Raw genomic sequence first — 57,671 nt, 5'->3', positions numbered from 1 at the left:
GATCATCGCCGCGCGCGGACCACCTGCGGGATCCTGCCGCCTCGCCATGTCGTCGCCCTTCTCTCGCACGGTTGCCGGTCGTTGCTATGTATGTTGTCATACCTAGAATCGGATCGTCACCCGTCAGGAGCCGAAGTGACCCAGATTGTCGCACCCACGCACCCGTTCGACGCGGCCGTCGAACTCGTTGCGGCGGAAGGCGCGGGTGTCTTCCGCGGCCACACCTCCCCCGCGTACGCGAACATGGTCGGCCCGTTCGGCGGCATCACCGCCGCGACGCTGCTGCGCGCCGTGCAGCGGCACCCCGAATCCCTCGGCGATCCGCTGTCGTTGACCGTGAACTTCGCGGGCCCCATCGCGGACGGCGAGTTCGAGGTCACGGCGCGCCCGACGCGCACCAACCGCTCGACGCAGCACTGGAACGTCGAACTGACCCAGGACGGCGCCGTCACCACCACCGCCACCGCCGTGTTCGGCTACCGTCGCGAGACGTGGTCGTCCACCGAGATCGCGGCGCCGTCGGTGCCCGCGTTCGACGACGTTGCCGCGCAGCCGTTCCCCGACTTCATCGCATGGGCACGCAACTACGACCTGCGGTTCGTCGAGGGCCCGGTCCCCGCCCCCGAGGACGGCGGCCGGCCCGACTCGACGAGCACCCTGTGGGTCCGCGACAATCCGCCCCGGCCGCTGGACTTCCCGGCGCTGACGTCGTTGTGCGACGTCTTCTACCCGCGGGCCTTCCTGCGCCTGGGCCGGTACCTGCCGGCGGGCACCGTGTCGCTCACGGTGTACTTCCACGCCGACGCGACGATGCTCGCGGCGCAGGCGGACGACGCCGTCCTCGGCTCCGCCCGGGCGCAGCGGTTCGGCAAGGGCTACTTCGACCAGTCCGGCGAGATCTGGGGCCGCGACGGCGCCCTGCTCGCGACGACGCACCAGATGGTCTACTTCAAGGCCTGACCTCCCGTGGCCGAATGTCACACGCGTTCCGTTGGACCGAACCGATGTGGCATTCGGCCATCAGCCCGGGAGCGGACTCGCGACCTCCCGCTCCGGCGCCCGCACCCCCAGTAGCGCGACGAGCCCCACGCCCAGCACCACCAGCAGCCCGACGATGCCGGCGCGGTCGGCACCGAACCACCACGCGAAGAGGCCGAACAGGGTGGGCGCCAGGAACGACACCGCCCGGCCCGTCGTGGCGTACAGCCCGAACATCTGACCTTCGCGTCCGGGTGGAGTGATCCGGGCCAGGAAGGTCCGGGCCGACGACTGCGCCGGGCCGACGAACAGGCACAACAGCAGCCCGAAGATCCAGAACAGCAGGGTCCCGGAGATCACCAGCAGCACGGCACCGACGCCGATCATCGCGGCCAGCGACCCGACGATGACGATCTTGGGCCCGATCCGGTCGTCGAAGCGTCCGGCCACGATCGCACCCAGTGCGGCAACGACGTTCGCGGCGACGCCGAACAGCAGGACGCTGTCGGACGCGAGGCCGTACACGTTGACCGCCAGCACGGCACCGAAGGTGAAGACCCCGGCCAGCCCGTCGCGGAACAGCGCGCTGGCGATCAGGAAGCCGACGGTTCGGCGGTCGACGGCCCACAGTTCGCGCACGTCCCGCCACAGCACCCGGTACGAGTCGACGAATCCGGCCTTGGCGGCACCGGGGTCGGCGGACGTGCGCGGCGCTTCGGGAACCATGAGCAGCACCGGGATCGCGAACACCGCGAGCCACACCGCGGCCAGCAGTGCGACGAGCCGGATGTTGAGCCCGCCGTCGGTGGTGATGCCGAGGAACCCGCGGGTGTTGCCGTCGCCCGCGATGAAGCCGGAGTAGCACACGAGCAGCAGCACGATGCCACCGAAATATCCCATCGCCCAACCGAACCCGGAGACCCTGCCGATGTTCTCCGGCGTCGACACCTGCCGCATCATCGCGTTGTACGGCACGCCGGCGAGTTCGAAGATCACCGACGCGAACCCCAGCAGCACGAGCCCGAACCACAGGTAGCGGTAGTCGTCGACGACGAAGAACATCCCCGCCATCGCCGCCACGGTCAGGAACGTCAGGACCGCGAGCGAGCGTTTGCGTCGGCCCGTCGCATCGAACCGCTGTCCGCTCACCGGCGCCAGCACCGCGATGAAGAAGCCCGCGATGCCCAGCGACCAGCCCAGCCACGTGCTCGCCGACACCGAGCCCGGCAGGTCCTTGCCGACGGCGTCGGTGAGATACACCGAGAACACGAACGTGAGGATGACTGCGTTGAACGCCGCGCCGCCCCAATCCCACAGCCCCCACGCGGCGATCTGTCGTCGCGTCGCCGCCTGACCGATGCCCGCCTCCCGAGCCACGCCGCTGCTCATGGCCGCGAGCCTAACCGCGTGGGGACGCATGTCACCGACGACCGTCGGGGCGCGCCCCGGCTGAACGGCGGCTGCCGGCCGCCCGCGCCTTCTAACGGTCGGCTAAGAATTGACTGACGGTGGCCTAGTTTTCGGCTTCTACCTTGGTCTTCGCCGGAGCCACGAGGGCATTCGGACATCAACTCGAGGAGCTGAGTATGCGCAAGACTTTCACCCAGGGTTCGCTGCACCGTCGCATCGGAATCGCCGCCATGGCCGTGGCCGCAGCCGGCGTGGTCGCGGTGCCCGGTGTCGCATGGGCGAGCAACGGAATCTCGACCGGTTCGTCGGGACCGGTCGCGATCGAGCAGGGCCTGCCGGAACGGACGGGAACGGCGCCCGAGTGCGCGAAGGAGACGGCGCCTGCTGCAATCACGACCGAGGCGATCCAGATCAGCGAGGAGGAGGCGCAAAAGTTGCGCGCCGAGCAGAGCGCTGCCGAGGGCATCGCCGTGACTGTCAGCGTGCCCGCCCAGATCGTCGCGCCCGCCGCTCAGCCCGATCGGCAGGACGCCGTCGCCGACGCCACGTCCTGCTGACGCCTCGGCGCCGCCGGCACCCCGGGTCGGGTGATTGATTCCGCCCGCATCCTGGAAGTCGACGACGACGCGACGGTGCTCGCCGCGTTGGAGCGGGGGCTCCGTCTGTCGGGTTTCGACATCGAGACCGCGGCAGACGGGGTCTTCGCCCTGCGAGCCGTGCGGGCGATGGGCAACCACGTGCCGATCTGGGATGCCGATGAGGATTCCGCTGACGCGGCCTCCCGGCTGACGACCGCTCGGTCTATTCATCCAGTTGCATACTCACCTCGTTGCATACACAATGATGTCGTGGCACTGGAACACGCGATACTCGTCTCCCTCAGCGAGCAGTCCGGCTCGGGGTACGAACTCGCGCGCCGCTTCGACAAGTCGATCGGCTTCTTCTGGAGCGCCACCCACCAGCAGATCTACCGCGTACTCAAGCGGATGGACGACGCCGGCTGGGTCACGGGCGAATCGATCGCACAGGACGGCCGCCCGGACAAGAAGGTGTACCGAGTCGGGGCCGCCGGCCGGGCCGAACTGGCCCGCTGGATCGCCGAGCCCACCGAACCCGGGCACCTGCGAAACGAACTCGCCGTGAAGATCCGCGGCGCCTCGTACGGGGACATGGCATCGCTGCTCGCCGAGGTGCGGCGGCACCGCGACGAGCATGTCGCCCGCCTGGACCTGTACCGCCGCATCGAACAACACGACTTCCCCGGATCCCGTCCCCGCAGCGGCCGCGCCCTGCACCAGTACCTCGTCCTGCGCGGCGGCATCCGTGTCGAGGAGGGGTTCGCCGACTGGTGCACCGAGGTGCTGGAGGCCCTCGCGGCCGAGGCATACCCGGAAGTCCTGACCCGACCGAAAGGCCAGGTATGACTTCACAATTCCCGCACCTGCTCGAACCGTTGGACCTCGGATTCACGACGTTGAAGAACCGCGTGATCATGGGGTCGATGCACACCGGGCTCGAGGACCGCGCGAAGAACACCGCCCGCCTGGCCGAGTTCTACGCCGAACGCGCCCGCGGCGGCGTCGGCCTGATCGTCACGGGCGGCTACGCCCCCAACCGCACCGGATGGCTGTTGCCGTTCGGCGCCAAGCTCACCAACCGGATGGAGGCCCACCGGCACCGCACCGTCACGAAGGCGGTGCACGACGCGGGCGGCAAGATCGCGCTGCAGATCCTGCACGCCGGCCGCTACAGCTACCAGCCGCTGAGCGTCAGCGCGTCGTCGATCAAGGCCCCCATCAACCCATTTCGGCCGAGGCGCCTCACGAGCCGTGGCGTGCGGTGGCAGATCCGCAACTTCGTCCGCTGCGCCCGACTGGCGCAGACAGCGGGATACGACGGCGTCGAGATCATGGGCGGCGAGGGATACTTCATCAACCAGTTCCTGTGCGATCGCACCAACAAGCGCACCGACGAGTGGGGCGGCACGCCGGACAGGCGTCGCCGCATGGCCGTGGAGATCGTGCGGCGGACCCGCGCCGCGGTGGGGCCCAACTTCGTGATCCTGTTCCGACTGTCGATGGCCGACCTCGTCGAGGGCGGGCAGAGCTGGGACGAGATCGTCGCGCTCGCACAGGAAGTCGAGTCCGCCGGGGCGACGATCATCAACACCGACATCGGCTGGCACGAGTCCCGGGTGCCGACGATCGTGACGTCGGTGCCGCGCGCGGCGTTCGTCGACGTCACCGAGAAGCTTGCCGAGCACGTCTCGATTCCGGTCGTCGCGTCGAACCGGATCAACATGCCCGAGGTGGCCGAGGAGATCCTCACCCGCGGTGAGGTGCAACTGATCTCGATGGCCCGGCCGATGCTCGCCGACCCGATGTGGGTGCGCAAGGCCGAAGCCGGCGCGCCCGACGAGATCAACACGTGCATCGCGTGCAACCAGGCGTGTCTCGACCACGCATTCGTGAACAAGCACGTCTCGTGCCTGCTGAACCCGCGCGCCGGCCGCGAGACCGAACTGACGCTGCTGCCCACCCGCCGGAAGAAGAACCTCGCCGTGGTCGGCGCCGGCCCCGCGGGCCTGTCCGCGGCGCTGAACCTGGCCCAGCGCGGTCACGCCGTCACGCTGTTCGAGGCGCGGGACGACATCGGCGGCCAGTTCGGGATCGCGCAGAAGATCCCCGGCAAGGAGGAGTTCGCCGAGACCATCCGCTACTTCCGCCGCCAGCTCGACCTCGCCGGCGTCGACGTGCGGCTCGGCACGCGCGTCGAGGCGGCCGAGCTGATCGCATCCGGCTACGACGAGGTGGTGATCGCCACCGGTGTCGTTCCGCGCGTGCCCGACATCCCCGGCATCGACCACCCGAAGGTGCTCTCGTACGCCGAAGTGGTCCGCGACGGGAGGCCCGTCGGAAAGTCCGTCGCGGTGATCGGCGCGGGCGGCATCGGCGTCGACGTCAGCGAGTTCCTCACGCACGAGCACTCCCCCACCCTCGATGTGAAGGAGTGGAAGCAGGAGTGGGGTGTCACCGATCCCGAGTCGGCGCCGGGCGCGCTCACCACGCCGCAGCCCTCCCCGTCGCCGCGGGAGGTGTATCTGCTGCAGCGCAAGCCCGGACGGATCGGCGCCGGACTCGCGAAGACCACCGGCTGGGTGCACCGGGCCGCGCTGAAGGCCAAGGGCGTCCACGAGATCTCCGGCGTCAACTACGAACGCATCGACGACGCGGGCCTGCACGTCTCGTTCGGCGAGAAGCGGGAGCGACCGCGCACCCTCGCCGTGGATACCGTGGTGATCTGCGCAGGCCAGGAATCGGTACGCGACCTGGCCGACGAGCTGACGGTCGCCGGCATGACGACCCATGTCATCGGCGGCGCCGACGTCGCGGCCGAACTCGACGCCAAACGCGCGATCGAGCAGGGCACGCGCCTGGCGGCGGGCATCTGAGCGCGTGAGCACCGTGTTTCCGTCGACCCGCTACGCTGCACTGTCGTGAGCCTGCCGAATCCCAACCCTGACGCCCGCGCAGTCGTGACCGGCGCTTCCTCCGGCATCGGCGAGGCCCTCGCCGCCGAACTGGCCGCGCGCGGGCACTCGCTGATCCTCGTCGCCCGCCGTGGCGACGTGATGGAGAAGCTCGCCGCCCAGCTGCGCGAGAAGCACGGCGTGGAGGTCGAGATCCGCGCCGTGGACCTGTCCGACCGCGACGGCCGAGCCCCGCTGGTCGCCGAGCTGGCCGAACGCGAGATCTCGATCCTGTGCAACAACGCCGGCATCGCGACGTTCGGCCCGGTCGTCGAGCTCGACCCGAGCTACGAGCGCGACCAGGTCGAGCTCAACTCGGTCGCCGTCCACGACCTGACGCTGGCAGTCCTGCCCGGGATGGTCGCGCGGAAGTCGGGCGCGATCCTCATGGTGGGTTCGGCGGCCGGCAACATGCCGATCCCGAACAACGCGACCTACGCGGCGACCAAGGCGTTCGTGAACACGTTCTCCGAGTCGCTGCGGGGCGAGCTGAAGGGCAGCGGCGTCAACGTCACGCTCCTCGCCCCCGGCCCCGTCCGCACCGAGACCCCGGATCCGGCCGAGGCGTCGATCGTCGACAAGCTGGTCCCGGACTTCCTGTGGATCTCGAGCGAGTACGTCGCCAAGGTCTCGCTCGACGCCCTCGCCGAGAACAAGATGCGGATCGTCCCCGGCATCCTGAGCAAGGGCATGTCGGTGGCCGGACAGTACAGCCCGCGCGCCGTCATCGCGCCCATCGTCGGCACGTTCTACAAGAAGCTGGGCGGCTGAGCCCCGCCGCGTCAACCCCACATCAGGGCCGACTCGGTCGCCGTCAAACAGGTATCAAGACGCGACCGCCGGGCACCGCACCGGCGTACCTCTGAAGGGTGAACCCGCTCCGACCGGATTGCGGGCACCCCCAGGAGTACGCCGGTGACCCTGCTCGACATCTTCCCCTCGCTCCGTGCCGCGATGGCACCGCGACTCGACCCGGCGCTGTGGCCGGTGAACACCAGCCACGACGACCGCGGCCGCATCCGTGTCGGCGGCGTCGCGCTCGACGACATCGCCGACCAGCACGGCACCCCGACGTACATGCTCGACGAGGACGACGTCCGACACCGCTGCCGCACCTACCGCTCGATCTTCCCCGAGGCCGAGATCGCGTACGCGGCAAAGGCACTGATGATCCGGGGTGTCGCGAGCTGGGTCACCCACGAGGGCCTGTCGCTGGACGTCTGCTCGTCCGGTGAGCTCGCGATCGCGCTGTCCGCGGGGGTCGATCCGCGTCGAATCATCCTGCACGGCAACGCGAAGACGGCCTCCGAGTTGCGGACCGCCGCCGACGCCGGGGTCGGGCGGATCGTCGTCGACTCGCACACCGAGATCCGACTGCTCGCCTCCGTCGCCCCCGCACGGCAGAAGGTGCTCGTGCGGGTCACCCCGGGCATCGACATCCACGGCCACCCTGCGGTCACGACCGGCGTCGACGACCAGAAGTCCGGTTTCCCGATCACGGGTGGGCACGCCGACGCCGCGATCCGCCTCGTGCTCGAGCAGCCCAACCTCGAGCTGGTGGGACTGCATTGCCATCTCCGGTCGCAGATCGCCGACCACCGCGTCTTCGGCGCCGCGGTGCAGCGGCTGATCGGCCAGATGGATCAGGCCCGGCGCGACCACGGCCTGATCCTGACCGACCTCGATCTCGGCGGCGGTCACGCCGTCCCCTACCGCCCCGGCGACCCGCAGATCGACCTCACCGAACTCGCGCGCACCATCGACGACGCCCTCGACGACGCGTGCGCCCGCAACCGCTTCCCGCGACCACAGCTCACCCTCGAACCAGGCCGCGCGATCGTCGCACGGGCCGGGGTGACGCTGTACCGCGTCGTGTCGGTCAAGACGGCGCCGAGCGGCCGGATCTTCGCCGCGGTCGACGGCGGCATGAGCGACAACCCGCGCGTCGCGCTGTACGGCGCACGCTACGACGTCGCGGTCGCCAACCGGCACCCGTCGGGCACCCACGTCCCGATGACCGTCGTCGGGCGCTTCTGCGAGGCGGGCGACGTCCTCGCCGCCGACGTCATGCTCCCGGCCGACCTGCATCCCGGCGACGTGCTCGCGGTGCCGTGCACGGGCGCGTACCACCACAGCCTGGCGTCGTCGTACAACTCGGTGGGCCGACCCCCGATCGTGGCGGTGAAGGACGGGAATTCGCGCGAGCTGATCCGGCGGGAATCGGTCGCGGACCTCCTGTCTCGCGACGTCGGACTGTAACCGGGTTCCAGTGAGTGAGACCACGCCCACCGGAGCAGACCACCTGCGCGGATAGTGATGCGCGCCACATCGTCGCTATCCCACCAGGAGGAACCCTGTGAAGACCCGCGCGGCCGTCATCACCGAAGCACCCGGCACCTACAAGGTGGTCGACCTCGAACTCGAAGGCCCTCGTCAGAACGAGATCACCGTCAAGATGGTCGCCTCCGGTCTCTGCCACTCGGACGACCACATCGCCAAGGGCGACCACGGCGTCGGGCGTTACCCGATCTGCGGCGGCCACGAGGGCGCCGGGATCGTCGTCGAGGTCGGCCCACACACCGTCGGCTGGGAGGTGGGCGACCACGTCATCTTCTCGTTCCTCGCAGGCTGCGGCCGCTGCCGTTGGTGCGCCAAGGGCCTGCAGAACCTGTGCGACCGCGGCGCGGCGATCATGACCGGCGGCCGCCCCGACGACCCGAACAGCTACCGCCTGACGCTCGACGGCGCACCCGTCGCGCAGACCTGCGGACTCGGCACGTTCAGCGAATACACCACGGTGAGCATCGATTCCGCCGTCAAAGTTGACAAGGACCTGCCCCTCGAAACCCTGTGCCTGCTCGGCTGCGGCGTGGGCACCGGCTGGGGCGCCGCCGTCAACTCCGCGCAGGTCTACCCCGGCCACACGGTGATCGTGATGGGCGTCGGCGGCATCGGCATCAACGCCGTCCAGGGCGCCGCACACGCCGGCGCGGCGCACATCATCGCGGTCGACCCGGTCGCGTTCAAGCGCGCCAACGCCCTCGAATTCGGCGCCACCCACGCGGTCGCCACGATGGAGGAGGCCACCGACATCGCCCGGTCGTTCACCAACGGCCAGGGAGCCGACTCGGCGATCGTCACCGTCGGCGTCACGACGGGCGAGCATGTCGCGCAGGCCTTCTCGGCGATCCGCAAGGCCGGGACGTGCGTGGTGACGGGCCTCGGCAAGATGGAGGACTTCGGCCTGCCCATCAGCCTGCTCGAGCTGACGCTCTACCAGAAGCGCATCCAGGGCTCGCTCTTCGGCGCCTCGGCCCCCAGCGCCGACATCCCGTGGATGATCGAGCTGTACCAGGCCGGCAAGCTCGAACTCGACAAACTCATCACCACCACGTACAAGCTCGACGACATCGCCCAGGGCTTCGTCGACATGCACGAGGGCAAGAACATCCGCGGCGTCGTCCTGTTCGACTGACCCCGCCGGCACCGGGCGCCGGCGCCGTCCTCAGCGGCGTCGCCGGCGTCCGGTACCGAAGATGCTCCGCGAGACCTCCCGCCCCGCGGCCGACGCCGCCGACAGCAGGAAGCTCTTGACCGCCGCGTTTCCGAGGATCTGTTCGGCGACACTCGGCCCCTCGGGCGCCGGAGACGGTGGCGGAGGCAGGTCCGGAAGATCCTGCAGCGGAGGCACATCCAGATTCGGGTCGACGTCCGGGGCAGCCACCACCTTCGCGGTGAGCTTCTCGTATGCCGATTCCCGATCGATCGTCTGCCCGTACTTGGCGTACAGCGAACTCGCGCCCGCCGCGGCCCGGATCGCGTCGTCTCCGATCGCGTCCATGAGCGAGCGGGGTGGGCGGATCCTGGTCCACGCGACCGGCGTCGGGGCGCCCTTCTCCGACAGCACCGTCACGATCGCCTCACCGGTCCCGAGTGAGGTGAGCGCGTTCTCGAGGTCGTAGTGCGCCGTCTTCGGGTAGGTCCTGACAGTCTTGGTGAGGGCCTTCTGGTCGTCGGGGGTGAAGGCGCGCAGCGCGTGCTGGACGCGGGCCCCCAACTGCGAGAGCACCGCATTGGGCACGTCGGTGGGCAGCTGGGTGCAGAAGAACACGCCCACGCCCTTCGACCGGATCAGCTTCACGGTCTGCTCGACCTGTGCGAGAAACGCCTTCGAGGCATCGGAGAAGAGCAGGTGAGCTTCGTCGAAGATGAAGACCAGCCTCGGCTTGTCGAGGTCGCCCGCCTCCGGGAGCGCCTGGAACAGGTCGGCCAGCACCCACATCAGGAACGTCGAGAACATCGCGGGTCGCGCCGCCTGCGCCCCGAGTTCGAAGAGCGTGACGATGCCCCGGCCGTCCGGCCCCACCCGCAGCAGATCCTCGGTCTCGAACTCGGGTTCACCGAAGAAGGTGTCGCCGCCGTCGGCCTCGAGGTTGACGAGCGCGCGCAGGATGACGCCGGCGGTGGACGCCGACACGCCCCCGATGCCCTTCAGGTCCGCCTTGCCCTCGTCGGACGTCAGGTGGGCGATCACCGCCCGCAGGTCCTTCAGGTCCAGCAACGCCAGGCCCTGCGTGTCGGCCCAATGGAAGATCAGGCCGAGGGTCGATTCCTGGGTCTCGTTGAGCCCCAGAACCTTGCTGAGCAGGATCGGCCCGAAACTCGTGACGGTGGCACGCACCGGGACCCCGATGCCGTCGGTGCCGAGCGAGACGAACTCCACCGGGAACCCGGTGGGCGCCCAGTCGGACTCGCCCGTCTCGGCAGCACGCGCCGTGATCTTCTCGTTCGACTCGCCCGGCCGCGACAGCCCCGCCAGGTCGCCCTTGATGTCGGCCATCACGACGGGCACGCCTGCGGCCGAGAGCTGTTCGGCGATGCCCTGCAGGGTCTTGGTCTTGCCCGTGCCGGTGGCCCCGGCGATGAGCCCGTGCCGGTTGACGGTGGCCAGCGGAATACGCACCCGCGCAGCCGGATCGACGACATCGTCGACAACGACCGTGCCGAGTTCGAGTGCGGCCCCGGCCGATTGGTAGCCGGATGCGATCTCGGCCGCGGCGCCGCCCGGCTCCGCTGCGGCCGAGCCCTCCGACAGGTTCTGGGCAGACTCCATCTCACGCTCCGCGGCCTCCGCGGCAGCCGCCGCCTCGGCCGCGACCCGGGCCGCTTCCTCCGCAGCTGCCTTCGCGATCCTGGCCTTCTCCGCCAGCGACTGGGCGTCGTCCCCCGACCCCGAATCAACCGTCATGAAGCGTCCTCCTCGAAGCAGAAGCGTGCAGGAAGTTCTCCACCGTGGACAATATCCCGAGCTCGCCTGACTACTGTGTTTCTCGTGCAGGACAAATTGGTATGGATCGATTGTGAAATGACGGGCCTTCGGCTCGGTTCGGACAAGCTCATCGAGATCGCCGCCCTGGTGACCGACAGCGACCTGAACATCCTCGGCGACGGCGTGGACATCGTGATCCACGCCGACGACGACGCGCTGGCCTCGATGCCCGACGTCGTCACCGAGATGCACGCGCGCTCGGGCCTCACCGAGGAGGTGCGCGCGTCGGCGGTGACGGTGGCCGAGGCCGAGCAGATGGTGCTCGCCTACATCCGGGAGCACGTGCCTGTTGCCGGCACCGTGCCGCTCGCCGGCAACTCGATCGCCACCGACCGTGGTTTCATCGCCCGCGACATGCCCGAACTGGACTCTCATCTGCACTACCGGATGATCGACGTCAGCTCGATCAAGGAGCTGTGCCGACGCTGGTACCCGCGGATCTACTTCGGTCAGCCCGAGAAGGGCCTGTCGCACCGCGCCCTGGCCGACATCAAGGAATCGATCCGCGAACTGCAGTACTACCGACGCACCGCCTTCGTCGCGGATCCGGGCCCCTCGACCACCGAGATCGCGGCCGTCGCGAAGGAGTTGGGACCGGCCTGACCAGCCGATTGGCACTTTGGTCGATCAACAGGCTAATATTCATCTCGCTGCAGCAACCGGCTCCGCCGGAAGCGACAGCGATGGTGACTGTAGTTCAGTTGGTAGAGCACCAGGTTGTGATCCTGGCTGTCGCGGGTTCGAGTCCCGTCAGTCACCCCGAAGAAACACCCCCCGGCATTGCCGGGGGGTGTTTCTCGTTTGCGTGCGTGTCCCCCGCCCGTCGCCGCCCCGGTCGGCGCACGCCCGCCGGGGTGCGCCGCATCGAACCCTTCAGCCCCGCGTTTCGCGCACTTATCGGTGCCCCGACGGGCTCCGGAGCACCGATAAGTGCGCGAAACGCGGAGTCGCGGAAAATGTGGGCGAGCTCACCTATCGGCTACTCGACGACACAGACAAATGCCCCTGAACAGGAATTTCGCGCAAGTCCCACTCAGCGAGACCTCCAATTAACCGTTTGCTAAATGGGCCCCTACTGTGACCTACAGCATCTCCGATGCACGGCATGACGCATGCCACACCCCCACCCGCATCACACAAAGGAGCATCCCCATGGGTTCTTCCGACGCCGACCTCGCCCTGATCAAGCAGATCCAGCCGGTCGTCTCCGGCATCGGCGGCGTGCTCGCCGGCGCTGGCGCCATCCTGGGTCTGATCGGCGCGATCAACGCGTTCCTCTGATCCGGACCGAGCACTAGCACGGTTCTCAGCAGAGCGGCCGACACCTCACAGGTGTCGGCCGCTCTGCTGTATGTATCTCGAGGTGCATCGGACGGCGTTCCGCTCGTCCGGTAACCGATCAGTCGAACAGCGTGGGGGCGTCGCCGTTGTCCGAGTCGTCGGCCGGGTGTGCCGCGCGCTGCCCGGGCTCCGCCTTGCGGACCACGGTCAGCGTCGTCGTACGGCGCGACAACCGATGCCCGTCCGCGTGCTCGAGTAGCGCCATCCCGTGCCGGACCTCGAGCACCGTCCACGGGCCCGCATGCCCCGCGGCCTGGACGAGATCCCCGACTCCCACCGTTTCCACCGCTGCGCTCCCGTTCCTTCGGACGATTCGGTCGTCCCCAGGATAATCGGCGGCTACGCGTTGCCGGCGCGCCAGGTCTCCCACGGAATGTTCCAGTCGCCGAGGCCTTCCGTGCCCGACAGGGTGCCGCCCACCGTGTCCTTCACGATCACGATGTCACCGCGCTTGGTGTTGTCGTAGATCCACTTCGCGTTCGACGGGCTCAGGTTCAGGCAGCCGTGGCTGGTGTTGGTGTAGCCCTGCTCGCTCACCGACCACGGAGCCGAGTGGAAGAAGATGCCGCTGTACGACATTCGCGTGGCCCAGTCGACGGGCGTGCGATAGCCGGCGGGCGAGTTGACCGGCACGCCGTAGGTGGACGAATCCATCACCAGATGGTCGAACCGGTCGCCGATGATGTAGACGCCGTTGTCGGTCGGGGTGCTGTCCTTGCCCATCGACGTCGGCATCGTCTTCACGTCGCGGCCCGAGACGTTGACGGTGACCTGCTTGGTGTTGTCGTCGGCCGTGATGACGACGGCGTCGCCGATCGTGAACGAGGAGTGCACGTCCTCCTGACCGAACATCCCCTTGCCGAGGTCCCGGCCGTACGCCTTGACGTCGACCGTGACCTTGGTGCCCGGCGCCCAGTAGTTCTGCGGCCGCCAGCGCACCTCACGGTTGTTCAACCAGTAGAACGCGCCCTCGACCGGGGGCACCGTGACGATCTCGATGGCCGCCTCGGCGGCCTTGCGGTCGGGGATGTTCTCGTCGAACTGCACCGCGACCGGCTGCCCGATGCCGACGACGCTGCCGTCTCCCGGCATCACGTAGGGCTTGGTGAGGTTCCCGGGTGCACTCGTCGTGAAGGACGTGGTGGTCGACGTCGAGCCACCGAGCCCGTACGCGTCGGCCTGCAGGGTGTACTTGCGGTTGTAGCCGAGCGGTTCGGTGTTGGTCCACGACAGCCCGTCCGGCGCGACCGCACCCGCGACGACCTTCCCGTCGGGATTGCGCAGGGTCACGTTCGCCAGCCTGCCGTCCCCGACCCGGACCGTGACGGGATCACCGGGCGAGAAGCCGACCGCACCGTCGACGACGGTCGTGGTGAGCTTGGGCTGGATCACCGCGACGAGTGGATTGGAGTCGACCGGCGCGGCGTCCGAGGTCGAGGCGCCGCTGGACGAGATCGTGCAACCCGTGACGAGCATCACCATGCCGAGAGCGGCGGAACCGGCCACGAGCAGGGCCGGCCATCTCGAACTTCTTGCGCCGCCCCCGCGACGACACTCGCGACCGCCCCAGATCTTCATGAAAACCCCACTTCACACTGCACAGACCACACGGCGCGCCCCGTCGGACGCACCCCCGCTCACGGACCGTCAAGCATTCGCGACGTCCCGCGCCATTGCATGATGCCAGGTCGGGCGCCGGCCCCACTCCGACGTGCCGCAGTGGTGAATAACGGTCGAATACCAATCGCCACCTGCGGCTGGAGGGTTACAGAGGGATGGATTTGCTTTCGCTCGAAGCGGTCCGTTAATGTTCTCCTCGCACCGAGCGAGGGACACCTCGCGAAGGCAATGCGCCGCTAGCTCAACTGGCAGAGCAAGTGACTCTTAATCACTGGGTTCGGGGTTCGAGTCCCTGGCGGCGCACGCTAGTTTTCTAGCAGAGCTAGCGCCTATAGCTCAGTTGGTAGAGCAAGTGACTCTTAATCACTGGGTCCGGGGTTCGAGTCCCTGTGGGCGCACCGGAAAGGCCCCCGCACATCGTGCGGGGGCCTTTTTCGTGTCGTATCGGGACGTACCGGGAGCTGCCCGAACAACGAACGGGACATCAGCTACACACGGTCACGCGAACCGTGTGTGCCGATGTCCCGTTCGGGGTCGGTCGCCGATCGATCAGCGGAAGATCTTGCGCAGCACCAGGAGACCGACGACAGCGCCGGCGCCGATGAGCGCCGCCTTCACCGCGGGCTCGTTCAGCTTGGCGAGCACACTGTGCTTGGTCGACTCGACCAGGCGCTTCGGATTGGTGCGGACAGCGAGCACGTCGAGTGTCTGCGCGAGTTGATTGCGGGCATTCTCGATGTCCCGCTCGATGCTCTCGGTGTCCCTGGGCACGTGCGTCCTCCAACTGTCGAATCGGTGCGGCTGTGATGCTGCTGTGCCGGTCACGCTACCGGCAACACTGGACACAACCGTAGAACAGACAGGCGAACGCGGCTCCGCCCGTACCGTCGTACGCCTTCGGTAGCCTCAGTCGCTGTGACGGACAACAGGCTCGCCCCCGGAGACATCGCCCCCGATTTCACGCTGCCCGACGCCGACGGCAACGAGGTGTCGCTCGCCGACTACCGCGGACGCAAGGTGATCGTGTACTTCTACCCCGCCGCGAGCACGCCGGGCTGCACCAAGCAGGCGTGTGACTTCCGCGACAGCCTGGCCGAGCTGAACGAGGCCGGCCTCGACGTCGTCGGCATCTCCCCCGACAAGCCCGCCAAGCTCGCGAAGTTCCGCGAGAACGAGCAGCTGAACTTCCCGCTGCTGTCGGACCCCGAGAAGACGACGCTCACCGCGTGGGGCGCGTTCGGCGAGAAGAAGATGTACGGCAAGGTCGTCCAGGGCGTGATCCGCTCGACGTTCCTCGTCGACGAGGACGGCAAGATCGAGGTCGCGCAGTACAACGTGCGCGCCACCGGGCACGTCGCCAAGCTCCGCCGCGACCTGTCGGTCTGACAGCCGCAAATATCACTTCCGGTCGCCGAGGCCCTGCAGGAACCGGGCCTCGGCGACGGCCAGATTCTCGATCTCCGACGGATCGACGCTCTCGTTCGGGGCGTGGATCAGCGCCTGCGGTTCCTCGACGCCCATCAGCACGATCTCGGCGTCCGGGAACTGCTCGGCCAGCACATTGCACAGCGGGATCGTCCCGCCCTGCCCCGCCACCGCGACGTCCGCGCCGTACGCGGACCTCAGCGCCGACATCAGCGCCGTGTAGCCGGGGCCCGACGTCCGTGCCCGGAACGGCGCGCCGACCGACTCCCGCTCCACCGTCACGTGCGCACCCCACGGCGCCGCCTTCTCCAGGTGCGCGACGAGGGCGTCCTGGGCGCGCTGCGGATCCATCCCGGGCGGCACACGAAGGTTGAGGCGCGCCGCCGCGCGGGGCTGGATCGCCGCCGCGGACCCCACCACCGGCGGCGCGTCGATCCCGAGGATCGTCAGGGCCGGACGCGCCCACACCGCGTCGGCGACCGACCCCGACCCGGTGAGCCGCACCCCGTCGAGCACGCCGGCGTCCTCGCGGAACTGCTCCTCCGGGTACTGGGCGCCGTCCCAGTCCTGCGCGGTGTCGAGTCCGTCGACCACCGTGTTGCCGCCGTGGTCCCGCAGCGTCGAGAGCATCTGCACCAGCGCCGCGAGCGCGTCCGGCGCCGATCCCCCGTACATACCCGAATGGAGTTCGCCCGCGAGGGTCTCCACGTGCACCACGACGTTCGCGATGCCGCGCAGACTCGTCGTGAGCGTGGGGGCACCCACCGCGACGTTCCCGGTGTCGGCGATCACGACGACGTCGGCAGCGAACAGCTCGGGCCGCTCCTGGACGAGCTTCTCGAGCCCGCCGGTCCCCATCTCCTCTGAACCCTCCGAGACGATGCGGACACCGACGGGCAGCGACTCTCCCGACGTGGTCAGCGCCCGCAGGGCCAGCAGGTGCATGACGAGATTGCCCTTGCAGTCGGCGGCTCCGCGCCCGTACCAGCGCCCGTCGCGCTCGGTCAGCTCGAACGGCGGCGTCTCCCACAGCGCCTGATCACCCGCGGGCTGCACGTCGTAGTGGCTGTACAGCAGCACCGTCGGCGCACCCTCCGGGCCGGGCTGGTGCCCGACGACAGCCGTCGATCCGTCGGAGGTCTCGACAAGCTCCACGCGTCCGATGCCGGCGGCCCGGAAGGCGTCGGCCACCCAGTTCGCTGCACCCGTGCACTCCTCCGGTGGCGCCTGGCGCGCGTCGGCGATCGACCGGAAGGCCACCAGCGCAGCGAGTTCCTCCCGGGCTGTCGGCATGAGCTGCCGGATCCGGTCGCGGATCCGATCCGACGGTTCCACCACTGCTACCTCCATCGATCGCGAAGACGGGTCGGTTCAGAGCCTACGAGTCCGAGTCTCCGTGCGCCGCGCGGTTCGCCGACGGTTCGTACTGTCTGACGAGACGTTCCACGCCGTCGAGGACAAGTGTGAGAGCAAACCGGAAATCCGCGTCCTGCCATTCGACGTCGTCCTCGCTGAATCCCCCGCCCCTCACCGCGGACAGGAGCGCAGGAAACCTCGCGGGGTCGAGCACCCTCGACAGCACCGCCGAGTAGCTGTCGGATTCGGAATCGACCTGCAGGTCGGCCGTGAACCGCGCCCTGCCGATGACGTGCACCGACACGTTCAACGCGACCTTGACCTTGAGCGGCTCGGGAAGCCCGGTCGACCCGAGGCAACGAAGTGCCGCCTCGAGCCAGGCCATGTTGTTGGGCCCGAACGGCGCACCGGTGATCGGTAGCCGCAGCCACCACCGGTGCTGCATCAGGACGTCGTATTCGGCACGCGCCCACAATTCGAGACCCTCGCGCCAGCCCAGATCGGCCGGGATCTCCGGCGGCGATCCGACCACGCGATCGGCGATCAGTTCGAGAAGCTCGTCCTTGCTCTGGACATACCGGTAGAGCGACATCGTCGTGAAGCCCAGCCGCTTCGCGACCCGGGACATCGACAACGCCGCCACACCCTCCTCGTCCGCGAGAGCGATTGCGGCGTCGACGATCTCGTCGAGAGTCAGGCCCCGCTTGGGGCCTCGACTGCCCTCCTCGCCCAGACCCCACGCCAGCTGCACCATCCGCGGCAGTGCCACGTCCTCGGTCGCGTCCATCCGCGCTGCCGCTCCTCACCTCCGCGCCTGCGGACTCTTGCGCTCATCCTAAAACTGCGTATGGTCTAAACAGTTGTGTACGTCATACACAGTTTCGAGAGGGGAGATCGATGAACCGACCACAGCGCGCACACGCCGTCTCCGTGACCGGCCTGCGCAAGACCTTCGGCGACCGAACGGTGCTCGACGGGGTCGACCTGCACGTGCCGGCAGGGACCGTGTACGCCCTGCTCGGCGCCAACGGGGCCGGCAAGACCACCACCGTCCGCGTGCTGTCGACGCTGCTGCCGTTCGACGCCGGAGACGTCGAGGTAGCCGGCCACCCCCTGCCGTCCGCCGCCCGAGCGGTACGCGCCGACATCAGCGTCACCGGCCAGTACGCGTCCGTCGACAAGCTGTTGACCGGGCGCGAAAACCTCGCGCTGATGGGCGAACTGCACCACCTCGGCCGCCGCGAGGCCCGACTCCGCGCGGAGGAACTCCTGCGCACGTTCGATCTGGTCGACGCCGCCGACCGCCGCGCCGACACCTACTCCGGCGGCATGCGCCGACGCCTCGATCTGGCGATGAGCCTGGTGGCACGGCCCAAGGTGCTGTTCCTCGACGAACCGACCACGGGACTCGACCCGCGCAGCCGCCGGGACATGTGGGACATGGTCCGCGAACTGGTGCGCGAGGGCACCACGATCGTGCTCACGACGCAGTATCTCGACGAGGCGGACGAGCTCGCCGACCGGATCGCCGTGCTCGACGGCGGCCGGATCGTCGCCGAGGGGACCGCCGACGAACTGAAACGACTCGTCCCCGGCGGCCACCTCGAGGTGAGGCTCCACGACGCCGCCCAGGCGGCCCGGGCGGGCGCCGCGCTGCCTGGGGCCGGAGTCGACCTCGACACGTCGACGCTGACGATCCCGACCGACGGCAGCATCCGATCGCTCAAGGAACTGCTCGACGCTCTCGACGACCCGGAGCTGTCCGTCGAGACCTTCAGCCTGCACACCCCCGATCTCGACGACGTGTTCTTCGCGCTCACCGGCACCGCACTCGAGGAGGAACTCCGATGACCACCGCGACCGATCCGCGCTACGCGTACACCGCGCTCGGCGATTCGTGGGCGATGCTGCGCCGCAACCTCGTCCACGTCACCCGCAGTCCCGACACGATGCTGATGGCCCTCGCGCTTCCGATCATGCTGATGCTCCTGTTCGTCTACGTCTTCGGTGGCGCGATCGACACGGGCAGCGCGTACATCGACTACGTCGTGCCCGGCATCGTGCTGCTGTGTGCCGCGTTCGGGTCGTCGACCACCGCGGTGAGCGTGTCGACCGACATGACCGACGGCATCATCGACCGGTTCCGAACGCTGCCGATCGCCCCCTCGGCGGTCGTCAACGGCCACGTCCTGGCGAGTGTCGTGCGGAACCTGATCACGACCGCCGTCGTCGTCGGGGTCGCCCTCCTCCTGGGGTTCCGCCCCACGACGGACCCGCTGCGCTGGCTCGGCACGATCGCGCTCGTCGCACTGTTCGTCCTCGCGTTGTCGTACGTGTCCACCGCCCTGGGACTGCTGGCCGCGAATCCCGAGGCCGCCGGGGGCTTCACCTTCGCAATCCTGTTCCTGCCGTATGTGAGCAGCGCGTTCGTGCCCACCGACACGATGCCGACATGGCTGCACTGGTTCGCCGCCAACCAACCCGTCACACCGATCATCGAGACCGTGCGCGGGCTACTCACGGGGACGCCCATCGGCGACAGCGCCTGGTGGGCCGTCGGATGGTGCGGTGCGATCACGGTCGTGGGTTTCGTCGCCGCGACCACGCTGTATCGCCGTCGGACCTCGCATTAGCGGTACCGCGGGAAACACCAGAACGGGAACTTCGTCGAATCCAGCGCAAAAGACCGATAACCTGTGCTCGTGGAGTCCACTACCAGCCGCCGTCTGCACCGCAGGGCGGACCCCGCGCTGGAGGTCGATAGCGACCCCCAGGAGCTGATGCCCCGGCGGCGCCCGACGCAGGAACGCAGCCGTCGTAAGTTCGACGCGCTTCTGACCGCGTCCCGCGAACTCTTGGTCGACGTCGGATTCGAATCGTTCACGTGCGAGGAGGTCGCGGCGCGCGCCGACGTCCCGATCGGCACCCTCTACCAGTTCTTCGCGAACAAGTACGTGATCGTGTGCGAGCTCAACCGCCAGGATCTGGTCGGCGTGCAGCAGGAACTCGAGGCGTTCGACGGCGAGGTGCCGTCGCTGGACTGGCTGCGTTTCCTCAACAAGTTCGTCGACCACATGGCCGGGCTGTGGACGTCGGATCCGTCCCGGCGCGAGGTGTGGCTGGCGATGCAGTCGACGCCGTCCACGCGCGCGACCGGGGTGATCCACGAGAAGGAGTTCGCCGAGCAGGTCTCCCGCATGCTCGCGCCGCTCACCCCGCACACGCCGCGCGAACGCCGCAAGATGATGGCCGAGGTCCTCGTCCACGTCGTGTACTCGATGCTGAACTTCTCGGTCCAGGACGGCCAGAGTCACGCCGACGCGGTCACCGAACTCAAGCGGCTGATGGTCGCCTACCTGCTCGTGGCGGAGAAGGAATCCCGTTCGAAGTGAAGCCGATTCGGCCCTGACACCGCCGGCAGCGGGTCAGCGGCGGCGGGCCGGCACCTCCGCGACGTCGTCGTAGCCGCCACGGACGGCGCCTCGGGTGCGCACCGCCGCCACCGCGGTGATCCCCGCCGCGACGAAGATCATGATCGCGGAGACGAGCAGCGCGGTGTCCAGGCCGGCGTGGAACGCCTTGTAGGTGGCGTCGATGACCTGGTCGACGATCGGGCCGTAGGCCGACGACGCCTGCTGGTCGCCGCCCGCCGGCACCGCGCCGGTCTTGATGGCGTTGATGACGATGGACTGGAAGTTCGCCGGGATGTCCAGGTCGTCGAGACGGCCGGTGAGGTCGGATGTCATGTGCGAGTTGACGAGTGATCCCAGGGCCGCGACACCGACGACGGCACCGATCTGACGCATCGTGTTGGTGGCCGCTGCGGCCATGCCCGAGTGCGCCGCCGGGACACCGGACAGGACGGCGGACGTCAACGGCACCACCGCGACCCCGAACCCGACGCCCGCCACCGCCAGCGCCGCCGTGAGCGGCAGGAAGGACGGCTCCCCGCTGAGGGCCGCGCGTGTGAGGAGGATGCCGACCGCGCCTACCACGCAGCCCACGAACATCGGCACGGCGGCCGAACTGCGCGCCACCCACGACCCGCACAGCACCGAGCCCACCACGATCGCCACGGCCATCGGGGTGAACATCGCGGCGGCGTGCAGCCCGGAGTACGCGTACACCTCTTCGAGATAGAGCGCCGTGAAGAAGAAGATCGAGAACACCCCGAAGTACACGGCGAACGCCACGATCAGCGCGCTGCGCACCATCGGCGGGCGCAGGTAGCGGAAATCGAGCATCGGGTTTCGCACCCGCAGCTCCACGACGATGAAGGCGACGAGTGCCACCGCACCGACGACGAAGAGCGTCACGACCGACGGTGCGGCGTAGCCGACGTTCTCGCCGGAGATCCCGGCGTAGATCACGCACCCCAGGAACATCGAGCCCAGCACGAAGCCGGCGAGGTCGAGCGGGCCGGGCTGCGGGTCGGCGCTCTCCGGGACAAAGCGCACGGCCGCGACCAACAGCACGACACCGAGCACGAGGTTGAACCAGAACACCGCGCGCCAGTCGTAGGTGCCGACGAGGATTCCGCCGACCACCGGGCCCAGCGCCAGGGCGAGCCCCGACACCCCCGCCCACACGCCGAGGGCCCGCGCCCGCTCGCTCCGGCCGGGGAAGACGTGCCGGATCACCGAGAGGGTCCCCGGCTCGGAGGCCGCTGCCCCGACCCCCATCACCGCCCGGCCGACGATCAGCAGGGCCACCGTGGAGGCCGCCGCGGAGATCACCGAGCCGAGGCAGAAGATCGCGATGCCGGCGACCATGACACGTTTGCGCCCCCACCGGTCGCCGAGCGAACCGGCCGTGAGCATCAGGCTCGCGAACACCAGCGTGTACGCGTTGACGACCCACTGCAGCGACACCACACCGGCATGGAGGTCGGACTGCACGCTACCGAGGGTGACGCTGACGATCGTGGTGTCGAGGAACGTCAGGAAGAGCACAGCGCACACGGTGGCGAGCGCGGCGCGCTGTCCCGACGCCGTGCCCGACCGTGCGGTGACGCCGGGCCTCATCGCGGGCTCAGCTCGGGGCGGCCGGCGAGGTCGTGGGCTGTCCGGGCTGTCCGCACACCGGCGGCGGGTTCCCCTGGAGGGTCAGCAGGTCGCAGAACGATGCCTGCGCCACCTTCCAGTGACCGTCCACGTAGACCGCCTCCCCCATCTGGTCGACGAGGACCGGCTGCCCGTTCAGCGACACGGTGTAGAAGACGGTGGCGTGGCCGGGCGCGTCGAGGTCGACCTTCGTGACGGTCGCGGTCGTACCCTGCGCGATGGGCGACGCCGCCTGCGCGTTGATGACGTCGGCGAACGCCTGGCCGTTCTGGACGAGCGTGATCTTCTGGTCGCCGGGGGTGCTGCCCGAGAAGAAGGCGACGAACGCGTCGCCGGCGGCCTTCGAGTCGCCGGACATCGCGGCCGTTCCCGACATCGTGGTGGACGGTGTCGACGTGCCCGACGAGTTGTCGTTCGACGAACCACACCCCACCGCTGCCACCAACAACACCGCGCCGAAGGCCAGCGCGCTCGCGGCTCTCATCGCGCCGATCGGGCCACCGGTTCGGTTCCTCGGTGTCGAATCACGCATGTCACGTCCCCTTCCGTCGTCGTCCAGCAGATTTCGAACGGTCTTCGAACGCCTCGGGGCGGCTTCCGACAACGCAGAGCAGTCCCCCTCATTGTTCTACGCCGATTCGGGGTCGGTCACGTCAGGTTCGGCGGGATGGGCGGAGCGGCACGGACAACGGCAACGAGGCCGGCCGACGGATTGTGTCCGTCGACCGGCCTCGTGTTTTTCCGTGCTCGATCAGCCGATGGGCTGGATCGGGTCAGGTTCTTCGATCACCACCATCGCGCCCGCGACGTCCCCGTCGTGGGTCAGCGACAGGTGGATCTTCGCGCTCGGCAGGAATTCGGCGGCCTCGCCGTGCAGCTTGATGGTGGGTCGACCCCACGCGTCGTTGACGACCTCGACCAGCACGTAGGCGTTGTCGCCGACGGCCGGCGGCCGGGCGAACCGCGAGGCCGCCCACGCCTTGATCACCGCTTCCTTCGCGGCCCAGCGGACCGCGTAGTGCCGCGCCGGGTCGGTGCTGCGGGACTCGCAGTACCGACGCTCGGCGGGCCGGAAGCTCGACAGCATCGCGGTGCCCGGGCGCTTCATCTGCTCCGCGAACTCCGAGATCGTGACGACGTCGAAGCCGATTCCGAGGACTGCCATCACTGGCACCCGGGCTTTCCGGTGCGGTACACGTCGTCGTCGCCCAGGCGTGCGTCCTCGGTGAGCAGCATGTCCGCCTCGAGCTGACGGGCAGCCTTGGCCGGGACCGAGTCACCGCCGAAGCGACGGTCGGCCGGACGCTCGTAGAGGCTGTCGCCACCGCACATCGCCGACGCCAGTCGACGCTGACCGTCGATGGTGCGCTGCTGCGCCTGCGCCAGGTAGGCGTCGCGCTGGTCGGCCGGGATCGACTCGACGAACGCCTGCGGGTGCACGATCGCGATCAGACCCGACACGTGACCGAAGCCGAGGCTGGTCAGCAGGCCGGCCTTGAGCGGGAGCTGCTCGCCGAAGCGCAGCGGCGTCCGCGGCCACACGAGGTGCGAGAACTCGGCCATCTTGTCGTCGACGCAGTCGAGGCTGCGGTTCGGCGGGATCACGCCCTGGCTGAGGACCTGGCACAGGCCGATCAGCTGGAACGCCGCCGCGCCACCCTTGGCGTGACCGGTGAGCGTCTTCTGCGAGATCACGAACAGCGGGGCGCCGTCGGTGCGGCCCAGGGACGCGGCCAGACGCTCGTGCAGCTCGGCCTCGTTCGGGTCGTTCGCCGCGGTCGAGGTGTCGTGCTTGGAGACCACCGAGATGTCGTCGGCGGTGATTCCGAGCGCGTTGAGCGACAGCGCGAGCTGCGAGTCCTGTCCCCCGCGTCCGGCGCCGAGGGCACCGATGCCGGGAGCCGGGATCGAGGTGTGCACGCCGTCGGCGAACGAACCCGCCCACGCGACCACGCCGAGGACCGGCAGGCCCATCTCCAGCGCGAGGTCACCGCGCGCCAGCAGGATCGTGCCGCCACCGGCCGACTCGACGAAGCCGCCGCGACGACGGTCGTTGGCCCGCGAGAAGCGGTTGTCGGCGATGCCCTTGGCCGACATCTCGTCCGACTTCGCGGTCGCCGACATGTCGCCGAAGCCGACGATGCCCTCGATGCCCAGGTCGTCGAAGCCACCGGCCACGACCAGCTTGGCCTTGCCGAGCTTGATCTTGTCGACGCCCTCCTCGACGGAGACCGCGGCCGTGGCGCACGCCGCGACCGGGTGCACCATCGCACCGTAGCCGCCGACGTACGACTGGACGACGTGCGCGGCGATGACGTTCGGCAGGGCCTCCTGCAGGATGTCGTTCGCGCGGGACTCGCCGAGCAGCGTGTCGATGTACAGCGAGCGCATCGACGTCATACCGCCCATGCCGGTGCCCTGAGTGTTGGCGACGAACGCCGGGTGCACCCAGCGCAGCAGCTCGGACGGGGTGAAGCCGCCGGTGAGGAACGCGTCCACGGTGGTGACGATGTTCCACAGGCCGACGCGGTCCACGGATCCGGCCATGTCGGCGGGGATGCCCCACTTGGTGACGTCGAATCCGGTCGGGATCTGACCGCCGACCGTGCGGGTCAGCTTCACCTTGCGCGGCACGCGGATCTCGGTGCCGGCCTTGCGGGTGACCGTCCAGTCGCCGCTCTCCGGGTCGACCGCGGCGGTCGTGTTCTCCGGATCGGAGTCGACGAACGCGCGGGCCTCGGCCTCGGAGCCGACGACGAAGGACAGGTCCTTGTCGATGAACACCGACGTCAGCAGCGGGGCGGTGTTGTCGACCATCGCGCCCTCGTCGCCGTAGGTGCGGATGCCGCAGCGCTCGACGACGGTGTCGTGGTAGCGGTCGGCGATCTCCTCCTCGGGCACCAGGTCGCCGCTTTCGACGTCGTACCAGCCCGGCTTGGGATCGTTCTCCCAGGCGACCAGTCCGGTGTTCCACGCCAGCTCGAGCACGCCGGCCGCCGAGAGCTGCTCGTCGACCTCCATCTCGAAGCGGGTCCGCGAGGAGCCGTAGGGGCCGAGCTCGCCGGCGCCGACGATGACGACCAGGTCGGCGGGGTCGACGTCCAGCTCGGGCCACGACGGCGCGTCCAGAGCGTCAACGATCCGCGGCGGGGCCGGAAGGGCGGCAATGGAGTTCGCGTCCAGTTCGGACGCCTTGGCCGATTCCTTCGTAGCCTCGGCCGCCTCGGCGGCTTCCTTCGCCAGCGCCGGCAGGTCGAGGTCGACCTCGGCGAGTCCACCGGTGAGATCCACCACGCGCGGTGCGTCCGCGGCGGCGCGCTTGGCGTCGGCGGTGCACGAGCCCAGCAGCTCGGTGGCCATCTCGTCGGTGGACCACGTGCGCACGCCCTTGGCCTCGACGGCCTCGACCATCGGGTCGTTGCCGCCCATCAGGCCGGTGCCGCGCACCCAACCGATCAGCGCGTGGACGAGGGTGACCCGCTCGGCCCACGTGCGCTCGGCCGACCAGCGGCCGACGATGGCGTCGAGTGCGGCCTTGGACTCGCCGTAGGCGCCGTCGCCGCCGAACAGGCCGCGGTTCGGGGAACCGGGCAGCACGACGTGCAGGTGGGTGTCGACGTCACTGTCGTAGCCGATCTTCGACAGGCCGCCGATCAGGCGCTCCACCGACCACAGCAGCACCCGCATCTCCATCTCGGCGCGGGCGCCGGCGTCGGAGAGCTCGCCCGCCACGCGCGGTGCGGCGAACGGGAACAGCATCGTCGGAGTCATCGCCTCCTTGATCAGCTTCTTCGCACCGCCGGCGGTCTCGGTCTGCACCGTGCCGACCCAGTCGATGAGCGCGTCCACGTCGGCGTACGACGCCATGTTCGCGGGGACGACCCACAGGGCCGCACCGGCACGCGCGTTCGCGCTGTAGAGCTTGCGGTAGAAGCCGAGTCGCTCGCTGTCGAGACGCGACGTGGTCACGACGACCGTCGCGCCGCCGCCGAGCAGCTTGCCCGCCACGGATGCGGCGATCGAGCCCTTGCTGGCGCCCGTGACGACGGCGATCTCACCGGTGTACTGGCCGGTCTCGTCGATGGGTGCGACCGCGACCTGCGCGATGCGTCCGTAGAGCTCGGCCAGCGTGGTGCGGCCGGCCTCGGTCGCGCGCTGCTGCCACCACTGGGCGTGGGCGGCCACGGCGGCACCGGCGCCGTCGAAACGCTCGACGGTCAGGTCGGTCTCGCCGGTCCAGGCACGGGCCAGGTCCTCGCGTGCGGTGGCCCAGCGGTCGTCGATCAGGACGGCCTTCTTGGCGTCGAACGCGGGGGCGACCAGGCGCGGCCAGTCGGAGCCCAGCTCGGCCGACACGAGGTCGACGAGCGCGGTGTCCTCGGATGCGACTGCGGCGGCGGCGGATTCGCTGAAGCCGAGCTGCTCGAGCACCAGGCGGGCGGCGGAGGCGAGCACGCCGTTGCGTCCGGTGATGTGCTCGGTGAACTCGCCGAGCGCGGCGGCGTCGACGGTGCCACCGGCACCGCCACCGGCCGCCGGCATCGACACTGCGACACCGCGGCGCGACGCGACGGACTGGACCGCGGCGTCGACCAGGGCGTCGACGGCGGCACCGTCGGCGATCGCACCCTCGTGCAGTCCGCCCATGGCACCACCGCGGACGCTGGAACCGTCACGGGTGCCGAGCGCGACCTCGGCCGTCACGTGGTGGGCCCAGCCGTCGCCGAGCTCCCAGACCTTCTTCACACGGTCCGCGATCGCGGCGGGGCGGCGGCCCGACGGGCCGAACACCTTGCGCAGGTGGTCGTTGATCGAGTCGCTCAGCACCGGGCCGAACGGCTTGTAGGTGCGGGCCAGACGGTCGACCGTGACTGCCAGCGAGCCCATGTCGGCGTCGGCGGCACCGTCGATCGCACCGAGGGACAGCTCGGCGCCGAGGTCGACGAGCAGCTGGTTGCGGCGCGAGGACACGCCGTCGCACAGCGCCTCGATGGTGTCGGCGGGGCCGATCTGGTCCGGGCGCAGCTTCGTCCACAGCGCGATGAGCACCTTGGTGGCGTCGGCAGCCTTGAACGCGATGTCGTCCGGGCGCGGGCCACCCGCCGGAGCAGCCGGGGCCGCGACCGGTGCGGGCGCAGCGGCCGGTGCCGCGGCAGCCGCGGGAGCTGCACTCTCGATGGGCTCGTCGTCCTCCACCGGCGCCGGGTCAACGTCGGTGCTGTAGACGACCGACGCCTCACGCTCGATGTTGAGGACCTCGACCTTGGTGTTCGCGTGCTCGGGCAGCTTCATCGTCTGCGATGCGAGGTTCGCGACGGTCGGGGTGGCGCCCAGACCGATCTCGACGAAGCGCTCGACACCGAGTCCACCGTCGATCTCGTCCGTGAACAGCAGGTCCTGCGTCTCGATCCAGCGGACCGGGCTGGCGAACTGCCAGGCCAGCAGCTCGATGAGGATCACGCGGGTCAGCGCGACCGGACGCGCGGCCCAGTTGTCGAAGTCCGCGAGCACGGCCTGCAGCTGCTCCGACGGCACCAGGTCGGCGATCTCCTGGACGAAGTCACGCCCCAGGTTGAACAGCTTCGGCACCAGGTTCGGGATGTAGCGGCCGATCAGCAGCGACGGGTCGATGTCCTGCGGCAGCAGCTCGTCGAGCTTGGCGCGGAAGTCGTCCACACCGCCACGCAGGACGGTCGAGTGGAACGGCACGTCGATGCCGGGCACCACGATGAACGCACGCTTGCCGCCGAAAGCCTCACGGCGGATGTCGATCTCACGCTCGAGGGCGGCGAGACCCTTGACCGTGCCGGCGATCGCGTACTGCGAACCCTTGAGGTTCAGGTTGACGATCTGCAAGAACTCTCCGGTCGCGTCGGCGACGCCACCCACGAAGGCTTGCAGCTCGTCGTCGGCGACACCGATCTGCGACGGACGGATCGCGGCCATGCGGTAGTCGCTGCGGCCGGCACCGTCACGCGGGACCAGCTCGTGCATCGCCGAACCGCGCTGGAAGACGACCTCGAGCAGCGCCTCGAGCGGCAGCACGCCGGCGACCGCGGTGAGGGCGTTGTACTCGCCGACCGAGTGACCGGCCAGGTAGGAGCCCTCGACGAAGGCGCCGGACTCACGGAGTTCGGCGACTTGCGCGACACCGAGCGTCGCCATGGCGACCTGGGTGAACTGGGTCAGGTGCAGCACGCCGTCGGGATGGCGGTGCTCGACGCCCCGCGCCTTGACCAGCGTCGGGTTGTCGCGGACGACGGCGAGGATCGAGAAGCCGAGCGCCTCGCGGGTGTGCTTGTCGGCGCGCTCCCAGATCTCGCGGGCGGCCTTGCTTCGCGAGCGGGCGTCGAGGCCCATGCCGGGACGCTGGATGCCCTGGCCCGGGAACGCGTAGACGGTCTTCGGCGCGGCGGTGCGGCCGGTCGCGACCATCACCAGGTCGCCGTCGACGCGGCAGCCGACCTCGACGATCTCGTCACCACGATCGGTGGCGACGCGGTCGACGCGGACGTCGATCTCGGCGCCGGGGCGGACCATGCCGAGGAAGCGCGCGGTCCACGCGGTCAGCCGGCGCGCCGGGGTCTTGGACTCGGGATCGATCGCGATGACGGCCTGCTGGGCGGCGGCCGACAGCCACATGCCGTGGACGATCGGGCTGCCGAGGCCCGCGAGCAGCGCCGCGGCGTCGGAGGTGTGGATCGGGTTGTGGTCACCCGACACGCGGGCGAACGCCGCCATGTTGCGCGGCGCGACCATCTTCAGGTCGCGGCGACGACGGCGCGGGGTCTCCGCGACGTCGGCGGACAGCGAGCCGCCGGCCCGGGCCGGGTCGGCCAGCTCGCCCTTGCCGGTGCGGCCGCGGATCGCGAAGCGCTCGGTGAGCGTGGCGACGGCGGGAGCGTCGAGGCCCTCGCCGAGCATCGCGCCGACCTCGACACGCACCTCGACGACGCGGCCCATGTCGGTGTCGACGACGTCGCCGGCCTCGGCGCGGACCACGAGAATGCTGGTCTCCGAGGGCAGTTCGCCGACGAGGTTCACGGCGTGGTCGAGGTGGACCAGGTCGAGCATGCCCTCGATGACGTGCACGCCGGACTCGGTCGTGGCGGCGCCGAGTGCAGCGAAGACGGCCGGCCAGCAGGCGCCGACGACGACGTCGGGCACGGCCTTGCCACTGGTGCTCACGGTCGCGGGCAGGCCGACACCGGTGACACCGGCGTGGTCGGCGATCAGGTCCGGCGTCCACGCCAGGTTGATGTGCGCGACACCGTTCTTCACCGCCGGAAGCTCCTGGCCGGCAGCGACGCCGAGCAGGGCCGACATCGACGCCTGGGCGTCGGCCTCGGTGATGACCGGGGCGCCGCCGTCACGGACGGTGGCGGGCACGGTGATCCGGATCTCGACGGCCTTGCCGAGCGCCAGCGGCACCGTCAGGTCGACGTGCTCGGTATCGGCGACGACGAGGCGTGCGCCGGTCTTGTCGTGGCTCGCGACGGTGTCGGACTCGATGGTCCACTCCGCGACGTCGCCGAGACGGCGCACCGGGTTCTGCGTCAGGCGGGCGGCCCACCGCACGTCGGGGGCGGTGAGGACGGCGTCGAGCAGCCCGGTGCCGAAGCCGCCGTGGCGGCGACCGGCGATCGGGGTCGGGGTGGCGCCGGCGGCGACCAGTTCGTCGGCCGTGGCCTTCTCGAAGCGGTCGAGCAGCTCACCGACGGGCTCGTCGACGCGGGTGATGCCGGCGACCGCGACGGTGCCGGGGATGATGCACACCTGGTCGGCGGTGTAGCGCGGATCGTGCGCCTGCCACAGCGAGTCCGAACGCCACCAGCGACGCACGTCGCCGTCGACGACGGGCACGAAGTTGGCCGGCTTGCCTGGGGTCTTGCACAGCGCGACGAAGAACGGGACGTCGGCCGGGTGCAGGACGGTGGTGGCGTAGTCGGGGTACGCGGCCTCGAGCGCGCACAGCGCCGCGAAGGGCCGGTCGAGCGTCGCGGCATCCGCGAACAGCGTCTGGATCGGGCCGCGGTCGTTGCGGTGCAGGCGGGCCTCGGCGCGCTGGAGCATCTCGCCGAAGCGGTCACGCCACGACACGTCCAGCCACACCGACTGCGTGGCGTCGGCGATCGCGTCCTGCACGTCGCCACCGCAGTCGAACGCCTGCGGGGAGTCGATGCCCACGGCCAGCTCCAGGTAGCGGCGCAGCCACTGCTGGTAGGTCATGGTCGCGACGTCGCCGAAGTACGGCTTGGCGGTCACGTCGAGCGCGGCGATGATCTCGTCGCGGCGGGCGGCGACGGCCTCGGCGTCGCCGGCGACCTCGTCGAGCAGACGACCGGTGCGCGATGCCGCGTTGTCGATCTCGTGGATGTCGGCGCCGAGCTGGCTGCGGCCGGAGGCCATGCCGCCCTCGGCGGTACCCGCACCGACCCAGTCCGGGGTGCCGGGGGTGTCGACGAGCATCTGCTTGACGTCGGCCGAGGTGGTGGCCTCGAGCGTCGCCATCGCGGCGGTGCCGACGAGGATGCCGTCGAGCGGCATCGCCGGGAAGCCGTACGCGGTGGACCAGCGACCGGTCAGGTAGTCGGCGGCCCGCTCGGGGGTGCCGATGCCGCCGCCGACGCACAGCACCAGGTTGTCGCGGGTGCGCAGCTCGGAGTAGGTGTCGAGCAGCAGGTCGTCGAGGTCCTCCCACGAGTGGTGACCGCCGGCGCGACCGCCCTCGATGTGAACGATGACCGGGTAGTTCGGCACCTCGTTCGCGATGCGGATCACGGAGCGGATCTGCGCGACGGTGCCCGGCTTGAACGCGACGTAGCTGAAGCCGGCCTCGGTCAGCTCGTCGATGATCGTGACGGCTTCCTCGAGCTCGGGGATGCCCGCGGTGACGACGACACCGTCGAACGGGGCACCCGCGGCGCGGGCACGCGGCACCAGTCGCTTGCCGCCCACGTGCAGCTTCCACAGGTACGGGTCCAGGAACATCGAGTTGAACTGGACGGCGCGACCCGGCTCGAGCAGGCCCTTCAGCTCCTCGACGTGGTCGGCGAAGATCTGCTCGGTGACCTGTCCGCCACCGGCCAGCTCGGCCCAGTGGCCGGCGTTGGCCGCCGCGGCGACGATCTTGGGGTCGACGGTCGTGGGGGTCATGCCGGCGAGCAGGATCGGCGAACGTCCGGTCAGCTTGGTGAACGCGGTCTCGACGGCGACACGGCCGTCGGGCAGCGCAACGGCCTTGGGCGCGAACTCGGTCCACGCGCGCGGCACCTCCGGTGTGGCGCCGGGAGTGAGCAGGTTGCGGTGACCGGCGCGGGTGGAGGCGGCGACGATGCCGACGCCCTGACCGCGCAGGCCCGTGGCGGTCATGCGGGTGAGCAGGTCGCCGGGGCCCAGGTCCAGGATCCACGCGGCGCCGGAGGAGATGGCGCCCTCGACCGCCTCGACCCAGTCGACCGGATCGACGAGCACGGCCTGCGCGAGCCCGCGGACCTGGTCGGCGTCGAGCCCACAGCGGGCGGCCCAGCCGCCGATGATGTCGACGGCCTCGTTCAGCGCCGGGTGGTGGAAGCCGACCTCGACGGACAGCGACTCGAACACGGGCGAGAAGACCGCACCGCCACGGGACTTGGCGTCGCGGGCGCGGGTCTCGTCGGCCGCGATCTGCTCGCAGCGCTGCTGGACGCGAGCAAGCTGCGCGGGCGGACCGGACAGCACGACGCGCCGGCGGCCGTTGCGGATCGCCATGACGGCGGAGCGATCGGCGTCGACGCCCTCGGCCAGTTCGGCGACGATCGCCGCGAGGCGCTCGGGATCGACGTTGGAGACGGCGAGCATCGGCGAGCGGTCCGCGGTGGCGATGATGCCGCGGCGGCGACCCACCAGTCCGGCGGCCGCGCCGATGAGCTGGGCGGTCGCGAGCAGCGCGCCGTCGGCGGCGCCGGCCCCCGAGACCGCGGCGGCGGCGATCAGGCCCTGCGAGTGGCCGATCGTCGCGACCGGCGCGGTGACGGCCGGGTCGAGGCCCTGCTGCTGCAGCGCGCGCAGCGCGGCGAGCTGGGTGAGGAACACGCCGGGCAGCGACACCGCGGCGGAGGTCAGCGCGGCCGCAGACGGGCCGGCGGCGTTGGCAGAGTCTTCATCGTCCGCGAGCTCCTGCTCGAGAATCCACGCGATCGGGTCGAATCCGACCGGCCGCACGACGAGAAGGTCCTGTGCCACCGGCGCGAGGATCGCGGCGGCTTCGTTGACGAGCTCCGTAAGGGACGGCTCGAGGCCGCTGTCGCGAGTGAGTTCGGCGAGCGCGCTCAGCCACGGCGCACCCTGGCCACCGAAGGCCAGCGCGTACGGCTCGCCGGCGCGGAGGCGGTCCACGAGCGGTCCCTGCGCGGCGGAGCGGACCGGAGACCGATCCGCACCGAACTGGCTGTTCTTCGAGGTTCGTCCGTTTCCTGCAGTGTCGTCGATCGTCACTGGAGTTGAGTCCTCTCCTGGTTCCCTGACGGGAGGTAGGTCGTGGTCGGCCGCCCTCGGCAGAGCTGACGCGCGATGTCCCGAGACATCCACGGCACCCCTCGAACGCGCTGGGAATACAGCGGATTCGGGCTCGTCAAGGTTGGCACAAAATCATGAGGGAAGCCTCACGTTTGGTTACACCCACACTTCCTACCAGCGAGTATCGAGTGACTTTGGCCACAGGACGCCGCTCAAGTGACCCGCGAGTAGACCACGTATCCGCGGGTCACGGGCCATGCGTGGACGTCCACAAACCTGAGGAAACCCTCACGTTGATTGTTATCAATTCGTGACCCTCTTGACGGCGGGGCCTCGACGTGCGGTCCGGGCGCGAAGGCGTTGTCGGAGGCGCCGATTAGCGTGCCGCCCCGAGCACACGACAACCGAACATCTTGGGGGGGAACCATGAGCACACCGGAGGTCCGCGCACTCACCGCGTTCGTCGACGACGTCCTGCCGCACGATCGATCCCACTGGCCGCCGGGGTGGCCCGGCGAGACGGAGGCCGCCCTGCTCGACGCCGTCTTCTCGGCCCGAGCCACCTACGGCACACCGACATCCGGCGTCCGACGCGTGATCGGGAACTGGCGCGCACACCGCGACGCGGAACTCGACGACCTGACCACACTCGCCGCCTTCGCCGACGCACCCGACCGGCTCGCCGAGATCCTCGGCAACCGCCAGCGTGTGCCCGGCAACTACACCACCAAGGCGGAGGCCGCGGCCCGGGCCGCGGCGGCGCTCGCCGAGGCGGGGATCCGTGGCAGCAACCGGGTCGGCGACGGCCGCGCCGCGTGGGAGGCGATCGCGGCCATACCCGGACTCGGCGCGACCACGTGGGAGACGTTCGTGCTGCGGCTGGGATTGATCGGACCCACAGCGCTCGATGCGGTGCACCAGTTCGTGGCCGAAGCCCTCGGCACCGACGAGTCGTCCCCGACGGAGGCGGAGGCCCTCGACCTGCTCGCCGCGACAGCCGACGGCGCCGGCATCGACCCGGCCGCGCTGCTCGGTGCGATCTGGCGATACCACCGGACCCGCGATCGAGCACCGAAGCCGTTGTCCGCGTAGCAGAATCGACCCGAACGCCCCGACGGCCGATCCTGCGAATCGGGACCGGCCGCCGGTGGCGTAGGCTGTTGGGCGCTCGCGCGAGTGGCGGAATTGGCAGACGCGCTGGATTTAGGTTCCAGTGTCTCAGGACGTGGGGGTTCAAGTCCCCCCTCGCGCACAGAGAGCAGTTCGACGAACTGCGACGAACGAGGTCACGAACTCGAAGGAGATCGTGACCTCGTTTTTTCGTTGCCATGTTGTGGATCGAGGTGCGTGCCTGCGGGCGAACCTATAACTCTTGCGCGGCGGCGAGTGCGTCGAAGGATCGGCGCAGGAGTTCGACTGCGTCCGTGCCCTCGGACTCAGCCCAGGTGGTCAGAGCGATGTCGAAGCAGGCGAGAGCGACCTGCACGAGTGTCTGCGCTCGTAGCTCCGCATAGCCACCGGCCAGACGCTCCCGGACGACCGGGACGAGCAGGTTCGCCCACGCCAGGTGCTTCTCGAGATTCCGGGCACGGAGGGACGGCGTGCTGGTGAGCACGCGCATCGTCCGCTTGCTGCGTTGCTCGTCGCCACCTGGTTGAGACAGCAGGGATTCTAAGGAGATCCGCAACGAGACCAGGGCCGGTTCATCGGCCGGCCGTGAGACGAAGGCGTCTCGGACGAACTCGCCCCAGCGAGTCAGGTCGCCAATGACCGCGTCTTCTTTGGCCGGGAAGTAACGGTGGAAGCTTCGGGCGGAGATACCGACCGCGGCGGCGATCTGCTCGACGGTGACCGAGTCGAAGCCGCGCTCGGCGAACAGGTCGACCGCGACCTCGGAGATGCGGGTGCGCACGGCCTCTCGCGTGATGTCGCGCAAGCCCGAGATCGGTGTCGAGGAACTTTCCACGTGAGCAGCGTACATGGACAAAGTTGTCAGTCTCTGACAGATTGGTCTGAGTATGCCACTCCGCCGAAAGGGAACCCATGGACAAGCGCACGCTCGGTAAGCAAGGTCTGACGGTCTCCGCCCTGGGATACGGCGCGATGGGCACAGCCATGGGCTACGGCCCGGCCGACGAGACTGAGTCGATCGCCGCCATCGGCAAGGCACACGATCTCGGCGTGACGATGTTCGACACCGCCGAGATGTACGGCTGGGGAGAGGGTGAGAAGCTGCTCGGCCGAGCGTTGGCACCGGTACGCGACGACGTCGTCATCGCCACGAAGTTCGGCTTCACCCGCTCATTCGGATTCGACTCTCGCCCCGAGCACATCCGCGAGGTCGTCGACACGAGCCTGCGCAATCTCGGCGTCGACACGATCGACGTGCTCTACCAGCACCGTCCCGACCCGGCCGTGCCCATCGAGGACGTGATCGGCACCATGAAGGAATTCGTCGACGCCGGCAAGGTCAAGTATCTGGGGCTGTCCGAAGCCGACGAAGCCACCATCCGCGCCGCGCACGCGGTGCACCCGATCTCGGTGTTGCAGACCGAGTATTCGATCTTCGCGCGAGAGGTCGAATCCCTCTTCCCCGTCCTCGAGGAACTCGGCATCGGATTCGTCGCCTACTCACCGCTGGCCCGCGGATTCCTCAGCGGCGCGGTCGCCTTCCGGGAGTACTACGACGCCAATGACTTCCGCCAGCACATCCCGTGGTGGGCGCCGGAGAACTTCGGAGCCAATGTCGCGATCGTCGACGAACTCACCAAACTCGCCCGCGGCAAGGGTGCCACCCTTGCCCAGTTGTCGTTGGCATGGCTCCTGGCTCGCCAGGACTACATCGTCCCGATCCCGGGCTCCCGCAACCCGTCTCGGGTCGAGCAGAACATCGCAGCTGCCGATCTGGTACTTACCGACGAGGATCTGGCCGCGATCGACCGCATCGCCCCCAATGGCGGGATCGGCGGCCGTATGTAGCGAAAACGGCCTGCACGACCGATCGCCCATGGCCCGGCCAGGCCGTAAAGGTTTCTGGATAGGGAACATTCGCAGGACCAGCAAGCTGGACGGATAACCCGGACTGTTGGTGGCCGGTTGTCGATACAGCGAAGTTCGAGCACGTTCGCGGACACACGTGGAGAAGACGCCTCCCGGCCGGCCTCCGCCAGTAACGCCGGACCCTCGCAACGGATATACGGACCGTCCGCTTCTTTTGCAGAGGGGGTAGATCTGAATGAAGCGCTCACTCTTCGTCCGAGCCGGCGCATTGGCCATCGGACTCATGGCACTCGGCTCCGGCGTCGCCAACGCCCAGGATGCCTGGCCAGTCGATCCTGGTCTGGGCGGTATCGGTACCCCGGTGGACGTCACGAACCTCGTGCTGATGCCCGATCAGCCCGAGTTCTGGAATCCCGCAATCGGCATGACCCGCGTCATCTCCCCGTACGGGAGAACCACCAGGATCGTGTGCACCGGCTACCGCGTCGACACCTCGTGCTGGCAGGCCGATCCAGCAGGAAACCCACACAAGCTCAATTCTCCCTTCAACATGGGCATCTTTGGGTCCATCGCTTCAACACCTGCGACCGGCGTCTTCATCTACCCGGGAATGATCCCCGGCTCATAGGCAACGACTACCCGACATCCTCCGAGGAAGGCTCCATGACTGCATGGGGGGCCTTCCTCGTTTGGGCCGAGCGAACGAGACGGCCTGTCCCGCACGCCGGTCGTCAACAGGACAGCCCGTGGAAGTGGTTGACTCCAGGTATGACCGGACGAGGAACAGTTATGAACCTCAGGAAGTCGCGCCTAGCCCTTCGCTGGGTTCTCGGCGTTCTCTCATGCATCCTCCTGGGCGTCTCGTTCTACACCGTCTTCTCCGACGCGCCGGCCAATTGGACACTGTCGTGGCCGTTGATGCTCTCGATTGCGGCTTGCCTCCTTCTTGCCCATCTTCTCGATCGCCACGGTCCTGTTGAATGATTCGTGGGTTCATGCGGTGATCGCAACACCACTGATCGATCGACTCCCGCGAAACGGCCGCGTGGCCGGTGATGCTCGTGTGCCGACACCATTGCGACCGTGTCGTCAACGCTCTGGAAGCGGCTGAGGAAATGTTCTGAATCGACGAGTCGGAGACTCTCTGTGACCAGGCAATGCGGACCGCGCACAGAGAGCAGTTCGACGAACCGCGACGCACGAGGCCACGAACTCAAAGGAGATCGTGGCCTCGTTGGGGTCCGGCCGACCGTCGGACCAGTGTGGCGTCACATTGCCCGCTGTTCGATCACTTCGCCTGGGCGAGCGAGACCGCGTCGGCGCCGGCCGGGAATCGCAGCTGGCCGGTCGTGTCGTGCACGGCCCGCCAGATCGTCTCGGCGACGTCGCTCTCCTCGGTGTAGAGCTCTTGGCTCGTGAAGTCGTCCATGATCCTCTTGGCCCACGGCGCATACGGCGCCGGAACCAGATCGTCCACCGACCCGCCGTCCGTCGCCCGGGCTGCGAAGTTGGTCGTCAGGCAGGCTCCCGGCTCGACCGTCTTCGCCCGAACACCGAAGGGCGCGAGCTCGAGCGCCAGGGATGCGGTGAACCCCTCGATGGCCATCTTGCTCGCCTTGTAGACCGCCGAGAGCGGCATGTGTCCGAGCACCACGCTGGAGGTCACGTTGACCACCACGCCGGAGCCACGCTCGCGGAACTGCGGCAGCACCGCCTGCGTCGTCGCCATCACGCCGAACGTGTTGGTCTCGAACACTTCCCGCACTCGGGACATGGGCGTGCCCTCGAACACGCCGATCGACGGGACGCCGGCGTTGTTCACCAGGACGTCGATGGATCCGGCCGTCTCGACCGCGGCGGCGATGGTCTCGGGCTCGGTGACGTCGAGCTCGACGACGCGGAGCCGGTCCGACTCGGGCAGGACGTCCGCACGCCGGGTGCGCATCGTGGCGATGACGTTCCACCCCTGCGAGTGGAAGTAGCGAGCGGTCGCCCGCCCGTATCCGGACGAGGCACCGGTGATCAGAACTGTCTTCATGTTGCGGTCCTTACGATGCGGTGGGATCCGCGGATCGGAACGACATCTTCCTGCTCCGGCGGAACTGCTGACATTCCCATTGAATCGCTTTGACCAGCGCGAATAGTAGAACTATCGTCGCCTCTTCTTGCACGATCCTCCCCCGGCTCCCGGTCAGACCAGCACGCGCGCGGGGGTGAGGGCGGTGTCGCGCAGGCGGGCCGCGTCCCGGCTCGGAGGTGCGCCGAACTGGCGGCGGTACTCGCGGCTGAACTGCGATGGGTTGTCGTAGCCGACGCGGCGGCCGACTCCGGTGACGTCGCCCGGGTGGGTGGCGAGCAGCAGCCGGGCCTCCTGGAGCCGGATCTGCTTCTGGAACTGGATGGGGCTCATCGCCGTCACCGCCTGGAAGTTTCGGTAGAAGGCGGAGACGCTCATGCCGGACAGACGGGCCACGTCCTCGACCCGGAAAGGCTGCGCGTAGTTCTCGCGGATCCAGCGGACGGCACGGGAGACGTGGGTGAGGCCGCTGTCGGCGAGGCCGAGCTGGCGCACCGTCGCGCCCTGCTCCCCTGTGATCAAGCGCCACAGAATCTCTCGTTTGACGAGCGGGGCGAGCGCGGCGCGGTCGCGAGGTTCGTCGAGCAGGCGCAGCAGCCGGACGACCGCGTCGAGGAGTGCGGGCGGGGCGTCACTGACGGCGATCCCCGACGGCGCACCTCCGCCGTCGCGGGGGATGTCTCCAGGACCGGCCTGCAGCAGCAATTCGGCGACCGCGGACGGTTCCAGCGTGAGACCGAACCCCAGCGCCGGGTGCTCCGGGTCGGCTTGGGTGAACTGCCCGGTGACGGGCAGGTCGACGGATGCGACCAGGTACTGCCCGGCGCCGTACTCGTAGACCCGGTCGCCGAGCGCGAGACGTTTGGCTCCCTGGGCGATGACTGCGAGCACCGTGCCGGACATCGAGGGTGCGGGCGGATCCGAACGATCGACCTGCGAGATCAAGACGCCGTCGATGGCCGTGGTCCAGTCGGGGCGGGCATGCCGGGCCAGCAAGGTGCGGAGCTCCTCGAGGTACATACCTCCATTGCAGCACCAAAAGGGGCCCCGACTCCCGAACCAGAGAGGATTGTGCAAGTGCGAGCGAGTATCGGCCTATCATTTTCGCAGGTCAGGCCGGTTCAATGGAATCACCCCATTCCAACACCGGACAGGAATACACCCATGATCGCCAACTACGGTTTCAACGCCACCCTGACCGCCAAGCCTGGCTCGGGTGACCGACTGGTCGACCTGCTGCTGACCGGACTGAACGAGGGAAGCCCCGGCGCGAGCGAACACTGTGTCGTCTACCTCGTCTCGCGTTCCGCGTCCGACCGCGACATCGTGCACGTCACCGAGGGCTGGACCAGCGAGGAGGACCACCACCGCATCTTCGCCGGCGAGGCCGCACAGGCCATCGTGGCCCGGATCGGCGCACTGCTGGCCAAGGAGTCCGAGTACACCGATTACGTCCCGGTTCGCGGCAAGGCCGCGTTCTGACAACGGCCAAGGCCCCCTCGTCCGACCGTCCGACGCACCCGAGAAAAGGCCCACGACCATGACCATGGCACGACCCGCACTGGACCCCGAACTGCGCGAACTCCTGGCCGACATGCCGCTGATGTCCCGGCTCAGCCACGAAGTTCTCGCCGAGCTGCGCCGGCTTCCCTCGACGCCCGTCGAGTCCCTTCTCGCCGACCGGCAGGTGGACTGGCACGAGATCACGGTGCCCGCCGGGGACGGCGCACCGATTCGGCTGTCCGTCTTCAGCCCCGCGAACACCGACCACACCACCCCCGCTCCCTGCGTCTACTGGATGCACGGCGGCGGAATGGTGATGGGCGACCGCTTCTCGCAGATCGACATCCCCCTGGACTGGCTCGACGAGTTCGGCGCGGTTGTGGTCTCGGTGGACTACCGGCTGGCACCCGAGGCCACCGGCAGCACCCTCGTCGACGACTGCTACCAGGGACTGCGCTGGATCACCGAACACGCCACCGAACTGGGCATCGATCCCGCGCGGATCGTCGTCGCGGGCGTCAGCGCGGGTGGCGGCCTCGCGGCGGGTGTCACGCTGCTGGCCCGCGACCTCGGTAGCCCGGCGATCGCTGCGCAGATCCTGGTCTGCCCCATGCTCGATCACCGCAACACCAGCACGTCCAGCCACCAGTACTCCGGCGCGCCCGGCGTCTGGACCCGCGAGATGAACGAGTTCGGATGGCGCGCCGTTCTCGGCGACCTCACCACCGACGAAGTGTCCCAGTACATCTCGCCCGCGCTCGCCGACGACCTTTCGGGCCTGCCGACCACCTACATCGACACCGGCTCCGCCGAGGTCTTCCGCGATGAGGACATCGATTACGCCACCCGCATCTGGGCGGCCGGCGGCCAGGCCGAACTCCAGGTCTGGGCGGGCGGCTTCCACGGCTTCGACACCCTGTATCCGCAGGCACAGATCTCGGCCACGGCCCGGCGAACCCGCACCGACTGGCTCGCCCGACACCTGCCTCCGGACTCCTGCGCATCGCAGACACGCTGAATCAGACCCACCGATCGATGTTTTCGCACAGTGCGCCGATAGGGCCGATAACGACATCTCCGTGTGGGTCCACCCAGCCCCCTCGCGCCGGCGGCCAGCGCGCGCGTCCACGGCGTGGGCGGGTCGAACCCGGGGCCGTCCACCTCCCCGGAAGTGCTGTCGACCAAGGGGATTCGCCAGTCCAGAGTGTCGTGGTTCCATGGGTCCGGGAGCGGCATACCGCCATCCTTCCCTACGATGGGCGGATGGCGCGGACACCGGACATCACGTCCCCACAGTTGGTGACCTACGACGGACTGCCCGGGTCCGCGGGCGGTGCACACTCGCTTCGAGTCAAGCAGCCCGACAAGGCATTCCAGCGCGTGCAGACCTTCGTCGAGGCCTGCACCGAACCGGTGTCGTCGGCGTCGTGGGTGTTCGAGGTCGCCACCGGTGGACCGCCCGCAGCGACGGAGCATCTGGTGGCGCTCGCCACCGAGCGCTTCGGCGGGCCCCGCCACCGTGCGCGAACCCACACGGAATGGAACGTCGCACCCAAATCCGTGAACGACGCGCTCGAGGCGCTCGTCGCCGTCGGCCCCGACGCGGTCACCAGCCACGGGCGTTCGCTTGCCGCGCTGACTTGCAGCATGCGCGTTCGCCTCCTCGACCCGGACGCCCGTGCCCCGTACCCCGACATCACCCCCGAGGCGTTCGGTCGCTTCGCCGTGGACGGATACGGCCGGCTTCTGGGCGGCTCCGGCGTGCGCGCGACCATCGGCACCGCCGCATCCTCGATGTCCCTGTGGCTGAACCTGCCCGCCGACGACCGCCTGTCCCCCGGCGCTCGTCATCTGCAGGACCATCTCCCGCTCCGGCTGTCCGCGAAACACTGGCGGCTCTGGCGCCCCACCCGCAGCGGCGACGCCTTCCGCTCCACCAAGATTCCCTCACCCGTCCACGACCCGGCCTGAGCCGCACCGAGACACCGCCGACGGCGTCGGCTCGGGCCGGTCCGTGAGGGCGGCAGGTCAGCGCCGGTTCGCCGTCTTGCGGTTCTGTTTCCGCGGGGGCGTCTTCTGGTTCACCGTGGGCCGGGCACCGGGCCTGGGCGCGTGGGCTTGCCGCTGCTGCGCGAGTTCGCGTTGCTTGGCGGCCACTTCCCGGTCGATCCGGGCGAACACGACGTGTTGCTGCACGTACGTCCAGACGTTGTTGCTCACCCAGTACAGCAGGATCGCGATCATCAAGGCCGGTCCGCCGACGAGGACACCCAACGGAAAGACCCAGAGCATGAGCTTGTTCATCAACGCCGCCTGCGGGCCCGCTGCCGCTTCCGGACTCTGCCGTGCCACCGATGCACGTGCGTTGAAGTGCGTGGCGACGGCGGCGATCACCATCAACGGAATCGCCACGGCCGCGATCGTGGCGACCGTCGGGACACCGCCATGGGACGCGAACGACGCCAGCGTGCTCTCCGGGGTGTTGATCGCCGCCGAGATCGGCGCACCGAACAATCGCGCGCTGAGGAACGACTGCACATCGGCCGCGCTGAAGACGTAATTCGCGGTGTGCGCGTTGTCCTCGATCGACATCCCGAGGCCGCCGTAACCGGTTCCGGTCCGGTTGAACGAGCGCAGAACGTGGTAGAGCCCGATGAACACCGGCGTCTGCACCAGGACCGGCAGGCAGCCCATCAACGGGTTGAAGCCGTGTTCCTTCTGCAGCTTCTGCATCTCCAGCGTCATGCGTTGGCGGTCGTCGCCGTACTTCTTCTGCAGGGCCTTGATCTGCGGTTGCAGTTCCCGCATCTGGAGGCTCGTACGTATCTGCCGGATCGCCGGCCCGAGCAGCAGCAGGCGCAGGGTGAACACCAGGAACACCACGGCCAGCGCCCAGGCGAAGCCGCTGTCCGGACCGAGTATCGAGCCGAACGCCTTGTGCCAGAACCACAGGATCGCGGACACCGGGTAGTAGATGAAATCGAGCATGAGCACCTCTTCGCTGCACGATGCGACGCGACGCGGCGTCGTGCGGATGGTGAATGCGCCGAGGCTCTCGGCGAGTACGGCGCAGGAGGACAGGGGTGACGGGCGCACCGCACAGCGAGGAGCTATGCGGTGGTCAGCACCTGTCCGGGCGCTCGGGGTCGACGGGGACGGCCGGGAGTATTCGGGGCGCTCTGCCGGCGGAAGGCGCCGCGCAGATGCCGCTCCTCGCGGGGCGGCCCGACAGCAGGTGCCGTCAGCAGGTGCAGCTGGGACAGCGAACCGCCCCCGCCGACAGCCAAGATCACCGCGATCGCGACCGCGGTGCCGGCGATCGCAGCCGGACCGTCGCCGGCGGAAGTGGTCGCAATCACCAAAGTCAGCACGGCTACCCACGTGAGCTGAACGACGTTCAGCTTCCCCGCGAGTGTCGACCAGATCCGTGCCATGACAGGCAGCGTACCGAAACCGACGCAGGCCGCCGAAGCGAGCCGACGCGGCCCCGGTGGAGGCGCGCGCGAGCCGTCCGCCCGGTGTCGATGCTGCAACCATTCCTGCGACTCGCGAACGGCCGGTCGGTTCGTCCGGCTAGCGTTCGAAAGTGTCGCGGCCACTCCCCGCCGTGACCCCGGTTCCGCGGCAGGCAGGGGGACGACGGTGTCCACACGTGTTCTCTCGGACTCGACCCACACCCACGTCGTCGACGTGGCCGCCGACAGGGTCGACATCGGCGAGTGGTTGTTCTCGCTGTCGGAGACCGAGTACCGGAGGTGCTGTCCCCCGGACCACATCACCACCGGCGTCGGCACCGCCGCGGACGGGCGACCGCTCGCGATCGGTGTCGAGACCTTCGGCGATGCCCTGATGATCCACCACTTCGTCGGCGAGGTCACCGAACCGCACCATTGCCGACTGGTCTCGACGTCGGAGGCCGTCGCCGCCGAGGGCCGGACGACGGTCGAGGTGATCTGGGAACTGCGCGCCGAGCCCACCGCCGACGGCCGCTGCGCCGTCACCGACCGGATCGCGGTGATTCCCACCGGGGACTACTTCGCCTTCCTCGACCATCACGGCATCACCTTCGAGGACGCCGCGGCGGCGTGCCACACCGCGTGCAGCGACCACAACCGGCGCGAGACCCCGCTCCTCGCCGCGAGCATCGCCCGCCGCGCGACGGCGTCGAACGGCCGACACTCGGTCAATCCCGTTGCCGCCGTGACCATCCGGCGTGACACCCCGGACGTCGACGGCGAGGCCGCGAAGGCGGTGGTCCGCCGCAACACCGAGCAGGTCCAGGGCGGCGGCGACTTCGCGGTGTTCGACGAACTGTTCGCCGACGACTACGTCGACCACACACCCCAACCCGGCACCACGCCCGACAAGGCCGGCACGAGACTGCTGTACCAGTCGCTGCGCGCCGCGTTCCCGGACTTCCACGCCGAGATCCACTGGCAGTCGGCGGAGGGCACCCTGGTGACGACCTACAAGACCTACCGCGGCACGCACCGGGGCGTGTTCATGGGCATCGCGCCCACCGGCCGGGCGGTCGAGTTCGAGACCGTCGACGCGATGCGGGTGCGCGACGGCAGGATCGTCGAGCACTGGGGTGTCGCGAACCTGCTGTCGCTGATGAAGCAGCTCGGCGACTGACGCCGCACCGGGTCAGGCGAACGACCCCCGCGCCGCGACGACCTCGCCGCCGACTACGACGAGCGACGGCTCCGCGAGCACCTGCGGGCCCGTGCGCGGATCCTGTTCGTAGACAATCAGATCCGCGGGTGCGCCCGCCGCGAGCCCGCCGCCGCCGAGCCAGGGCTGGGCGTTCCAGCACGCCGCGCCGAGCGCCTCGGTGGGCGTCATGCCGACCTTGCCGAGCGAGGCGACCTCGTCCGCGATCCGCCCGTGCCGGACGTGTCCGCCGGCGTCGGTGCCCGCGTAGATGGGAACGCCCGCATCACGCGCGGCGCCGATCGTGTCGTTCACCCGCGCGTACAGGTCGCGCATGTGCGCGGCGTACACCGGGAACCGCGTCGCGCCGTCGGCGATCTCCGGGAAGTTGTCGATGTTGATCAGCGTCGGGACCAGCGCGGTGCCGCGCTCGGCCATCATCGCGATCGTGGTGTCGGTCAGGCCGGTGCCGTGCTCGATGCAGTCGATCCCGGCGGCGATCAGCCCGGGCAGCGCGTCCTCGCCGAACACGTGCGCGGTCACGCGGGCGCCCTCGCGGTGCGCGGCCTCGATCGCCTCGACGAGGATGCCGTCGCTCCACAGCGGTGCCAGATCGCCGACCTCGCGATCGATCCAGTCCCCCACCAGCTTCACCCAGCCGTCGCCGGCGCGCGCCTGCCGCACCACCTCGTCGGGCAGCTGCGACTCGTCCTCGAGATCCACCGGCAGCCCGCGGATGTAGCGCTTGGGCGCGGCGATGTGCCGGCCGGCGCGGATGATCCGCGGCAGGCACGCGACGTCGTCGAGCGAGCGGGTGTCGACGGGCGATCCGGCATCACGCACCAGCAGGACGCCGGCGTCCCGCTCGGTGCGGGCCTGCGCCAGCGCCCCGTCGAGGTCCTCGGCGCCGCCGCCGTAGCGGATACCGATGTGGCAGTGGGCGTCGACGAGGCCGGGCAGGATCCAGCCCTCGGTGCACAGCGTCTGCGCACCCGGCACCGGCTCGTCGGTGATCTTCCCGTCCGCGATCCACAGCTCGAACGGCTGCTCGTCGGGCAGACCGGTGCCCCGCAGGTGGAACGAGGTCACGTCGACCTACTTCTTGGGGAGCTTGAGCTGCGACAGGTCGATGCCCTCGAGCCCCGGAGGCAGCTCGTCGAGGCCCTTGGGCATGCTCGACAGGTCCGGGAAGCCGGCGGGCATGCCGCCCGGCATACCGGGGAATCCGCCCGGCATACCACCGGGGAAACCGCCCTTGATCTTCGGCTGCGTCGGGCCCTTGCCGCCCTTCTTGCCCTTCTTGCCCTTCTTGCCCCGCAACTGCTTGCGGGCGCCGGGCATGCCCATCCGGCCGGCCATCGCGGCCATCATCTTGCGGGCCTCGAAGAAGCGGTCGACGAGCTGGTTCACGTCGGAGACCTTGACGCCCGAGCCGTTCGCGATGCGCAGGCGGCGCGACGCGTTGATGATCTTCGGGTTCTCGCGCTCGGCCGGCGTCATGCCGCGGATGATCGCCTGGATCCGGTCGAGCTGCTTCTCGTCGACGTTGGCGAGCGCGTCCTTCATCTGACCGGCGCCCGGCAGCATGCCGAGGAGGTTGCCGATCGGACCCATCTTGCGCACGGCCATCATCTGCTCGAGGAAGTCCTCGAGGGTCAGCTCGCCCGAGCCGATCTTCGCGGCCGTGGCCTCGGCCTGCTGGGCGTCGAACACCTGCTCGGCCTGCTCGATGAGGGTGAGCACGTCGCCCATGCCGAGGATGCGGCTGGACATGCGGTCGGGGTGGAAGACGTCGAAGTCCTCGAGCTTCTCACCGGTGGACGCGAACAGGATCGGCTCGCCGGTGATCTCACGGACGCTCAGCGCGGCACCACCGCGGGCGTCGCCGTCGAGCTTGGTGAGCACGACACCGGTGAAGCCCACACCCGACTTGAACGCCTCCGCGGTGTGCACCGCGTCCTGACCGATCATCGCGTCGAGCACGAAGATCGTCTCGTCGGGCTGGACGGCGTCGCGGATGCCCGCGGCCTGCGCCATCAGCTCCTCGTCGATGCCGAGACGGCCGGCGGTGTCGACGATGACCACGTCGTACTGCTTGGTGCGGGCCTCGTCGACACCGGCGCGGGCGACCTCGACCGGGTCGGCCGCCGAGATACCGAGCGGGTTCTCGCCGCCGCCGATGGACGTGCCCGGGTGCGGCGCGAACACGGCCGCGCCGGCGCGCTCACCGACGATCTGCAGCTGACTGACGGCGCCCGGACGCTGGAGGTCACACGCGACGAGCAGCGGCGTGTGGCCCTGGTCCTTCAGCCACTTGGCGAGCTTGCCGGCGAGGGTGGTCTTACCGGAACCCTGCAGACCGGCCAGCATGATCACGGTCGGCGGGGTCTTCGCGAACTGCAGGCGGCGGGTCTCACCACCGAGGATGCCGACGAGCTCCTCGTTGACGATCTTGACGACCTGCTGCGCCGGGTTGAGCGCGGCCGAGACCTCGGCGCCCTTCGCGCGCTCCTTGATCTTCGCGATGAAGGTGCGGACGACGGGGAGCGCGACGTCGGCCTCGAGGAGCGCGAGACGGATCTCGCGGCAGGTGGCGTCGATGTCGGCTCCGGAGAGTCGACCCTTGCCACGCAGGTCCTTGAGGGCTCCGGTCAACCTGTCGGAAAGGGATTCGAACACCGAGTGCGCTCCTGAGCTCTGTGCTGGCCTGGTAGCGGGCCGTGAACATTCTCCGACCAGGGTAACCGTTCGATCGGGTGATACCGCGCGGCAACCCTGGCCGGAAGCGCGAACGCGGGGGGCGTCAGGCGGTCGACTCGGCCGCGGCGTCCTCCTTCTTCTTCGGCTCCGGGGCCGGCACCACGGCCAGGATCGCGCGCTCGAGTCGTACGCGGTGTGCGCGGGTGTCGGCGTCGGCCAGCTGGATGCAGAACGCGTCCACCACGGACGAGCCGAGCGTGCTCGCCTTCGCCCAGCGCACGTCCGCGCCGTGCCGCTCGAAGACCCGCGCCAGTCGGCTGAGCAGGCCCAGCCGGTCCTCGGCACGCACCTCCACGATCGCCTGGCCCGGCTCGGCGGCACCGCCGCTGTCGGCGTCGAACCAGATCACGCGCGGCGGCGCCTGCGCGTACTGGACGGGCACGGCCGCCGCCGTGCGGTCCTCGAGGGCCTGGTTCTCGCGGCTCTCCCGTTCCTTCGTGTCGAGCTGGTCGAGGACGTCGATCTCGCCCCCGACGGCCCGGATGAGTTCCTGACGCAGCAGCCCGGCCTGGGGCGGGGCGCCGAACCTCGGGGCCACGACGAACGAGTTGATCGCCGACTCGCCGTGGTGGCCGAGCGACGCCGACAGCACCCGCAGCGAGTTCAGCGCCAGCACACCCGCCTCGTGCGACAGCAGGCCGGGCGTGTCGGGCGCGACGACCGTCACGACGTAGGTGTGGGCGGAGCCTCCCGGAACGAGTGCGACGTGCACGCCGCCTTCGGCCGCGAGTTCGGCGAGTTCGGGGTCGACGGGATCGGGCACCGGCAACGGCTCCCCCGCCATCGCGAGCCGACACCGCCGCACCAGCTCGCCGATGAGCGACGACTTCCAGTCGCCCCACACTCCCGGCCCCGTCGCGAGCGAGTCCGCCTCGGCGAGCACGTGCAGCAACTCGAGCAGCGCCGGGTCGCCGCCGAGCTTGTCCACCACCATCTGCACGGTCGTCGGGTCGTCGAGGTCGCGTCGGGTCGCCGTCTGCTGCAGCAGCAGGTGGTGGCGCACCATCCCGGCCAGCAGCACGATGTCGGACGGCCACAGCCCCAGCCGTCCCCCGATCTGCGCGGCCAACTCGGCGCCGACCTCGCTGTGGTCGCCGCCGCGGCCCTTGCCGATGTCGTGCAGGAGCGCGCCCAGCATCAACAGGTCCGGCCGCGCGACACGGGTCGTCAGGGCCCCGGCCTGCGCCACGGTCTCGACGAGATGCCGGTCGACCGTCCACGTGTGCACGGCGTCGCGCGGGGGCAGGTCCCGCACGGCCCCCCATTCGGGCAGCAGCCGCCCCCACAGCCCGGTGCGGTCGAGGGCCTCGATGGTCGGGACGGCCCGGTGACCGGAGCCCAGCAGCACCAGGAAATCGCTCAACGCACCCTTGGGCCACGGTTCCCGCAGTTCGGGGGCGCTGTCGGACAGCCGGCCCAGCGTCGACGCCGAGATCGGCACACCGGTCGCGGCGGACGCGGCCGCGACCCGCACCACCAGCCCGGGGTCCCGCTTCGGGCGCGCGTCGCGCGCCAGCACCAGTTCGCCCGACTGCTCGACGACCCCCTCGTCGATCGGCCGACGCATCGGCACCCGGCGCAGCTTCGACAGTCCCCGCCGCGGCAGCGAGTTGTTCGCGGTCCGCAGTCCCACGTCGACCGAGTAGCCGATCGTCCGGGCGCAGTCGCTGAGCATGCGGGCCAGGTCGAACCGGTCGCCGATCCGCAGCGCGGCACCGATCTCGTCGGCGTCCTGGGCGCGCAACTGGTCGCGGGAGCGGCCCGCCACCCGGTGCAGTTCGGTGCGGACGTCGAGCAACCGACGGTGCGCGAGCGCCAGGCCGCCCCCGGGGGTGGCCGGTCCCAGGCCCGGCATCCCGTCGGTGAGCTGCGCGATGGACAGCGCGTTGAGGAGTTGGACGTCGCGCAGGCCGCCGCGGCCGTTCTTGATGTCCGGTTCGGCGCGGTGCGCGATCTGGCCGCTGCGCGCCCAGCGCGTCTGCGCCTGCTCGACGAGTTCGTCGAAGCGCGAACGGATTCCGGTGCGCCACTGCCGGCGCACGCCGCCGATCAGCAGGTGACTCAGCTCGACGTCACCGACGATGTGCCGGGCCTCGAGCATGCCGAGGGTCGCGGTGAGGTCGGACGCCGCCACCTGAAGTGCCTGCGGCACCGTCCGCACACTGTGGTCGAGCTTGATGTGCGCGTCCCACAACGGGTACCACAGCTGATCGGCCACCTTGGAGACGAGCGCCGGGTCGACGTCGTCGTGCAGCAGGATCAGATCGAGGTCCGAGTACGGCATCATCTCGCGTCGGCCGAGTCCGCCGACCGCGACGATCGCGAACCCGGAGTCGGGCCGGATGCCGAGTTCGTTTCCCTTTGTGGTGAGCCAGAATTCGTGCAGATCGACCAAAGCGTGCCGCAGCGACACGGCGTCGAGGCGGTGCTGACGGGTGCCGCCCGCCAGCAACTGTTCACGGGCCCGCGCGAGATCGCCCGCGTCGCCCGGATGGGTCGTCTCCGGTCCGTGAGACCCGGACGGCCCCGACCCCGCCGCCGTGACGGCGACAGGATCAGGGCCGTCGAATCCGGACCCCTGAGGGTCAGATCGCATCGCCACCTCGTTCCCCGGTTCGAACCCTGACAACCGATTCGACCGGTGTGACCCAGACCTTTCCGTCACCGATCTTGCCGGTGCGGGCGGCCTCGACGATGACCTCGACGACCTTGTCGACGACCGAATCCTCGACGACGACCTCGACGCGAACCTTGGGCACGAAGTCGACCGAGTACTCAGCCCCGCGATAGACCTCGGTGTGGCCCTTCTGCCGTCCGTACCCCTGGACCTCGCTGACCGTCATGCCGAGTACGCCGGCCTGTTCGAGTCCGGTCTTGACGTCCTCGAGAGTGAACGGCTTGACGATTGCGGTGATCAGCTTCATGTCCTATGCCTCCCTGGCAGCAACGGTGATGGGCGCCGGCGTGCGTCCCTGGACCGGGCTTCCGGCGAGCGCGACGAAGTCGTAGGCGCTCTCGGCGTGTTCGCTCTCGTCCACGCCGCGAGCCTCGGCCTCTGCGCGAACCCGCAGTCCGATCGTGGCCTTCACGATAAGCGCGATGACCCCTGTAGCGATGAAGGAGTAGATGAGCACGGCGCCCGCGCCGACCGCCTGACGCCACAACTGGTCGAATCCGCCGCCGTAGAACAGCCCGTTCACACCGGCCGGTGCGCCCTCGGTTGCGACCACTCCGACCAGCAGCGTGCCGACGAGACCACCGACCAGGTGGACACCGACCACGTCGAGCGAGTCGTCGTAGCCGAAGCGGTACTTGAGGCCGACCGCGAGGGCGCACAGCGCGCCGGCGGCGACACCGACGACGATCGCGCCGACGATATCCACCGACGAGCAGGCCGGGGTGATGGCGACCAGACCCGCGACGATGCCGGACGCGCCGCCGAGGGTGGTGGCGTGCCCGTCGCGGAGCTTCTCCACCAGCAGCCACGCGAGCATCGCGGCGCAGGTGGCCACGACGGTGGTAACGAACGCGGCGGCGGCGACCCCGTTCGCGCCGAGCGCGGAGCCCGCGTTGAAGCCGAACCAGCCGAACCACAGCAGCGCGGCACCGAGCATCACGAACGGCAGGTTGTGCGGCCGGAACGGCGTCTTGGGCCAGCCGCGACGCTTGCCGAGCATCAGGGCCAGCACCAGGCCCGCGACACCGGCGTTGATGTGCACCGCTGTGCCGCCGGCGAAGTCGATGACCTTGAGCTTGTTGGCGATCCAGCCGCCGGTCTCGGCGGTCACGCCGTCGAAGGAGAACACCCAGTGCGCGACCGGGAAGTACACGATCGTCGCCCACAGTCCGGCGAACAGCAGCCAGGCCCCGAACTTCATGCGATCGGCCACCGCGCCCGAGATCAGGGCGACGGTGATGATCGCGAACATCGCCTGGAAGGCGACGAACACGAGAGCCGGGATGGTGCCGACCAACGGGATGGCCACGGCCGCGCCCGTATGCGCGTCGGCGAGGTACTGACCGCCGAACAAGCCCTTGAGTCCGAAGAACTCGGTCGGATCCCCGACGACTCCGCCCTTGTCGTTACCGAAAGCCATGGAGTAGCCGAACAGCACCCAGAGAATGCCGACGACACCCATCGCGCCGACGCTCATCATGATCATGTTCAGCACGCTCTTCGCGCGGACCATGCCGCCGTAGAAGAACGCGACGCCCGGCGTCATCAGGAGCACCAGCGCGGCGCTGGTGAGCATCCACGCGGTGTCCCCGGTGTCCGGGGCTCCGATGGTGGGAAAGTCCACGGTGAGCCTCCTCGTCATTCATGTCGTGACAGTCGTGCCGTACTGAAGAGAAGAGTGCTCACACGGTGTTTCATTCGTGGTTTCGCTGAGTTTCGGATAGGTGAACGGATCGGCGGGTTGTGTTGCAGTCGGGTTTCGCGGCGTCACCGAATCCGGCCGAAGCGTTCGAAACCACCGAAAACGCCGCTGCCCGGCCCCTGAGACAGGGACCGGGCAGCGGCGTGTGAAGGACTCTCAGCCGAGCAGCGCGTCGACGAATGCCTCCGGCTCGAAGGGGGCCAGATCGTCGGCGCCCTCGCCGAGACCGACGAGCTTGACCGGCACACCGAGCTCGTTCTGGACCTGGAAGACGATGCCACCCTTGGCGGTGCCGTCGAGCTTGGTGAGCGCGACGCCGGTGATGTCGACGACCTCGGCGAACACGCGGGCCTGCATGAGGCCGTTCTGTCCGACGGTGGCGTCGAGGACCAGCAGGACGTCGTCGACGGCGGCCTTCTTCTCGACCACACGCTTGACCTTGCCGAGCTCGTCCATCAGGCCGGTCTTGGTGTGCAGACGTCCGGCGGTATCGATGACGACGACGTCGACGCCGTCCTCGATGCCCCGGGCGACCGAGTCGAACGCGATCGCGGCCGGGTCGCCGCCCTCCTTGCCGCGCACGACCTCGGCGCCCACCCGCTCGGCCCACGTCTGCAGCTGGTCGGCCGCGGCGGCGCGGAACGTGTCGGCGGCACCGAGCAGGACGCGGCGGCCGTCGGCGACGAGAACACGGGCGAGCTTGCCCGTCGTGGTGGTCTTGCCGGTGCCGTTGACGCCGACGACCAGCAGCACGGCCGGGTGGTCGCCGTGCGGCACCGCGTGGATGGAGCGATCCATCTCGGGGTGCAGCTCGTCGATGAGGACCTCACGCAGCAGCGCGCGCGCCTCGGCCTCGGTGCGCACACCGCGCGAGGCCATCTCCGCGCGCAGACGCTCGACGACCTTGGTGGTGGTCGCGGTGCCGAGGTCGGCGATCAGCAGCGTGTCCTCGACCTCCTCCCACGAATCCTCGTCGAGGTCGCCGCCGCCGAGCAGACCGAGCAGGCTCTTGCCGACCGCGTTCTGCGACCGCGACAGCCGGCCGCGCAGGCGATCCAGCCGGCCCGCGGTGGGCGCGATCTCCTCGATGACCGGGGCGGGTGCCGCCTCCGGCTCGGCCGGGGCCACGGGCTCCGCGACGGGTTCCGCCTCGACGACCGGCTCCGGCTCGGCAACGGGAGCCTCAGGTTCCGCGACGGGAGCTTCGGGCTCGACGGCCGCCGGTTCCTCGACGACCGGCTCGGGAGCGACCGTGGGCTCGGCCGGGGCGACAGGCGCCTCCGGCTCGGCGACGGGCGCCTCCGGCTCGGCGACGGGCGCCTCCGGCTCGACGGCGGGGGCCTCCGGCGGGGCGACCGGCTTCGGCTCCTCGACGACCGGTTCGGGAGCGACCGCGGGCTTCGCCTCGGGGGCGGGCTCGGGCGCGGCCGGCGGAACCGGGGGCGCGACCGGCGGCACCGGCAGGACCGGCGGCGTCTTGGGGGCGGCCGGGGGCACCTTGGGCGGCGCGGTGGCCGTCGGTCCCTGGCTGAAGTTGAAGCCGCCACCGGCTTGATAACCGCCCGAACGGTCCTTCGGCTTCTCCGTCAGCTCGGGCTTCTCGGGCGCGGCGGTGAGGCTGATGCGGCGGCGCCGGGCGATGGTCAGGCCGACGACGAGCGCAACGATCAGGACGGCCAGTACGGCCGCTATTGCTATCCAGGCTCCGGTAGTCACCCCAACATCCTGTCAGGCTGCTCGAGGCTGTGACGTCCGCGGGCGAGTCGGCCGGGGCGCGTCGGCGGTCCGCATGTGGCACTCGGGGTGCGATCGCGAGTGCCACATGCGGACTCGGCGCTACAGCAGTTCGGCGATCTCCTCGGCGATCTGCTCGGGGGTGACGGTCGGTTCGAAGCGGCGGACGACCTCGCCGTCGCGGTCGACGAGGAACTTCGTGAAGTTCCACTTCACCGCGTCGGTGCCGATCGCTTCGGGGCTGGTCTTGCTGACGTGCTCGAACAGGAAGCCGTGATCGGGGCCGAAGTCACCGGGAGCCGCGGCACGCAGGTACTGGTAGAGCGGGTGGGCACCGTCGCCGTTGACCTCGATCTTGGCGTACACCGGGAAGGTGACGTTGTAGTTGACGCTGCAGAACTGCTGGATCTCGGCGTTGTCACCGGGCTCCTGGTCCCCGAACTGGTTGCACGGGAAGCCGACGATCTGCAGTCCGCGGTCCTTGTTGGCCTGGTAGAGCGCCTCGAGTCCCTCGTACTGCGGGGTGAGTCCGCACTTGCTCGCCACGTTGACGATCAGCAGCAGGTTGCCCTGGTTCGCGCTGAGGTCCTCGGTGGCCCCATCGGCGGTCTGGACGGGGAAGTTGTGGGCGTTCATCGGTTCTCCCATGTAGTTCGGGTGTGGACGTGCGGGGTGCACGCACGTGGGTGATGGTCCCGGAATTACCCGGCAACCAGGTCATGTCCGCGTAGTCGCTGCGAGATGACGGTGGTGATGCCGTCGCCGCGCATGCTGACGCCGTAGAGCGCGTCGGCGACCTCCATCGTCGGCTTCTGATGCGTGATCACGATCAGCTGCGACTTCTCGCGCAGCTGCTCGAACAGACCGATCAGCCGACGCAGGTTGGTGTCGTCGAGCGCGGCCTCCACCTCGTCCATGACGTAGAACGGCGACGGCCGCGCCCGGAAGATCGCGACCAGCATCGCGACCGCGGTGAGCGACTTCTCGCCACCGGACAGCAGCGACAGCCGCTTGACCTTCTTGCCGGGCGGCCGGGCCTCGACGTCGATGCCGGTGGCGAGCATGTCCGACGGGTCGGTGAGGACGAGCCGGCCCTCGCCGCCGGGAAACAGCGTCGCGAACACCTCGACGAACTCCCGCTCGACGTCGGCGTAGGCCTCCGTGAACAGCTGCAGGATGCGGGCGTCGACGTCGGCGACCACCCCGAGCAGGTCCTTGCGCGCGTTCTTGACGTCCTCGAGCTGGGTGGACAGGAAGTTGTACCGCTCCTCGAGGGCCGCGAACTCCTCGAGCGCGAGCGGGTTGACCTTGCCGAGGGTCGCCAGGTCCTTCTCGGCGCGCTTGGCCCGACGTTCCTGGGTCGCGCGGTCGTACGGCTGCGCGGTGGGCGCCACCACCTGTTCGCCGCGTTCGCGTGCCTGCTCGTACTCGGCGATCTCCAGCTCCGACGGCGGCAGCGGGATGTCCGGGCCGTACTCGGCGATCAGGTCGTCGGGCGCGATCGCGTGCTGCTCGAGGATCGTCTCCTCGAGCTGCTCGATGCGCAGCGCGGCCTGCGCGCGCGCCACCTCGTCGCGATGTACCGCATCGGTGAGCGCGGACATCTGCGCGGTGAGCTGTCGGACCTGCTCCTTGAGCGCCTCGACCTGCTCGGCGTGCGTCGTCCGCAGCCTGGTCAGCTCGTCGCGGTGCGCCGCCGCCGCCGCGACGACGCGTTCGAGTTGCGCGGCCACCCGCTCGCCGGCCTGGGCCACCGCGGCTGCGACGGCCGCCGCCTGCTGCCGCGCCCGCAGCGCCCGCTCCGCGCGGGCCCGCGCCTCTCGCTCGGCCTGAGCCGCTCGGCGCAGCGAATCCGCCTTGCCGCGAACGGATTCCGCACGCTCCTCGGCGGTCCGGACCGCCAACCGGGCCTCGACCTCGACGGCGCGCACCTGCGCGAGCGCCGCGGCCGCCATCTCCCGCTCGGCGTCGCTGCTGCCGGTGCCCGCGAGATCGGCCGGGTCACCGCCGGGCTGCTCCTCCTCCGCGCGGCGCAACCGCTCCTCGAGTTCGGCGAGCGACGCCAGGGTCTCCCCCCGACCGCCCTCGGCCTCGGCCCGCTGCGCGACGAGCCTCTCGGACTCGGCGCGCGCGCCGCGCACGACGTGCCCCAGCCGCCCCAGCTGCTCGTAGACCGCGGCCATGGTCGCGTCGGATTCGTGGAGCGCGGCGAGGGTCTGCTCGGCCACCTCGGCGCGGTCGCCCTGCTCGGCGACGGCGCCGGCGAGCGCCGCCGACAGTTCCTGCGCCCGACGCTCGGCGTCGGCGAGCGCCGCCACCGACGCGTCGATCGCGGCCTGCACCTCGAGCGTGCTCGGTCGACGGTCGGAGCCGCCGGTGATCCAGCCGGGGCCGACTAGGTCGCCGTCGCGGGTGACGGCGCCGACACCCGATACCGAGGCCACCAGCGTCACGCCGTCGGTCAGCGAGTCGACCACGGCGACGCCCCCGAGCAGCGCCACCACGCCGGCGCGCACGGCGTCCGGGCAGTCGACGACGTCGAGGAGCCACCGCGCCCCGGAAGGCAGATCGGATCGTGCTGCCGGCATGGACGTTTCGACACCGAACAGGAGGGACGCCCGTCCACCGTCGCCGTCCTTGAGCGCCTGGACGGCGGTCGTGGCGGCGTCCGCCGACTCGGCGGCGATCGCGTCGGCCGCGGGACCTAGGACGGCGGCGACGGCGGCCTCGAAGCCGGGCTCAACGTGCAGCAGCTCGGCCACCGGACCGGCCAACCCGCGGTCGCCGTGGTGCTCGAGCAGCCACGCGCCGCCGTCCTTGCGTTCGAGCCCGATCGAGAGCGCGTCGATGCGGGCCCGCAGCGATGCGACCTCCTGCCCGGCGTCACGCTCGGCGGTCCGCAGTTCCGCGACCCGTTCGGTGACGAGATCCAGTGCGGCGACGGCCCGCTCGTGCTGCCCGTCGAGCCCGACCTCGCCGGCGTCGAGATCGTCGACCGTGGCCTCGACGGCCTCGAACTCCGCCTGCGCGACGTCCCCGCGCTGCCGGGCCTCCTCGATCGCGACGTCCAGACGCGACACCTCGGCGTCCACGGATTCGGCGCGGGTTCGCAACGTCTCGACCTGCCCGGCGAGCCGCGCCAGCCCCTCCCGCCGGTCCGCGACCGCGCGGACCGCGGCCAGGTGGGCCCGCTCGGCCTCCGCGGCGACCTCCTCGCGGTCGGCGAGCTCTTCGCGCGCGGCCTCGAGCGTCGCGCGGGCCACCTCGATGGCCGCGACGAGTTCGGCCTCCTCCTGCGCGATCCGCTCGGCCCGGGCCTCCATCTCGTCCGGGTCCTGACCGCGTCCGGCCACCGGCTCGGCCTCGAGGTGCCGCGCGCGTTCCTGCGCGATGCGGATGGTCGCGCTCACGCGTTCGGCGAGCGCCGACAGTTGGAACCAGGTCTGCCCGGCCGCCTCGGACTGCGGGGCGAGCCGGGCCAGGGCCTGTTCGTGCCCGCCGAGCTCGCCGGTGGCCGCGTCGAGTGCGGCCTGCACGGCCTCCTGCTGCTGCCGGGCAAGCTTCTCGTCGTGCGTCTGGTTCGCGAGCTCGGCGCGGCGGGTGACGAGGTCGTCGGCGGCCAGACGCAGCCGCGCGTCCCGCAGGTCGGCCTGCACGGTCTGTGCCCGGCGCGCCACCTCGGCCTGCCGGCCGAGCGGCTTGAGCTGACGGCGCAGTTCGGCGGTGAGGTCGGTGAGCCGGGCGAGGTTGGCCTGCATCGCGTCCAATTTGCGGACGGCCTTCTCCTTGCGCCGGCGGTGCTTGAGGACGCCAGCCGCCTCCTCGATGAAGGCACGCCGCTCCTCGGGGCGCGATTCGAGGATCGCGGCCAGCTGCCCCTGTCCCACGATGACGTGCATCTCGCGGCCGATGCCGGAGTCGCTGAGCAGTTCCTGCACGTCCATCAGCCGGCACGAGCTGCCGTTGATCTCGTACTCGCCGGCGCCGTCGCGGAACATGCGGCGGGTGATCGAGACCTCGGAGTAGTCGATCGGCAGGGCACCGTCGGAGTTGTCGATCGTGAGCGTGACCTCGGCACGCCCGAGCGCCGCCCGACCCGCCGTGCCGGCGAAGATGACGTCCTGCATCTTGCCGCCGCGCAGCGCCTTGGCGCCCTGCTCCCCCATCACCCAGGTGAGCGCATCGACGACATTCGACTTGCCCGACCCGTTGGGGCCGACGACGCAGGTGATCCCGGGCTCGAACCGCAGAGTCGTCGCGGACGCGAAGGATTTGAAACCCTTCAACGTCAGACTCTTCAAGTGCATGACGGTGGACTTTACCGGCGGATCAGCGCTCGACGAATCCGGAAAGTCCCCCGCGCGCCGCGCCGAAGTGCTCGACGACCAGCGTCACACTCCCGGGCGTCTGCCCGGACCGCAGCAAACCCAGGAGTCGTTCCAGCGCGTCCCGCGACCCCTCCGCGATGACGAGCACCCGGCCGTCCGCATGGTTGGTGGCGTGGCCCGCCAGCCCGAGTTCCAGCGCGCGGGCCCGCGTCCACCACCGGAATCCGACGCCCTGGACGTAACCGTGTACCCAGGCGGTGAGGCGTTCGGTCGCGCCGGTGTCGTCCATGCCGCCCATTATCGGACGGGCGGTCGATCGACGAAAACCCGGATGCCTGCCCGATTCGTCGTCTTTGTGAGGCGAATCATGTTGTGACGAGTCGGTTTCGGAGTGCGACCGCCCGCAACAGCGCGAACATGGACGGGCTGCACGATCCGATGCCGACGACAGGAAGACACCCCATGGAACCGAGCAAGGCGTTCAGAGCCGTCATCGTCGGGGGCTCCGTCGGGGGTCTCGCAGCCGCCCACGAGCTGCGGGCCGTCGGCGCCGAGATCGCCGTCTACGAGCGCTCGGCAGGCAGGATGGAGGCGCGCGGCGCCGGGATCGTCATGCAGCCCGAGGTGGAGGCGCTCCTCGTCGGCCTCGGCACGTCGGCACGAGCGGTCAGCGTCGAGCTGCGGGAGCG

Annotated in this window: 47 protein-coding genes and 4 tRNA genes (2 of these 51 cut by a window edge); 25 read left to right on the top strand and 26 right to left on the bottom strand. The window is 69.7% G+C overall.

Features of this window, described 5'->3' with window-relative positions; all coding sequences use genetic code 11:
* On the bottom strand, positions 1 to 48 hold the beginning of the coding sequence (locus ABI214_RS23135) for a TetR/AcrR family transcriptional regulator (protein WP_348604769.1). It extends 519 nt beyond the left edge of the window; 48 of the gene's 567 nt are visible here — the first part of the coding sequence; its start codon is at positions 46 to 48; its stop codon lies beyond the left edge, outside the window.
* Positions 49 to 135: 87 nt separating this feature from the next.
* On the opposite strand from ABI214_RS23135, the gene ABI214_RS23130 reads away from it, so the two are divergent.
* Positions 136 to 960: an acyl-CoA thioesterase gene (locus tag ABI214_RS23130; protein WP_348604768.1), complete on the top strand. Its 825-nt coding sequence runs from the start codon at positions 136 to 138 to the stop codon at positions 958 to 960.
* A 60-nt stretch (positions 961 to 1,020) separates the two neighbouring features.
* Here the strand turns inward: ABI214_RS23130 and ABI214_RS23125 are convergent, their stop codons facing one another.
* A complete protein-coding gene (locus tag ABI214_RS23125; protein ID WP_348604767.1) occupies positions 1,021 to 2,367 on the bottom strand; it encodes an MFS transporter in 1,347 nt (448 codons plus the stop codon).
* Positions 2,368 to 2,564: 197 nt separating this feature from the next.
* Here ABI214_RS23125 and ABI214_RS23120 point away from each other — a divergent pair, with 197 nt between their 5' ends.
* From ABI214_RS23120 to ABI214_RS23095, 6 genes are all read left to right on the top strand, one after another.
* A complete protein-coding gene (locus tag ABI214_RS23120; RefSeq protein ID WP_348604766.1) occupies positions 2,565 to 2,945 on the top strand; it encodes a hypothetical protein in 381 nt (126 codons plus the stop codon).
* Between the two features lie 291 nt (positions 2,946 to 3,236).
* Positions 3,237 to 3,812 (top strand): PadR family transcriptional regulator, encoded by a 576-nt coding sequence (locus tag ABI214_RS23115; RefSeq protein ID WP_348611961.1) that lies wholly within the window; start codon positions 3,237 to 3,239, stop codon positions 3,810 to 3,812.
* Entirely contained in the window at positions 3,809 to 5,839 is a 2,031-nt protein-coding gene (locus tag ABI214_RS23110; protein WP_348604765.1) for an NADPH-dependent 2,4-dienoyl-CoA reductase, read from the top strand. The genes ABI214_RS23115 and ABI214_RS23110 overlap by 4 nt, the downstream gene beginning before the upstream one ends.
* Positions 5,840 to 5,884: 45 nt before the next feature.
* Complete coding sequence (cmrA, locus tag ABI214_RS23105) at positions 5,885 to 6,688, top strand: mycolate reductase (protein ID WP_348604764.1); 804 nt, start codon at positions 5,885 to 5,887, stop codon at positions 6,686 to 6,688.
* A gap of 144 nt (positions 6,689 to 6,832) precedes the next feature.
* Positions 6,833 to 8,176: a diaminopimelate decarboxylase gene (lysA, locus tag ABI214_RS23100; RefSeq protein ID WP_348604763.1), complete on the top strand. Its 1,344-nt coding sequence runs from the start codon at positions 6,833 to 6,835 to the stop codon at positions 8,174 to 8,176.
* A gap of 97 nt (positions 8,177 to 8,273) precedes the next feature.
* The gene (locus tag ABI214_RS23095; RefSeq protein ID WP_348604762.1) at positions 8,274 to 9,392 is read left to right on the top strand and encodes an NDMA-dependent alcohol dehydrogenase; all 1,119 of its coding nucleotides are present in this window, start codon (positions 8,274 to 8,276) and stop codon (positions 9,390 to 9,392) included.
* Between the two features lie 30 nt (positions 9,393 to 9,422).
* Here ABI214_RS23095 and ABI214_RS23090 read toward each other — a convergent pair whose 3' ends face one another.
* On the bottom strand, positions 9,423 to 11,165 hold the full coding sequence (locus ABI214_RS23090; protein ID WP_348604761.1) for a helicase HerA-like domain-containing protein: 1,743 nt from the start codon (positions 11,163 to 11,165) through the stop codon (positions 9,423 to 9,425).
* A gap of 84 nt (positions 11,166 to 11,249) precedes the next feature.
* On the opposite strand from ABI214_RS23090, the gene orn reads away from it, so the two are divergent.
* The 3 genes from orn to ABI214_RS23075 all read left to right on the top strand — a co-directional run bounded on the left by orn (position 11,250) and on the right by ABI214_RS23075 (position 12,527).
* Entirely contained in the window at positions 11,250 to 11,849 is a 600-nt protein-coding gene (gene orn, locus ABI214_RS23085) for an oligoribonuclease (RefSeq protein WP_348604760.1), read from the top strand.
* Positions 11,850 to 11,932: 83 nt separating this feature from the next.
* A tRNA-His gene (locus ABI214_RS23080) sits at positions 11,933 to 12,005 on the top strand.
* A 393-nt stretch (positions 12,006 to 12,398) separates the two neighbouring features.
* Positions 12,399 to 12,527, top strand: coding sequence for a hypothetical protein (locus ABI214_RS23075; protein WP_280762565.1), 129 nt, complete (start codon positions 12,399 to 12,401; stop codon positions 12,525 to 12,527).
* Positions 12,528 to 12,645: 118 nt separating this feature from the next.
* Here the strand turns inward: ABI214_RS23075 and ABI214_RS23070 are convergent, their stop codons facing one another.
* Both ABI214_RS23070 and ABI214_RS23065 read right to left on the bottom strand, forming a co-directional pair.
* A complete protein-coding gene (locus ABI214_RS23070; RefSeq protein ID WP_280762566.1) occupies positions 12,646 to 12,873 on the bottom strand; it encodes a hypothetical protein in 228 nt (75 codons plus the stop codon).
* Between the two features lie 53 nt (positions 12,874 to 12,926).
* Positions 12,927 to 14,165 (bottom strand): L,D-transpeptidase, encoded by a 1,239-nt coding sequence (locus ABI214_RS23065; protein WP_408586337.1) that lies wholly within the window; start codon positions 14,163 to 14,165, stop codon positions 12,927 to 12,929.
* Between the two features lie 272 nt (positions 14,166 to 14,437).
* On the opposite strand from ABI214_RS23065, the gene ABI214_RS23060 reads away from it, so the two are divergent.
* Together ABI214_RS23060 and ABI214_RS23055 are read left to right on the top strand one after the other, a co-directional pair.
* Positions 14,438 to 14,510: transfer RNA gene (locus tag ABI214_RS23060), tRNA-Lys, on the top strand.
* A gap of 22 nt (positions 14,511 to 14,532) precedes the next feature.
* Positions 14,533 to 14,605 (top strand) — tRNA-Lys (locus ABI214_RS23055).
* A 151-nt stretch (positions 14,606 to 14,756) separates the two neighbouring features.
* Here the strand turns inward: ABI214_RS23055 and ABI214_RS23050 are convergent.
* Positions 14,757 to 14,978 carry a DUF3618 domain-containing protein gene (locus ABI214_RS23050; protein WP_280762567.1) on the bottom strand — a complete coding sequence of 74 codons (222 nt, stop codon included), beginning with the start codon at positions 14,976 to 14,978 and terminating at the stop codon, positions 14,757 to 14,759.
* A gap of 144 nt (positions 14,979 to 15,122) precedes the next feature.
* Here ABI214_RS23050 and bcp point away from each other — a divergent pair, with 144 nt between their 5' ends.
* Positions 15,123 to 15,593 (top strand): thioredoxin-dependent thiol peroxidase, encoded by a 471-nt coding sequence (bcp, locus tag ABI214_RS23045; protein ID WP_348604759.1) that lies wholly within the window; start codon positions 15,123 to 15,125, stop codon positions 15,591 to 15,593.
* Positions 15,594 to 15,605: 12 nt separating this feature from the next.
* On the opposite strand, the gene ABI214_RS23040 is transcribed toward bcp, so the two are convergent.
* Positions 15,606 to 16,970, bottom strand: coding sequence for a dipeptidase (locus ABI214_RS23040; protein WP_348604758.1), 1,365 nt, complete (start codon positions 16,968 to 16,970; stop codon positions 15,606 to 15,608).
* 40 nt (positions 16,971 to 17,010) lie between these two features.
* Positions 17,011 to 17,775, bottom strand: coding sequence for a TetR/AcrR family transcriptional regulator (locus ABI214_RS23035; protein ID WP_348604757.1), 765 nt, complete (start codon positions 17,773 to 17,775; stop codon positions 17,011 to 17,013).
* Positions 17,776 to 17,885: 110 nt separating this feature from the next.
* Here ABI214_RS23035 and ABI214_RS23030 point away from each other — a divergent pair, with 110 nt between their 5' ends.
* From ABI214_RS23030 to ABI214_RS23020, 3 genes are all read left to right on the top strand, one after another.
* Positions 17,886 to 18,839, top strand: a complete 954-nt coding sequence (locus tag ABI214_RS23030; protein WP_348604756.1) for an ATP-binding cassette domain-containing protein — start codon at positions 17,886 to 17,888, stop codon at positions 18,837 to 18,839.
* Positions 18,836 to 19,621 carry an ABC transporter permease gene (locus ABI214_RS23025; protein WP_348604755.1) on the top strand — a complete coding sequence of 262 codons (786 nt, stop codon included), beginning with the start codon at positions 18,836 to 18,838 and terminating at the stop codon, positions 19,619 to 19,621. Before ABI214_RS23030 ends, ABI214_RS23025 begins: the two co-directional genes overlap by 4 nt.
* A 147-nt stretch (positions 19,622 to 19,768) precedes the next feature.
* Positions 19,769 to 20,380: a TetR/AcrR family transcriptional regulator gene (locus tag ABI214_RS23020; RefSeq protein ID WP_408586524.1), complete on the top strand. Its 612-nt coding sequence runs from the start codon at positions 19,769 to 19,771 to the stop codon at positions 20,378 to 20,380.
* A gap of 33 nt (positions 20,381 to 20,413) precedes the next feature.
* On the opposite strand, the gene ABI214_RS23015 is transcribed toward ABI214_RS23020, so the two are convergent.
* The 4 genes from ABI214_RS23015 to ABI214_RS23000 form a co-directional block, all read right to left on the bottom strand.
* Positions 20,414 to 22,012 (bottom strand): MFS transporter, encoded by a 1,599-nt coding sequence (locus ABI214_RS23015; protein WP_348604753.1) that lies wholly within the window; start codon positions 22,010 to 22,012, stop codon positions 20,414 to 20,416.
* 7 nt (positions 22,013 to 22,019) lie between these two features.
* Positions 22,020 to 22,535 (bottom strand): hypothetical protein, encoded by a 516-nt coding sequence (locus ABI214_RS23010; RefSeq protein ID WP_348604752.1) that lies wholly within the window; start codon positions 22,533 to 22,535, stop codon positions 22,020 to 22,022.
* Positions 22,536 to 22,802: 267 nt separating this feature from the next.
* Positions 22,803 to 23,216: a holo-ACP synthase AcpS gene (gene acpS / locus ABI214_RS23005; protein ID WP_127914271.1), complete on the bottom strand. Its 414-nt coding sequence runs from the start codon at positions 23,214 to 23,216 to the stop codon at positions 22,803 to 22,805.
* Entirely contained in the window at positions 23,216 to 32,527 is a 9,312-nt protein-coding gene (locus ABI214_RS23000; protein WP_348604751.1) for a fatty acid synthase subunit beta domain-containing protein, read from the bottom strand. The genes acpS and ABI214_RS23000 overlap by 1 nt, the downstream gene beginning before the upstream one ends.
* A gap of 447 nt (positions 32,528 to 32,974) precedes the next feature.
* Between ABI214_RS23000 and ABI214_RS22995 the strand changes: the two genes are divergently transcribed.
* Both ABI214_RS22995 and ABI214_RS22990 read left to right on the top strand, forming a co-directional pair.
* Positions 32,975 to 33,640 (top strand): hypothetical protein, encoded by a 666-nt coding sequence (locus tag ABI214_RS22995; protein ID WP_348604750.1) that lies wholly within the window; start codon positions 32,975 to 32,977, stop codon positions 33,638 to 33,640.
* Positions 33,641 to 33,718: 78 nt separating this feature from the next.
* Positions 33,719 to 33,800: transfer RNA gene (locus ABI214_RS22990), tRNA-Leu, on the top strand.
* 111 nt (positions 33,801 to 33,911) lie between these two features.
* Here ABI214_RS22990 and ABI214_RS22985 read toward each other — a convergent pair.
* On the bottom strand, positions 33,912 to 34,514 hold the full coding sequence (locus ABI214_RS22985) for a TetR family transcriptional regulator (RefSeq protein ID WP_348604749.1): 603 nt from the start codon (positions 34,512 to 34,514) through the stop codon (positions 33,912 to 33,914).
* Positions 34,515 to 34,591: 77 nt separating this feature from the next.
* Here ABI214_RS22985 and ABI214_RS22980 point away from each other — a divergent pair, with 77 nt between their 5' ends.
* The gene (locus ABI214_RS22980; RefSeq protein WP_348604748.1) at positions 34,592 to 35,527 is read left to right on the top strand and encodes an aldo/keto reductase; all 936 of its coding nucleotides are present in this window, start codon (positions 34,592 to 34,594) and stop codon (positions 35,525 to 35,527) included.
* A 304-nt stretch (positions 35,528 to 35,831) separates the two neighbouring features.
* Positions 35,832 to 36,176, top strand: a complete 345-nt coding sequence (locus tag ABI214_RS22975; protein WP_348604747.1) for a hypothetical protein — start codon at positions 35,832 to 35,834, stop codon at positions 36,174 to 36,176.
* 660 nt (positions 36,177 to 36,836) lie between these two features.
* Here the strand turns inward: ABI214_RS22975 and ABI214_RS22970 are convergent.
* Together ABI214_RS22970 and ABI214_RS22965 are read right to left on the bottom strand one after the other, a co-directional pair.
* Positions 36,837 to 37,586 carry an SDR family oxidoreductase gene (locus ABI214_RS22970; protein WP_348604746.1) on the bottom strand — a complete coding sequence of 250 codons (750 nt, stop codon included), beginning with the start codon at positions 37,584 to 37,586 and terminating at the stop codon, positions 36,837 to 36,839.
* A gap of 153 nt (positions 37,587 to 37,739) precedes the next feature.
* Entirely contained in the window at positions 37,740 to 38,645 is a 906-nt protein-coding gene (locus ABI214_RS22965; protein ID WP_348604745.1) for an AraC family transcriptional regulator, read from the bottom strand.
* A 144-nt stretch (positions 38,646 to 38,789) separates the two neighbouring features.
* Between ABI214_RS22965 and ABI214_RS22960 the strand changes: the two genes are divergently transcribed.
* The 3 genes from ABI214_RS22960 (at position 38,790) to ABI214_RS22950 (ending at position 41,099) form a co-directional block, all read left to right on the top strand.
* The gene (locus tag ABI214_RS22960) at positions 38,790 to 39,107 is read left to right on the top strand and encodes a putative quinol monooxygenase (RefSeq protein WP_348604744.1); all 318 of its coding nucleotides are present in this window, start codon (positions 38,790 to 38,792) and stop codon (positions 39,105 to 39,107) included.
* A gap of 58 nt (positions 39,108 to 39,165) precedes the next feature.
* Positions 39,166 to 40,146, top strand: coding sequence for an alpha/beta hydrolase (locus ABI214_RS22955; protein ID WP_348604743.1), 981 nt, complete (start codon positions 39,166 to 39,168; stop codon positions 40,144 to 40,146).
* A 245-nt stretch (positions 40,147 to 40,391) separates the two neighbouring features.
* Complete coding sequence (locus ABI214_RS22950; protein ID WP_348604742.1) at positions 40,392 to 41,099, top strand: hypothetical protein; 708 nt, start codon at positions 40,392 to 40,394, stop codon at positions 41,097 to 41,099.
* Between the two features lie 57 nt (positions 41,100 to 41,156).
* Here the strand turns inward: ABI214_RS22950 and yidC are convergent, their stop codons facing one another.
* The gene (gene yidC / locus ABI214_RS22945) at positions 41,157 to 42,116 is read right to left on the bottom strand and encodes a membrane protein insertase YidC (RefSeq protein WP_348604741.1); all 960 of its coding nucleotides are present in this window, start codon (positions 42,114 to 42,116) and stop codon (positions 41,157 to 41,159) included.
* Between the two features lie 122 nt (positions 42,117 to 42,238).
* Positions 42,239 to 42,562 carry a DUF6412 domain-containing protein gene (locus tag ABI214_RS22940; RefSeq protein WP_348604740.1) on the bottom strand — a complete coding sequence of 108 codons (324 nt, stop codon included), beginning with the start codon at positions 42,560 to 42,562 and terminating at the stop codon, positions 42,239 to 42,241.
* A gap of 208 nt (positions 42,563 to 42,770) precedes the next feature.
* Here ABI214_RS22940 and ABI214_RS22935 point away from each other — a divergent pair, with 208 nt between their 5' ends.
* Entirely contained in the window at positions 42,771 to 43,763 is a 993-nt protein-coding gene (locus tag ABI214_RS22935; RefSeq protein WP_348604739.1) for an ester cyclase, read from the top strand.
* A 12-nt stretch (positions 43,764 to 43,775) separates the two neighbouring features.
* Here the strand turns inward: ABI214_RS22935 and ABI214_RS22930 are convergent, their stop codons facing one another.
* The 9 genes from ABI214_RS22930 to ABI214_RS22890 form a co-directional block, all read right to left on the bottom strand.
* A complete protein-coding gene (locus ABI214_RS22930; RefSeq protein ID WP_348604738.1) occupies positions 43,776 to 44,870 on the bottom strand; it encodes an amidohydrolase family protein in 1,095 nt (364 codons plus the stop codon).
* A gap of 6 nt (positions 44,871 to 44,876) precedes the next feature.
* Positions 44,877 to 46,460 carry a signal recognition particle protein gene (gene ffh / locus ABI214_RS22925; protein ID WP_348604737.1) on the bottom strand — a complete coding sequence of 528 codons (1,584 nt, stop codon included), beginning with the start codon at positions 46,458 to 46,460 and terminating at the stop codon, positions 44,877 to 44,879.
* 124 nt (positions 46,461 to 46,584) lie between these two features.
* The gene (locus ABI214_RS22920) at positions 46,585 to 49,137 is read right to left on the bottom strand and encodes a [protein-PII] uridylyltransferase (RefSeq protein ID WP_348604736.1); all 2,553 of its coding nucleotides are present in this window, start codon (positions 49,135 to 49,137) and stop codon (positions 46,585 to 46,587) included.
* Positions 49,127 to 49,465: a P-II family nitrogen regulator gene (locus tag ABI214_RS22915; RefSeq protein ID WP_005512103.1), complete on the bottom strand. Its 339-nt coding sequence runs from the start codon at positions 49,463 to 49,465 to the stop codon at positions 49,127 to 49,129. The genes ABI214_RS22920 and ABI214_RS22915 overlap by 11 nt, the downstream gene beginning before the upstream one ends.
* A 3-nt stretch (positions 49,466 to 49,468) precedes the next feature.
* Entirely contained in the window at positions 49,469 to 50,860 is a 1,392-nt protein-coding gene (locus ABI214_RS22910) for an ammonium transporter (RefSeq protein WP_408586328.1), read from the bottom strand.
* A 216-nt stretch (positions 50,861 to 51,076) separates the two neighbouring features.
* Entirely contained in the window at positions 51,077 to 52,636 is a 1,560-nt protein-coding gene (gene ftsY, locus ABI214_RS22905) for a signal recognition particle-docking protein FtsY (RefSeq protein ID WP_348604734.1), read from the bottom strand.
* Between the two features lie 120 nt (positions 52,637 to 52,756).
* Complete coding sequence (locus tag ABI214_RS22900) at positions 52,757 to 53,290, bottom strand: glutathione peroxidase (RefSeq protein ID WP_348604733.1); 534 nt, start codon at positions 53,288 to 53,290, stop codon at positions 52,757 to 52,759.
* Positions 53,291 to 53,355: 65 nt separating this feature from the next.
* Entirely contained in the window at positions 53,356 to 56,961 is a 3,606-nt protein-coding gene (gene smc / locus ABI214_RS22895; protein WP_348604732.1) for a chromosome segregation protein SMC, read from the bottom strand.
* Positions 56,962 to 56,983: 22 nt separating this feature from the next.
* On the bottom strand, positions 56,984 to 57,271 hold the full coding sequence (locus ABI214_RS22890; protein WP_348604731.1) for an acylphosphatase: 288 nt from the start codon (positions 57,269 to 57,271) through the stop codon (positions 56,984 to 56,986).
* Between the two features lie 173 nt (positions 57,272 to 57,444).
* Between ABI214_RS22890 and ABI214_RS22885 the strand changes: the two genes are divergently transcribed.
* On the top strand, positions 57,445 to 57,671 hold the beginning of the coding sequence (locus ABI214_RS22885) for an FAD-dependent monooxygenase (RefSeq protein ID WP_348604730.1). Its footprint extends 940 nt past the window's final position; only the first 227 of its 1,167 coding nucleotides appear in the window; it begins with the start codon at positions 57,445 to 57,447; its stop codon lies beyond the right edge, outside the window.

This window comes from Prescottella soli (assembly GCF_040024445.1).
Taxonomy (GTDB): domain Bacteria; phylum Actinomycetota; class Actinomycetes; order Mycobacteriales; family Mycobacteriaceae; genus Prescottella; species Prescottella soli.
Note: the sequence above shows the minus strand (reverse complement) of the source record. Positions and strands in the feature narration are given on the sequence as shown.

Coding starts and splice junctions, on each gene's coding strand:
- ABI214_RS22970 (WP_348604746.1), bottom strand. CDS start 37,586: ATGAAGACAGTTCTGATCACCGGTGCCTCGTCCGGATACGGGCGGGCG.
- ABI214_RS22920 (WP_348604736.1), bottom strand. CDS start 49,137: ATGCGATCTGACCCTCAGGGGTCCGGATTCGACGGCCCTGATCCTGTC.
- ABI214_RS22940 (WP_348604740.1), bottom strand. CDS start 42,562: ATGGCACGGATCTGGTCGACACTCGCGGGGAAGCTGAACGTCGTTCAG.
- ABI214_RS23065 (WP_408586337.1), bottom strand. CDS start 14,165: ATGAAGATCTGGGGCGGTCGCGAGTGTCGTCGCGGGGGCGGCGCAAGA.
- ABI214_RS23075 (WP_280762565.1), top strand. CDS start 12,399: ATGGGTTCTTCCGACGCCGACCTCGCCCTGATCAAGCAGATCCAGCCG.
- ABI214_RS22910 (WP_408586328.1), bottom strand. CDS start 50,860: ATGACGAGGAGGCTCACCGTGGACTTTCCCACCATCGGAGCCCCGGAC.
- ABI214_RS23125 (WP_348604767.1), bottom strand. CDS start 2,367: ATGAGCAGCGGCGTGGCTCGGGAGGCGGGCATCGGTCAGGCGGCGACG.
- ABI214_RS23090 (WP_348604761.1), bottom strand. CDS start 11,165: ATGACGGTTGATTCGGGGTCGGGGGACGACGCCCAGTCGCTGGCGGAG.
- ABI214_RS23010 (WP_348604752.1), bottom strand. CDS start 22,535: ATGAGAGCCGCGAGCGCGCTGGCCTTCGGCGCGGTGTTGTTGGTGGCA.
- acpS (WP_127914271.1), bottom strand. CDS start 23,216: ATGGCAGTCCTCGGAATCGGCTTCGACGTCGTCACGATCTCGGAGTTC.
- ABI214_RS23020 (WP_408586524.1), top strand. CDS start 19,769: ATGCCCCGGCGGCGCCCGACGCAGGAACGCAGCCGTCGTAAGTTCGAC.
- yidC (WP_348604741.1), bottom strand. CDS start 42,116: ATGCTCGATTTCATCTACTACCCGGTGTCCGCGATCCTGTGGTTCTGG.
- ABI214_RS23035 (WP_348604757.1), bottom strand. CDS start 17,775: ATGGACGCGACCGAGGACGTGGCACTGCCGCGGATGGTGCAGCTGGCG.
- ABI214_RS22965 (WP_348604745.1), bottom strand. CDS start 38,645: ATGTACCTCGAGGAGCTCCGCACCTTGCTGGCCCGGCATGCCCGCCCC.
- ABI214_RS23120 (WP_348604766.1), top strand. CDS start 2,565: ATGCGCAAGACTTTCACCCAGGGTTCGCTGCACCGTCGCATCGGAATC.
- ABI214_RS22980 (WP_348604748.1), top strand. CDS start 34,592: ATGGACAAGCGCACGCTCGGTAAGCAAGGTCTGACGGTCTCCGCCCTG.
- ABI214_RS22900 (WP_348604733.1), bottom strand. CDS start 53,290: ATGAACGCCCACAACTTCCCCGTCCAGACCGCCGATGGGGCCACCGAG.
- ABI214_RS22950 (WP_348604742.1), top strand. CDS start 40,392: ATGGCGCGGACACCGGACATCACGTCCCCACAGTTGGTGACCTACGAC.
- ABI214_RS22890 (WP_348604731.1), bottom strand. CDS start 57,271: ATGGACGACACCGGCGCGACCGAACGCCTCACCGCCTGGGTACACGGT.
- ABI214_RS22995 (WP_348604750.1), top strand. CDS start 32,975: ATGAGCACACCGGAGGTCCGCGCACTCACCGCGTTCGTCGACGACGTC.
- smc (WP_348604732.1), bottom strand. CDS start 56,961: ATGCACTTGAAGAGTCTGACGTTGAAGGGTTTCAAATCCTTCGCGTCC.
- ABI214_RS22915 (WP_005512103.1), bottom strand. CDS start 49,465: ATGAAGCTGATCACCGCAATCGTCAAGCCGTTCACTCTCGAGGACGTC.
- ABI214_RS23025 (WP_348604755.1), top strand. CDS start 18,836: ATGACCACCGCGACCGATCCGCGCTACGCGTACACCGCGCTCGGCGAT.
- ABI214_RS22960 (WP_348604744.1), top strand. CDS start 38,790: ATGATCGCCAACTACGGTTTCAACGCCACCCTGACCGCCAAGCCTGGC.
- ABI214_RS23030 (WP_348604756.1), top strand. CDS start 17,886: ATGAACCGACCACAGCGCGCACACGCCGTCTCCGTGACCGGCCTGCGC.
- ABI214_RS22975 (WP_348604747.1), top strand. CDS start 35,832: ATGGCACTCGGCTCCGGCGTCGCCAACGCCCAGGATGCCTGGCCAGTC.
- ABI214_RS22955 (WP_348604743.1), top strand. CDS start 39,166: ATGACCATGGCACGACCCGCACTGGACCCCGAACTGCGCGAACTCCTG.
- ABI214_RS23110 (WP_348604765.1), top strand. CDS start 3,809: ATGACTTCACAATTCCCGCACCTGCTCGAACCGTTGGACCTCGGATTC.
- ABI214_RS23015 (WP_348604753.1), bottom strand. CDS start 22,012: ATGAGGCCCGGCGTCACCGCACGGTCGGGCACGGCGTCGGGACAGCGC.